At 71.2% G+C, this 56,476-nt stretch carries 52 protein-coding genes (1 of these 52 cut by a window edge); 14 read left to right on the forward strand and 38 right to left on the reverse strand.

Annotated elements, in window-relative coordinates:
- Positions 1-33 precede the first annotated feature (33 nt).
- The 6 genes from ACYSUO_RS24735 to ACYSUO_RS24760 all read right to left on the reverse strand — a co-directional run bounded on the left by ACYSUO_RS24735 (position 34) and on the right by ACYSUO_RS24760 (position 6,938).
- The gene (locus tag ACYSUO_RS24735) at positions 34-1,809 is read right to left on the reverse strand and encodes an ABC transporter ATP-binding protein (RefSeq protein WP_461778433.1); all 1,776 of its coding nucleotides are present in this window, start codon (positions 1,807-1,809) and stop codon (positions 34-36) included.
- 190 nt (positions 1,810-1,999) lie between these two features.
- Positions 2,000-3,277 (reverse strand): ABC transporter substrate-binding protein, encoded by a 1,278-nt coding sequence (locus tag ACYSUO_RS24740; protein ID WP_461778434.1) that lies wholly within the window; start codon positions 3,275-3,277, stop codon positions 2,000-2,002.
- Positions 3,274-4,323 carry a branched-chain amino acid ABC transporter permease gene (locus ACYSUO_RS24745; RefSeq protein WP_461778561.1) on the reverse strand — a complete coding sequence of 350 codons (1,050 nt, stop codon included), beginning with the start codon at positions 4,321-4,323 and terminating at the stop codon, positions 3,274-3,276. The genes ACYSUO_RS24740 and ACYSUO_RS24745 overlap by 4 nt, the downstream gene beginning before the upstream one ends.
- A gap of 67 nt (positions 4,324-4,390) precedes the next feature.
- Complete coding sequence (locus tag ACYSUO_RS24750) at positions 4,391-5,281, reverse strand: branched-chain amino acid ABC transporter permease (protein WP_461778435.1); 891 nt, start codon at positions 5,279-5,281, stop codon at positions 4,391-4,393.
- Positions 5,278-6,111: an ABC transporter ATP-binding protein gene (locus ACYSUO_RS24755; RefSeq protein WP_461778436.1), complete on the reverse strand. Its 834-nt coding sequence runs from the start codon at positions 6,109-6,111 to the stop codon at positions 5,278-5,280. Before ACYSUO_RS24755 ends, ACYSUO_RS24750 begins: the two co-directional genes overlap by 4 nt.
- A complete protein-coding gene (locus tag ACYSUO_RS24760) occupies positions 6,108-6,938 on the reverse strand; it encodes an ABC transporter ATP-binding protein (protein ID WP_461778437.1) in 831 nt (276 codons plus the stop codon). The genes ACYSUO_RS24755 and ACYSUO_RS24760 overlap by 4 nt, the downstream gene beginning before the upstream one ends.
- A gap of 246 nt (positions 6,939-7,184) precedes the next feature.
- On the opposite strand from ACYSUO_RS24760, the gene ACYSUO_RS24765 reads away from it, so the two are divergent.
- The gene (locus ACYSUO_RS24765; protein WP_461778438.1) at positions 7,185-8,381 is read left to right on the forward strand and encodes a helix-turn-helix domain-containing protein; all 1,197 of its coding nucleotides are present in this window, start codon (positions 7,185-7,187) and stop codon (positions 8,379-8,381) included.
- Here the strand turns inward: ACYSUO_RS24765 and ACYSUO_RS24770 are convergent.
- The 3 genes from ACYSUO_RS24770 to ACYSUO_RS24780 form a co-directional block, all read right to left on the reverse strand.
- Entirely contained in the window at positions 8,370-9,098 is a 729-nt protein-coding gene (locus ACYSUO_RS24770; RefSeq protein WP_461778439.1) for a class I SAM-dependent methyltransferase, read from the reverse strand. The genes ACYSUO_RS24765 and ACYSUO_RS24770 overlap by 12 nt on opposite strands.
- Before the next feature lie 230 nt (positions 9,099-9,328).
- On the reverse strand, positions 9,329-9,766 hold the full coding sequence (locus tag ACYSUO_RS24775) for a glutaredoxin domain-containing protein (RefSeq protein WP_461778440.1): 438 nt from the start codon (positions 9,764-9,766) through the stop codon (positions 9,329-9,331).
- Positions 9,767-10,322: 556 nt separating this feature from the next.
- Entirely contained in the window at positions 10,323-11,474 is a 1,152-nt protein-coding gene (locus ACYSUO_RS24780; protein WP_461778441.1) for a glycerate kinase, read from the reverse strand.
- 188 nt (positions 11,475-11,662) lie between these two features.
- Here ACYSUO_RS24780 and ACYSUO_RS24785 point away from each other — a divergent pair, with 188 nt between their 5' ends.
- From ACYSUO_RS24785 to ACYSUO_RS24795, 3 genes are all read left to right on the forward strand, one after another.
- A complete protein-coding gene (locus ACYSUO_RS24785) occupies positions 11,663-12,751 on the forward strand; it encodes an ADP-ribosylglycohydrolase family protein (protein WP_461778442.1) in 1,089 nt (362 codons plus the stop codon).
- Between the two features lie 76 nt (positions 12,752-12,827).
- Positions 12,828-13,649 (forward strand): alpha/beta fold hydrolase, encoded by an 822-nt coding sequence (locus ACYSUO_RS24790; protein WP_461778443.1) that lies wholly within the window; start codon positions 12,828-12,830, stop codon positions 13,647-13,649.
- Positions 13,650-13,775: 126 nt separating this feature from the next.
- On the forward strand, positions 13,776-14,555 hold the full coding sequence (locus tag ACYSUO_RS24795; protein ID WP_461778444.1) for an AraC family transcriptional regulator: 780 nt from the start codon (positions 13,776-13,778) through the stop codon (positions 14,553-14,555).
- Here ACYSUO_RS24795 and ACYSUO_RS24800 read toward each other — a convergent pair.
- Positions 14,548-15,438, reverse strand: a complete 891-nt coding sequence (locus ACYSUO_RS24800; RefSeq protein WP_461778445.1) for an SDR family NAD(P)-dependent oxidoreductase — start codon at positions 15,436-15,438, stop codon at positions 14,548-14,550. The genes ACYSUO_RS24795 and ACYSUO_RS24800 overlap by 8 nt on opposite strands.
- Positions 15,439-15,508: 70 nt before the next feature.
- Between ACYSUO_RS24800 and ACYSUO_RS24805 the strand changes: the two genes are divergently transcribed.
- From ACYSUO_RS24805 to ACYSUO_RS24830, 6 genes are all read left to right on the forward strand, one after another.
- Positions 15,509-16,435 (forward strand): helix-turn-helix transcriptional regulator, encoded by a 927-nt coding sequence (locus tag ACYSUO_RS24805; protein ID WP_461778446.1) that lies wholly within the window; start codon positions 15,509-15,511, stop codon positions 16,433-16,435.
- 9 nt (positions 16,436-16,444) lie between these two features.
- Complete coding sequence (locus ACYSUO_RS24810) at positions 16,445-16,939, forward strand: NUDIX domain-containing protein (RefSeq protein WP_461778447.1); 495 nt, start codon at positions 16,445-16,447, stop codon at positions 16,937-16,939.
- A gap of 147 nt (positions 16,940-17,086) precedes the next feature.
- Positions 17,087-18,094, forward strand: a complete 1,008-nt coding sequence (uriH, locus tag ACYSUO_RS24815; protein WP_461778448.1) for a uridine-preferring nucleoside hydrolase UriH — start codon at positions 17,087-17,089, stop codon at positions 18,092-18,094.
- Positions 18,091-19,533, forward strand: a complete 1,443-nt coding sequence (gene uriT / locus ACYSUO_RS24820; RefSeq protein ID WP_461778449.1) for a uridine transporter UriT — start codon at positions 18,091-18,093, stop codon at positions 19,531-19,533. The genes uriH and uriT overlap by 4 nt, the downstream gene beginning before the upstream one ends.
- A 15-nt stretch (positions 19,534-19,548) precedes the next feature.
- Entirely contained in the window at positions 19,549-20,274 is a 726-nt protein-coding gene (locus ACYSUO_RS24825) for an SIR2 family NAD-dependent protein deacylase (protein ID WP_461778450.1), read from the forward strand.
- 66 nt (positions 20,275-20,340) lie between these two features.
- Positions 20,341-20,946 (forward strand): dihydrofolate reductase family protein, encoded by a 606-nt coding sequence (locus tag ACYSUO_RS24830; RefSeq protein ID WP_461778451.1) that lies wholly within the window; start codon positions 20,341-20,343, stop codon positions 20,944-20,946.
- Here ACYSUO_RS24830 and ACYSUO_RS24835 read toward each other — a convergent pair.
- The 12 genes from ACYSUO_RS24835 to ACYSUO_RS24890 all read right to left on the reverse strand — a co-directional run bounded on the left by ACYSUO_RS24835 (position 20,943) and on the right by ACYSUO_RS24890 (position 34,270).
- Positions 20,943-21,455: a methylated-DNA--[protein]-cysteine S-methyltransferase gene (locus ACYSUO_RS24835; RefSeq protein ID WP_461778452.1), complete on the reverse strand. Its 513-nt coding sequence runs from the start codon at positions 21,453-21,455 to the stop codon at positions 20,943-20,945. The genes ACYSUO_RS24830 and ACYSUO_RS24835 overlap by 4 nt on opposite strands.
- Positions 21,456-21,458: 3 nt before the next feature.
- Entirely contained in the window at positions 21,459-22,934 is a 1,476-nt protein-coding gene (locus tag ACYSUO_RS24840; RefSeq protein WP_461778453.1) for an AlkA N-terminal domain-containing protein, read from the reverse strand.
- Between the two features lie 116 nt (positions 22,935-23,050).
- Complete coding sequence (locus ACYSUO_RS24845; RefSeq protein ID WP_461778454.1) at positions 23,051-23,575, reverse strand: O-acetyl-ADP-ribose deacetylase; 525 nt, start codon at positions 23,573-23,575, stop codon at positions 23,051-23,053.
- Entirely contained in the window at positions 23,572-24,990 is a 1,419-nt protein-coding gene (locus tag ACYSUO_RS24850; protein ID WP_461778455.1) for a phytoene desaturase family protein, read from the reverse strand. The genes ACYSUO_RS24845 and ACYSUO_RS24850 overlap by 4 nt, the downstream gene beginning before the upstream one ends.
- A 254-nt stretch (positions 24,991-25,244) precedes the next feature.
- On the reverse strand, positions 25,245-26,120 hold the full coding sequence (locus ACYSUO_RS24855; protein WP_461778456.1) for an inositol monophosphatase family protein: 876 nt from the start codon (positions 26,118-26,120) through the stop codon (positions 25,245-25,247).
- Positions 26,121-26,220: 100 nt separating this feature from the next.
- Positions 26,221-28,050 (reverse strand): gamma-glutamyltransferase family protein, encoded by a 1,830-nt coding sequence (locus tag ACYSUO_RS24860; protein ID WP_461778457.1) that lies wholly within the window; start codon positions 28,048-28,050, stop codon positions 26,221-26,223.
- 8 nt (positions 28,051-28,058) lie between these two features.
- Positions 28,059-29,117, reverse strand: a complete 1,059-nt coding sequence (locus tag ACYSUO_RS24865; protein ID WP_461778458.1) for an ABC transporter ATP-binding protein — start codon at positions 29,115-29,117, stop codon at positions 28,059-28,061.
- Positions 29,114-30,130, reverse strand: a complete 1,017-nt coding sequence (locus tag ACYSUO_RS24870) for an ABC transporter ATP-binding protein (protein ID WP_461778459.1) — start codon at positions 30,128-30,130, stop codon at positions 29,114-29,116. The genes ACYSUO_RS24865 and ACYSUO_RS24870 overlap by 4 nt, the downstream gene beginning before the upstream one ends.
- Positions 30,127-30,948 carry an ABC transporter permease gene (locus ACYSUO_RS24875; RefSeq protein WP_461778562.1) on the reverse strand — a complete coding sequence of 274 codons (822 nt, stop codon included), beginning with the start codon at positions 30,946-30,948 and terminating at the stop codon, positions 30,127-30,129. Before ACYSUO_RS24875 ends, ACYSUO_RS24870 begins: the two co-directional genes overlap by 4 nt.
- A gap of 50 nt (positions 30,949-30,998) precedes the next feature.
- Positions 30,999-31,952, reverse strand: a complete 954-nt coding sequence (locus tag ACYSUO_RS24880; RefSeq protein WP_327666065.1) for an ABC transporter permease — start codon at positions 31,950-31,952, stop codon at positions 30,999-31,001.
- A gap of 65 nt (positions 31,953-32,017) precedes the next feature.
- On the reverse strand, positions 32,018-33,595 hold the full coding sequence (locus tag ACYSUO_RS24885) for an ABC transporter substrate-binding protein (protein WP_461778460.1): 1,578 nt from the start codon (positions 33,593-33,595) through the stop codon (positions 32,018-32,020).
- A gap of 273 nt (positions 33,596-33,868) precedes the next feature.
- Entirely contained in the window at positions 33,869-34,270 is a 402-nt protein-coding gene (locus ACYSUO_RS24890) for a cold-shock protein (RefSeq protein ID WP_426899301.1), read from the reverse strand.
- 208 nt (positions 34,271-34,478) lie between these two features.
- Between ACYSUO_RS24890 and ACYSUO_RS24895 the strand changes: the two genes are divergently transcribed.
- Positions 34,479-35,144 carry a hypothetical protein gene (locus ACYSUO_RS24895; RefSeq protein ID WP_461778461.1) on the forward strand — a complete coding sequence of 222 codons (666 nt, stop codon included), beginning with the start codon at positions 34,479-34,481 and terminating at the stop codon, positions 35,142-35,144.
- A 1-nt stretch (position 35,145) separates the two neighbouring features.
- On the opposite strand, the gene ACYSUO_RS24900 is transcribed toward ACYSUO_RS24895, so the two are convergent.
- The 5 genes from ACYSUO_RS24900 to ACYSUO_RS24920 all read right to left on the reverse strand — a co-directional run bounded on the left by ACYSUO_RS24900 (position 35,146) and on the right by ACYSUO_RS24920 (position 41,337).
- The gene (locus ACYSUO_RS24900; RefSeq protein ID WP_461778462.1) at positions 35,146-35,871 is read right to left on the reverse strand and encodes an aspartate/glutamate racemase family protein; all 726 of its coding nucleotides are present in this window, start codon (positions 35,869-35,871) and stop codon (positions 35,146-35,148) included.
- Positions 35,872-35,911: 40 nt separating this feature from the next.
- Positions 35,912-37,402: an NCS1 family nucleobase:cation symporter-1 gene (locus ACYSUO_RS24905; protein ID WP_461778463.1), complete on the reverse strand. Its 1,491-nt coding sequence runs from the start codon at positions 37,400-37,402 to the stop codon at positions 35,912-35,914.
- A gap of 257 nt (positions 37,403-37,659) precedes the next feature.
- On the reverse strand, positions 37,660-39,171 hold the full coding sequence (locus ACYSUO_RS24910) for an NCS1 family nucleobase:cation symporter-1 (RefSeq protein ID WP_461778464.1): 1,512 nt from the start codon (positions 39,169-39,171) through the stop codon (positions 37,660-37,662).
- A gap of 108 nt (positions 39,172-39,279) precedes the next feature.
- Positions 39,280-40,302, reverse strand: coding sequence for a TIGR03842 family LLM class F420-dependent oxidoreductase (locus ACYSUO_RS24915; protein ID WP_461778465.1), 1,023 nt, complete (start codon positions 40,300-40,302; stop codon positions 39,280-39,282).
- A gap of 153 nt (positions 40,303-40,455) precedes the next feature.
- On the reverse strand, positions 40,456-41,337 hold the full coding sequence (locus ACYSUO_RS24920) for an oxygenase MpaB family protein (protein ID WP_461778466.1): 882 nt from the start codon (positions 41,335-41,337) through the stop codon (positions 40,456-40,458).
- A 249-nt stretch (positions 41,338-41,586) separates the two neighbouring features.
- On the opposite strand from ACYSUO_RS24920, the gene ACYSUO_RS24925 reads away from it, so the two are divergent.
- Positions 41,587-42,807, forward strand: a complete 1,221-nt coding sequence (locus tag ACYSUO_RS24925) for an MFS transporter (RefSeq protein WP_461778467.1) — start codon at positions 41,587-41,589, stop codon at positions 42,805-42,807.
- 13 nt (positions 42,808-42,820) lie between these two features.
- On the opposite strand, the gene hydA is transcribed toward ACYSUO_RS24925, so the two are convergent.
- From hydA to ACYSUO_RS24955, 6 genes are all read right to left on the reverse strand, one after another.
- Positions 42,821-44,227, reverse strand: coding sequence for a dihydropyrimidinase (gene hydA, locus ACYSUO_RS24930; RefSeq protein ID WP_461778468.1), 1,407 nt, complete (start codon positions 44,225-44,227; stop codon positions 42,821-42,823).
- A 25-nt stretch (positions 44,228-44,252) separates the two neighbouring features.
- Positions 44,253-45,095, reverse strand: a complete 843-nt coding sequence (locus ACYSUO_RS24935; RefSeq protein ID WP_266715346.1) for a nitrilase-related carbon-nitrogen hydrolase — start codon at positions 45,093-45,095, stop codon at positions 44,253-44,255.
- Between the two features lie 110 nt (positions 45,096-45,205).
- Positions 45,206-46,750, reverse strand: a complete 1,545-nt coding sequence (locus ACYSUO_RS24940) for a PucR family transcriptional regulator (protein WP_461778469.1) — start codon at positions 46,748-46,750, stop codon at positions 45,206-45,208.
- A 73-nt stretch (positions 46,751-46,823) separates the two neighbouring features.
- On the reverse strand, positions 46,824-48,122 hold the full coding sequence (locus tag ACYSUO_RS24945; protein ID WP_461778470.1) for an aspartate aminotransferase family protein: 1,299 nt from the start codon (positions 48,120-48,122) through the stop codon (positions 46,824-46,826).
- Positions 48,123-48,330: 208 nt separating this feature from the next.
- Positions 48,331-49,617 (reverse strand): hypothetical protein, encoded by a 1,287-nt coding sequence (locus ACYSUO_RS24950; protein WP_461778563.1) that lies wholly within the window; start codon positions 49,615-49,617, stop codon positions 48,331-48,333.
- Positions 49,618-49,732: 115 nt separating this feature from the next.
- On the reverse strand, positions 49,733-49,984 hold the full coding sequence (locus ACYSUO_RS24955; protein WP_461778471.1) for a helix-turn-helix domain-containing protein: 252 nt from the start codon (positions 49,982-49,984) through the stop codon (positions 49,733-49,735).
- Positions 49,985-50,046: 62 nt separating this feature from the next.
- On the opposite strand from ACYSUO_RS24955, the gene map reads away from it, so the two are divergent.
- The gene (map, locus tag ACYSUO_RS24960) at positions 50,047-50,814 is read left to right on the forward strand and encodes a type I methionyl aminopeptidase (protein WP_461778472.1); all 768 of its coding nucleotides are present in this window, start codon (positions 50,047-50,049) and stop codon (positions 50,812-50,814) included.
- Positions 50,815-51,017: 203 nt separating this feature from the next.
- Here map and ggt read toward each other — a convergent pair whose 3' ends face one another.
- On the reverse strand, positions 51,018-52,838 hold the full coding sequence (gene ggt, locus ACYSUO_RS24965) for a gamma-glutamyltransferase (RefSeq protein ID WP_461778473.1): 1,821 nt from the start codon (positions 52,836-52,838) through the stop codon (positions 51,018-51,020).
- 103 nt (positions 52,839-52,941) lie between these two features.
- Between ggt and ACYSUO_RS24970 the strand changes: the two genes are divergently transcribed.
- On the forward strand, positions 52,942-53,712 hold the full coding sequence (locus ACYSUO_RS24970; protein WP_461778474.1) for a hypothetical protein: 771 nt from the start codon (positions 52,942-52,944) through the stop codon (positions 53,710-53,712).
- Positions 53,713-53,918: 206 nt separating this feature from the next.
- Here the strand turns inward: ACYSUO_RS24970 and ACYSUO_RS24975 are convergent, their stop codons facing one another.
- The 4 genes in view from ACYSUO_RS24975 to ACYSUO_RS24990 are tightly spaced (at most 20 nt apart) and all read right to left on the reverse strand, a layout consistent with a single transcriptional unit that may run on beyond the window.
- Positions 53,919-54,788 (reverse strand): amino acid ABC transporter permease, encoded by an 870-nt coding sequence (locus ACYSUO_RS24975; protein ID WP_461778475.1) that lies wholly within the window; start codon positions 54,786-54,788, stop codon positions 53,919-53,921.
- Positions 54,785-55,429, reverse strand: coding sequence for an amino acid ABC transporter permease (locus ACYSUO_RS24980; protein WP_327660813.1), 645 nt, complete (start codon positions 55,427-55,429; stop codon positions 54,785-54,787). Before ACYSUO_RS24980 ends, ACYSUO_RS24975 begins: the two co-directional genes overlap by 4 nt.
- Before the next feature lie 11 nt (positions 55,430-55,440).
- Positions 55,441-56,352, reverse strand: coding sequence for a glutamate ABC transporter substrate-binding protein (locus ACYSUO_RS24985; protein WP_461778476.1), 912 nt, complete (start codon positions 56,350-56,352; stop codon positions 55,441-55,443).
- A gap of 20 nt (positions 56,353-56,372) precedes the next feature.
- Positions 56,373-56,476: the final stretch of an amino acid ABC transporter ATP-binding protein gene (locus ACYSUO_RS24990; RefSeq protein WP_461778477.1), read on the reverse strand. The gene runs 640 nt beyond the window's last position; 104 of the gene's 744 nt are visible here — the last part of the coding sequence; its start codon lies beyond the right edge, outside the window; the stop codon is at positions 56,373-56,375.

Raw genomic sequence — 56,476 nt, forward strand, 5'->3', positions numbered from 1 at the left:
GGGCTCTCGTTCGAAAGGCGGGGCTTGAAATGCTCAGGCCACCTCCTCCAGGAAGCCTCCCGACTGGTGCTGCCAGAGCTTGGCGTAGGTGCCGTGGGCGGCCAGGAGGTCGGTGTGGGTGCCCTGCTCCACGATGCGGCCGTGGTCCAGGACCACCAGGTGGTCCATGCCGGCCACCGTGCTCAGGCGGTGGGCGACGACCAGGGCCGTGCGGCCCTCCATGAGGCGCCAGAGGGCCTCCTGGACGAGGAGCTCGCTCTCCGAGTCGAGGGCGCTGGTCGCCTCGTCCAGGAGGAGGATGGGGGCGTCGCGCAGGATCGCGCGGGCCAGGGCCACCCGCTGGCGCTGGCCGCCGGAGAGCTTGATGCCGCGCTCCCCGACCATCGTGTCGAACCCTTCGGGCAGCGTGTCGGCGAACTCGGTGACGTGGGCCGCCTCCGCCGCCCGCCTGACCTCCGCCGCGCTCGCCTCCGGCCGGGCGAAGGCGATGTTCTCGCGCAGGCTGCGGTGGAACATGGCCGGCTCCTGGGGGACGTACGCGATCCGGGACCGCAGGTCGGCCTGGCGCAGCTTGGAGATGTCCTGGCCGTCGATCAGGATCCGGCCGCCGTCGATGTCCATCATCCGCAGCAGCAGCCTGGTCAGGGTCGTCTTGCCGCCGCCCGAGCGGCCGACCAGGCCGAGCCGTGTGCCGCCGGGCACGGTCAGGTCGAGCCCGGTGAACAGCGGCTCCGCGCCGGCGTGCGCGTACGCGACCCGCTCGAAGCGGACGGCGGCGGCCGAGGTCCCCTGCGGCTCCTCGGGCTCCGCCGGGTCGAGCACCTTCGGCTTGTCCCGCAGCAGCTCCGTGAACTGGGCCGCCTCCGTCATGGCGCGCTCCAGACGCCGGTAGATCTGGTTGAACTCGAACATGATCCGGGTCGCGTTGGTGAAGTACGTGAACGCGACGACGATCGCCTCGACGCCCTGGCCGCTGCCCGCGAGGGCGACGGCAAGGAGCAGTCCGAGGGCGTTGGTCAGCACGGAGAGCGGGGCGACGAGGGTGTCCACGCGCAGATTGCCGTAGTCCCAGGCCCGCAGTATGTGGCCGCGCGCGTCCGCGACCCGCTCCCGGTGCTCGGCGGCCTCGCGCTCCTCCGCTGCGAAGGCGCGGACCGTCTCCATGTTCATCAGGCTGTCGGCGACATGCCCCGACATGTGGGTGAAGGCCGCCTCGCGCGCGTTGACCAGCTTCTGGCGGCGCCGGATCAGGGGCCGGACGCACAGGCCGGTGACCACGATCATCGCGAGGAGCACGACGACGAGCCACGGCTCGTACCGCCACAGCACGACCGATCCGAACACGATCGGTACGAAGCTGGCCATCACGTTGAAGATCAGTACGTCCGCGAACTCCTCGAAGCGGGAGGCGAAGCTCAGGACGCGCTTGGTGAGCGAGCCGGCGAAGTTGTCGTGGAAGAACGTGACGTCCTTCGCGTACAGCTCGTCCATGCCGATGACGTACAGGCGCGAGATGGCGCCCGCCTCGAGCCGGTTGATGCAGTGGTATCCGATGCGCCACAGCACCTCGGCGGCGAGCAGTACGCCGGCGAAGCAGAGGACGTACGGAAGCAGCGCGTCGGCGGTACGCTCACCACCGTCGGCGAGGTGGCCGACGAGCTTGGCGACGACGAGCGGCGCGAGGTAGAAGAGGCCGATGTTGCCGAGCGCGGGCAGCAGCATCGCGGGAACCGCGAACCTGCGTGCCCGGGCCAGCTCCCTTCCGTAGTAGCGGAGTGCGAGCAGTACCGAGCCGCGGCTCGGTGGCACTTCGCGTAATGAGGTCAATCCGATCCCGTCCCTTGGGTGTTGGGGTGTGGGTTTCCGGCCGTGATGTGGCCGAGCATCGGAGTGTCCCGTGACGGGGTGCGGGCGGTCCACGTGTTTTCGGGGCGAGGAGGGGTGTGTCGGCCAGGCCGGGAGCGTTCGGACGCTCCGGCGCGGCCGACACACGAAGGCGTCAACTCACCGTGGGCGTATAGCCCTTGGCCTCCGCGGACTCGGACGGCTCACGCACGACCTTCATGCCACCGACCGCCGACTTGTCGGGCTGCAGGATCACCGAATCGTGCGAGGACGGGGCCTTGGGGTCGCTGAAGTCCTGGGTGACACCGAAGCCGTTGTCGAAGTCGCTGAGGGACAGCAGCGCCTTGTCGACGCCCTCACGTGTGAGGTCCTTGTCCTCGCAGGCCTTCTTCAGAGCCTCGCCGAACACGGCCGCGGCGGTCCAGCCCGCGACGACGCCGTTGTCGAGCGAGTCCTTCGGATACGCCTTCTTGTAGTCGGCGACGAGCTTCTTCGCCTCCGGGGTGTCCGCGCCGATGGGCAGCGAGGGTGAGGCGACCCAGTAGTTCTTCAGCAGCGCCGGGGCCGCCTGCGTGCCGAGCAGCTGCGGCGAGTACGCCGAGTTGTTGCCGATGATCGGCGCGTTCAGCTTCGCCGCGGCGGCGACGCCGACGAGGGAGGCCGCCTGGCGCGGTCCCGCGCTGATCACGACGCCCTTGACGCCGGCCTTCTTCAGGGCGGTGACCTGGGCGGTCATGTCGTTGTCGGTCGGCTTGATCTTCTGCTTGACGAGGGTCAGCCCCTCCTTCTCCGCCATGTACTCGGAGCCTTGCAGCGCGTTCTCGCCGTAGTCGCCCTCGAAGTAGACGTGGCCGAGCTTGTCGCCCTTCTTCAGGCCCTTCTCCTTCATCAGGAAGTCGATCGCGTTGATCGTCTCGATGTCGTACGTCGATCCGATGACGCGCACGTAGGGGCTACCGAGCAGATGCGCCGACCAGGCCTGCGGCAGGACGAGCGCCTTGTCCTGGCCGTCGATGCGCTTCTTGACTGCGGCAACGAACGGCGAGCCGAGGAACTGCGGGAAGCCGAGCACGTCGGGCGCCAGCTCCGTGTAGCCGGCGACGGCCTTCTGCGGGTCGTAGCCGTGGTCGCGCACGGTCAGCTTGGCCTTGTAGCCGCAGGCGCCGCCCGCGTCGTTGAACTGCTTCACGTACAGCTGCTGCGCCTGCGTGACGCTCTTGCCGAGCGTCGCGTAGACGCCGGTCATGTCGGTGAGGACGCCGAGGTTGATCGTCTTGCCGGTGATGCCCTTGCCGGTCTTGATGCCGCCCGCGCTCTGCTTGTCGCCGTCCCCGTCGTCCTTGGCCTTGGAGCTGCACGCGGCGGTCAGGGCGAGCAGGGTGGCCACGGCGGTCACCGTGAGCATGCGGGTGCGGCCGTTCCTTGGGTTCATGCGTCCTCCTGAGGGTGTTTCCTGGCGCGCGGGGCGGTCAGCCGCACAAGTCCGCCGGGTAGGAAAAGGACCACCGCCACGACGGCGGCTCCGTACAGATAGCGGGACGCCTCGCCCGGTGCCACGCCGCCGGTGCCGGGGGCGGAGACCAGGGGCAGGGCGTCGCTGTACCGGGTGAGCAGTTGCGGCAGGAGCGAGACGAAGGCCGCGCCGATGACGGCGCCCGCCACGGATCCGAGGCCGCCGATGACGATCATGGCGAGGTATTCGAGGGAGAGCGTGATGCCGAAGTAGTCGGGCACGGTGCGCTGGAAGACCAGCGCGAGCAGGACGCCCGCGAGCCCCGCGTACATCGACGAGAGCACGAAGACGAAGCCGCGGTAGCGGGCGACCGGCACGCCGAGCACCCCGGCCGCGATCCGGTGGTCACGGATCGCGTTCAGCGCCCGCCCCGGCCGTCCGCGCAGCACGCCGCGGGCGAAGAGTCCGCAGCCGAGCGTGAGCAGCAGCCCGAGGTACCAGAGCTTCTCGGAGGCGCCGAACGGCACGCCCGTGACGGCGAGTTCACTCTCGTCGAAGGTGAGGCCGAACAGGCTCATGGCGGGTACGTCGCGCCCGTTGGCACCGCCGGTCAGGTCCTCGGCGTTGAACAGGACGTGCTGCCCGATGAAGATCAGCGCGAGGGTCGCGATGCCGAGGTAGGCGCCCTTGAGGCGGCCCGCGATGGGGCTGAACAGGCCACCCGCGATGCCCGCGACGAGCACCGCGAGCACGGCGGCGAGCCACGGCGGAAGGCCGAGCCCGTCCAGCGTCTGACCCCGCTCCCCCGCGAACACGCAGTACCCGTAGGCGCCGATGGCGAGGAAGAAGGCGTGCCCCATGGAGAGTTGGCCTGTCGCGCCGGTCAGCAGGTTGAGGCCGATGGCACCGATGGCGGCGGCCATGGCGAACAGGCCCGCCTGGAGCCAGAAGCGCTCCAAGTAGAACGGCAGGGCGAGCAGCAGCAGGGCGCAGACCGCGATGACGTACGTACGGCGGCGTGGCATGCGCCCGCGCAGTGAACTGGCTTTGTTCGTACGGGTCTTGGTCGGTGGGGCATCCGATGCGAGTACGTCAGACACGGGCCAGCTCCTTCGTCCCGAAGAGCCCCGAGGGCCGCAGCAGCAGGATCACGGTCATCACGAGATAGGGCGCGACATCGCCGAGGCCACGGCCCATGAAGGCGAGTTCGCTCTGATAGCCGGTGGCGAGGGACTCGGTGACGCCGACGATGAGCCCGCCGACGAGCGCGCCGGTGGTGGAGTCGAGTCCGCCGAGGATCGCGGCGGGGAAGGCCTTCAACGCCGCGAGTGACGTGGCCCGTTCGAGGCCGGGCGTCGGGAACACGGTCAGGAACAGCGCGGCGACGGCGGCGAGCCCGCCCGCCACCGCCCACGCGCCGAGCGACACCCGCCCGAGCCGTACGCCCATCAGCGCGGCGGTCTCACTGCTCTCGGCGGCGGCGCGCATCGCGACGCCCCACGAGGTGTAGCGGAACGTGAGGAGGAAGACGGTGATGAGCAGGCCCGCCGTGACGAACGCGGCGATCCGGGTGTGGGCGATGGACACGCCGCCGATGGTGAGCACGGCGTCGCCCCACGGGTCGCCCATGGAGAGCACGTCGGTGCCGAGGCGGCGGGTGAGTTCGGTGAGGAGGAGGATGTCCACGCCGATGGTGACGATGGCGAGAACGCTGTGGTCGCGCCCCCGGTAGCGCCGCATCACGAGGAACTCGATGGCGGCACCGACCAGGGCGGCGCCCGCGATGCCGACCCCGACCGCGGGCCAGAACCCGATGTCGTCGTGGAGCGACGCGATGACGTATCCGCCGGCGAGCAGCAGCGACGCGTGGGCGAAGTTGACCACCTCGGTGGCCCGGAAGATGACGACGAAGCCGAGGGCGATGAGGGCGTAGACGGAGCCCATCGAGATGCCGTTGATGAGGAGTTCGAGGAATGTGGTCATGCGGAGGCCTCCGGCTCTTCGGGGGTGCCCAGGTACGCCTGGACCACCGCCGGATCGTTCTGCACCCGTTCCGGGGGGCCGCCCGCGATGCGGCGGCCGAAGTCGAGGACCGTCACCTCGTCGGCGAGCCGCATGACGACACCCATGTCGTGTTCGACCAGGACGATCGAGATGCCGAGACTGTCGCGGACGCCCGCGATGACGGCGGCGGTGCGGCGGCGTTCGTCGGCGGTCATGCCGGCGACGGGTTCGTCGAGGAGGAGGATCTTGGGCTCCATGCACAGGGCGCGGGCGAGTTCGGCGAGCTTCTGCGCGCCGTACGGCAACGAGCCGGTGGGTGTGGTGAGTTGGTCCGCGATGCCGACGAACTCGGCGATCTCCTCGACCCGTTCGCGGTGGAGGCGCTCCTCGCGGACCGCCGAAGGCAGCCGCAGGCCCGCCGCGACGAAGCCCGCGCGGGTCAGCCGGTGCCGGCCGAGCAGCAGGCTGTCGGCGACGGTGGTGTGCGGCGGCAGGGCGAGGTTCTGGAAGGTGCGGGCGACGCCGAGTTCCGCGATGCGGTGCGGGTGCAGGCCGGTGAGTTCGCGCTCGCCGAGGTGGACGGTGCCGGAGGTGGCCCGGTAGACGCCGGAGAGCACGTTGAAGGTGGTGGACTTGCCCGCGCCGTTCGGGCCGATGACGGCATGCACCGTGCCCGGTTCGACGGTCATGCCGATGGCGTCGAGGGCGGTCAGGCCCGCGAAGCGCACGGTCAAGTCCCGTACATACAAGGGCGGTACGTCCGCGTGCGGCGGTGGTACGTCCACGTGCGAGGTCGCCACGTCCGTCATCGCGTGCCTCCCCAGCGGCTCAGCGTCGGCGTGTGCGCGGTCCCGCCGGTGGCGGCCGCGGCGTCCGACGCGGCCGTCTCGTCGACCACGCCCAGGTAGCGGCGGCGCACCTCGTCGGATCCCGCGAGTTCGTCGGCGCGGCCGTGCAGGGTGATCTCGCCGACCTCCAGGACGTACGCGTGCGAGGCGAGCCGCAGCGCGAGCGCCGCGTTCTGTTCGACGAGGAGGACGGAGACGCCCTGGGCGTTGATCTCGCGGATCGTGTCGGCGATCCGGGCCGCCATCAACGGGGCGAGGCCCAGCGACGGTTCGTCCAGGAGCAGCAGTTTCGGCGCGGCCATCAGGGCGCGGCCCACGGCCAGCATCTGCTGCTCGCCGCCGGACAGCAGCCCCGCCCGCTGCTGCGCCCGGTCGGCGAGCACCGGGAACAGTTCGTGCACGCGCCGCAGCGCCGCCGCCTTGTCGGCCCGCGAACCGTGCGAGCCGAGGCCGCCGGCCCGCAGATTGTCCGCGACGGTCATCCGCGCGAACACCCGCCGCCCCTCCGGGACTTGGCAGACCCCGGCGGCCACCACACGGTCGGCTGACAGTCCGCCGATCCGCCGGCCGCCGAAGTCCACCGTGCCGGACGTCACCGCCCCGCCGTGGAAGCCGAGGGTGCGCGACACGGCGCGCAGCAGCGTCGTCTTGCCCGCTCCGTTGCCGCCGAGCACGGCGACGACGGAGCCCGAAGGCACCTCCAACGTCACGCCGCGCAGGGCGCGTACGGGCCCGTAGCCGACGGATACGTCGTCGACGAGGAGCCCTGGTTCTCTTGCATCGCTCACATCGGTCACTGTGTGCGTCCCTCCCTGGACCGGTGGCGCTCACGACAGCACCGTGCGGACGGCCCGTCCACGGGCGACCCGCGAATCGCTGCGCGGGCCCAGCCCCTGACCGCCCCCGTTGTGCCCGCGCACAAGACCGCGCGTCAGGGGCCTGCCGAGGACGGGCGGCGGGTGACATCCTCCGCACAAGCGGGTGAGTTCTTTGCCGTCGCTTTAACGACTCGTACGGCTCGTCGGGGAGGGGCGATGGGGACACGCAAACACCGCACGGGCCAGGACTGGCAGCTGCTCAAGGAGGCGTGCGCGGCGCTGTTGGAACAGGTGCCGGAACTCGTCGACGAACATCTGCGGCAGCTCTTCGCGTACTCGGACGTCTACGCACGCGTGCTGCCGTACGACGCCCAGTGGCGGGAGGCCGAGCAGGCGATGCGCATCGGGATCGAGACGATCTCGGCGCCCCGCGACTCGCCTCGCAAGGACCTGGAGTACGCCGAGGACGCGGGCCGGCGCCGGGCCGGCCAGGGCCTCCCGCTCGACCTTCTGATCCACGCCTACCGCAACGCGGGCTACATCGTCTGGGACGCCCTGATGGAGAGCGCGGGCGGCGAACCGGCCCGGCTGAAAGCCCTCATGCGTTCCGCGACGATGGTGTGGGCGGCCGTGGACGCGCAGGCCGAGGCGGCCTCCGAGGCGTACCGGGCAACGGAGTTGGAGCTGCGCCGCCGCACCGACGAGCAGACGCAGGCGCTGCTCGACGCGCTCCTGGACGGCCGCCCCGCGCCGGGCCTCGCGGCGCGCGCTGCGGCGGGCCTCGACCTGCCCGAGCACGGCCCGTACGCGGTCGTCGTGCTCCGGATGGAGCGGCAGGGCGGGCGCGAGGCGTTCCACCGGCGGATCCAGGACCCGCGGTTCCGGTTCGTGTGGCGGATGCGGGCGGACTGCGAGGTGGGGGTGGCAGCGCTCGGGGCGGACCGCACGCTGGACGATCTGGCGGCGCTGCTCGACGGCCGCTGCCCGGGCCCCGGCGGGGTGAGCCCCGTCGTCAAGGGTCTCGCCGAACTCGGCCACGCCCGCCGCCTCGCCGAACTCGCGTTGCGCACCTGCCCGCCGGAGACCACGGGGGTGGTCCGCCTGGACGAGCGGATGCCGACGGCACTGGTGGTGAGCCAGCCGGACCTGGCGCAGCGTCTGGTCGCGGGCGTCTTCGGCGAGCTCCTGGCGCTCGAACCGGCCGACCGGGCGGTCCTGTTGGAGACGCTGGACGCGTGGCTGGCGTGCGAGGGGTCGGCGGGACGGGCGGCGGGGCGCCTGTACTGCCACCGCAACACGGTCTTCAACCGGCTGCGCAGGCTGGAGCAGTTGACGTCGCGTTCGCTGTCGCGGCCGCGGGATCTGATGGAGATGACGTTGGCGCTGGACGCGTACCGGTTGTCACCGGGGTGAGGCATCCGCTGCGGGTCGGCGGAAGAGTGCGGTGAGGAGGAAGGGCACTCCGTACGTCGCCGATCCCTCGCCCTGCGCGGTCATGGGCCGGATCTCGACCTCCTCCAACTCGCCGAAGAGGTGGCGCAGTTCATCGGGTGCGAAGGCGAGCCCGCCTTCGAGGTCGCCGGTCCGGTACAGCTCCTCGTCGGACACTTCCGAGCCCATGGCCCCCGCGGCGAAACAGACGAGTCCGAAGTAGCCGCCGGGTGCGAGTACGCGGTCGAGCAGGGCGAGATAGCTGACGCGGCGGTGCGGCGGGAGGTGGTGCAGGCACCCGGAGTCGTACACCACGTCGTATGTCGCGTACGGGAGTTGGACGTCGAAGATGCCCCCCTCGTGGAACCGTACGTCCGCGGTTGCGGCCGCGGCCCGCTCCTTGCCCCAGGCCACGGCGGTGGCGGACAGGTCGACGGCGTCCACGTCGAAGCCGCGGGCGGCGAGGTGGAGGGCGTTGCGGCCGGGCCCGCACCCAAGGTCCAGCGCGCGGCCCTCCGGGCGGATCGGACCCTTGTCGATGTGGCCGACAAGATTCTCGTCGGCCTTCTCGACGAAGAACGGAACGTCGCGCTCCCGGTCGGCGTAGAACCCGTCCCACCAGTCGGCTCCGCCGGTACGTGGGAAGGCCCGGTCGAGCATCTCCAGGACGTCGTCCGTGGTGCGCATGTTTCGCTTCAACAGGTCTCCCTCACCGGCGAGTTGACACGCCCAGGCTACCCGGGGGACCGCATCCTGGCAGGTGAGCGGCTTGGGAGGCGGCCTCGCGCGCGGCCCGGAGCGCGCACGAGACCTTGTGCGGCCCCGGCGGCGGCCCTGTCACCCACGACCTGCCGGAACCGGCCTGCACGGGGGCGCCGAGCGTCGGGACGGGGCGATTCCGGCGGGAGCACGAGGGGCTATTCCTGCGGTCACCCGGAAGCGGAGAGCTGTTCGCGCACCCACGCGGGATCGGGGTTGGTGTGGGGCCGGCCCGCCACGACGACGGTCGGCACGGTCTCGTTGCCGTCGTTGGCGTCCCTCACCACCGCGGCTCCTGCCGGGTCGTGCCAGATGTTGACCCAGTGCAGCCGGCGGGCGCCGCGGCCGAGCCGGAGGCGCAGTCGTATGCAGAACTTGCAGCCCGGACGCCAGAAGACGACCGGCCGACCGTCGGCAGCGCTGCGACGTTGCGCCTCCTGCGCACCGATCGACCTCGGGAAGATCACGGGCGAGTTCACGGCGGCGAGCGCGAGGAACGCCAACAGGAGTGCCGTGGCGGTACCTGGGCTCCCGTTGAGGAACTGCCCGGTCGCGACGGCCGAGCCGCTGAGCACGAGCACCGTCGGCAGAATCCAAGCGCGCATCATGATGGCGCAGGCTATCGGCACGGCTCAACCGTCACGGCAGGCACCGGGGGCGGGGGCCGAAGCCTCCGGACCCCGCGCCTCAATCGCCGGCGGGGCTGAAAAGCTCGGGGCTCCGCCCCGTACCCCGCTGCTCAAACGCCGCAGGGGCTTGATGTGCCCACCCGCCCCTCCGGGGGCGTCGGCCCGACGGAGTACCGCCAGCCGCGGCTCCCCACCCACTGCGGTCGACCACACCCGCCTTGGGCAACCTCCGCCAGCCAAAGCTCCCCACCCGCTGCAGGCAACCGCACCCGCCTTGGGCAATCTGCCGCCAGCCCCGATTCCCCACCCACTACGGGCAACCGCACCCGCCTTGGGCAACGCCCACCACGGCTCGCCACCCACTTCGGGCAACCGCACCCGCCTTGGGCAATCTGCCGCCTGGGGCGGCAGGGTGGGCAAGGCGGCCCCCGGTGCCGCGTAACGATGACGCAGGGGCCCCGGCCACGGTTGGGCAACCGTCACGGTGCCGCGCAACGGAGACGCAGGGCCCCGGCCACGGCCACCGCACCCCACCTCAGCGCAAGAAGTCCTCCGCGATGGACGCGGCGACGTCCTCCAGGATCGGGCCCGCCTCCGCGATGCAGCGGGCCACATCCGGCTCCACGTCAGTGAGCGCATACGCCCGGCGGATCCCGGCCCGCCCCAACACCTCCGGCGCCAGCGCCAGCCGCCCGCACACGGCGACGACCTCGACACCCGCCGCCCGCGCCGCCGACGCGACACCCGCCGGCGCCTTCCCGTGCAGCGTCTGCTCGTCCAGCGAACCCTCACCGGTGATCACCAGCTCGGCCCGCTCCAACGCGGGCGCGAAGCCGAGAACGTCGAGCATGACCTCGATACCGGGCCGGAAGCCCGCCCCGAGCCCGACCAGCGCCCCGAACCCGATGCCACCCGCGGCCCCCGCCCCCGGCGACTCCGCGTACTCGAGCGCCTTCGGCCCCACCGACTCGGAGAGCACCTTCGCGTAGTGCGCCAGTGCCGCGTCCAGCTCGGCGACGTCCTGCGCAGTGGCACCCTTCTGTGGACCGTAGATCGCGGGCGCCCCCTTCGGCCCGGTCAGCGGATTGTCGACGTCGCTCGCCAGGACGATTTCGACATCGGCAAGCCGCGCGTCGAGCCCGGACAGATCGGCCGAGGCCAGGCCCGCGAGCGCGCCACCGCCCGGCCCGACCGGCTCACCCTCCGCGTCCAGCAGCCGCGCGCCAAGCGCCACCAGCATCCCCGCGCCGCCGTCCGTCGTGGCACTGCCGCCCACACCGAACACGATCGAGCGCGCCCCGGCGTCGAGCGCCGCGGTGATCACCTCACCGGACCCGTACGTCGTCGCCGTGAGCGGCGCGAACTCGCCCTCGGGCAGCAGCTGAAGCCCGGACGCCTCCGCCATCTCCACGACGGCCGTACCCTCGCGCAGCGCGTACGCGGCGACGACCGGCTCACCGAGCGGCCCGGTCACCCGGGCCTCGCGGCGCTCGAACCCGGCCGCGACCGCCGCCGCCACCGTCCCGTCGCCACCGTCCGCGACCGGCACGGACTCCACCGTGACCTCGGGCGCGACCCGGTGCAGACCCGCCGTCACACGCTGTGCGACCTGCACCGCGGTGAGCGAGCCCTTGAACTTGTCCGCCGCGATCAACACGTGCCGCGCGGCCCCTGCAGCGTCCGCCACCTTGCTCTCCCCTTGCTGTTGCGCCTTGCTCGAGGCAAGGCAGTCGCGCCGCTGCGACCTTAACCGCAGGAGGGGCCCGCTGCCCATGGTCGTCCGGTCCGCGGACCGGCGATCGTCGCCGGAATACGCGTACAAAGAGCCGCAAACCAACGCGACCGTTGATCTTCAAAAGCGGGTACACCGGTCTCATGACCCCCGCCGTGAGCCCGCACGCCGACCCCACCCTCGCCGACCGTGTGCTCGGCGGCTGGCTCGGCCGGATCGCCGGCAACATGCTCGGCAAGCCGGTCGAGCAGGGCGAGGTGTGGACGCGCGAGCGCATCGACCGCTATCTGCGGCAGGCCGAGGCCCTGCCCCTGACCGACTACCTGCCCGAGCCCCCGTCGGACGAGGTGGCGCTGGCGCTGCGCCCCGAGTGGCGCCAGTGCGTGCGCGGCCGCATCCACGGCAGCTGCCGCGACGACGACGTGGACTACGCGGTGCTAGGCCTGCACCTCCTGGAGACCCACGGTTTCGCGTTCACCACGGAGCAGGTCGGGGAGCTGTGGCTGCTCCGGCTCCCCTACCTCCAGACGTTCACCGCGGAGCGCGCGGCCTACCGGAACCTCGCGAACGGGCTGAAGCCTCCGCTCACGGCGACGTTGGACAATCCCCACCAGGAGTGGATCGGCGCCCTGATCCGCGCGGACGTCTTCGGCTGGACCAACCCGGGCGCCCCGCGCCGCGCCGCCTCCCTGGCCCGCCGCGACGCGGTCCTCTCGCACACCGGCAACGGCGTCTACGGCGCGATGTGGGCCGCCGCCCTGATCTCCGCCGCCTTCACCGCGCCGACCCCGCGCGCCGCCCTCGACGCCGCGCTCTGCGTGATCCCCGCGAGCAGCCGCCTGGCCCGCGTCGTACGCCGCACGGCCTCCCTGCACGACTCGCGGCTGACGTGGGAGGAGACGCTCGCCACCGTCGAGAAGGAGACGGCGGGCCTCGGCTGGATCCACACGGTTCCGAACGCCGCGGTGATCACCGCGGGCCTGCTGTACGGCGACGGGGACTTCACCCGCACCGTGGCCCTGACGGTCCGCGGCGGCCTCGACACGGACTCCAACGGTGCGACGGCCGGTTCGTTCGCGGGGGTGCTGTGCGGCGCCGCCGCGATCCCCGCGCAGTGGACCGAGCCCCTGGAGGACCGGGTCCGCAGCGCGGTGTTCGGCTTCGACGGCGTACGTATCAGTGAACTGGCGGCGCGCACCGTGGAGTTGGCCGAGTCCCAGGACCTGCCGTAAACCGTGCCCAGCCCCGACCATCGCGGGGCGACATTTTTACAAGACCGGGAGCCCGCCGCCCGTGCACCCTCGCCGTATGACTACGTACGACGCTGAACTCTCGCACGGGATGCACGTGGTCCACGACGGCCCGCCCCAGGCGCCGCCCCTCCTCCTCATCCACGGATCGGGGGCCGCGGGCGGCTGCTGGATCCCGATGATCCCGGCCCTCGCGGCACACCATCACGTCATCCGGGTCGACCTGCCCGGCTGCGGCCACTCCCCGCCCGCCCCGTCCTACCAAGTACCCGTGCAGGCAACCGCGTTGGCCGGGCTGCTCGACGGCCTCGGGCTGCGGGACGTCGCCGTGGCCGGGCACTCCAGCGGGGGCTACATCGCCACGGCGCTCGCCGAGCAGCGCCCCGACCTGGTGCGCTCGCTCACGCTGATCAGCTCGGGACCGCGCATGGACGCGCTCCTCCCCCAGCCGTTCGTCCTGCGCTTCCTGACGGGCCCGCCGCTCGGCCGGCTCATCTGGGCGCTGCGCTCGGACGCCTGGGTCCGAGCGGGCATCAGGGCGACAGCCGCCGGCCCCGTGGACATCCCGGAGGAGCTGATCGCCGGGGTGCAGGGCATCCCGTACGGCGCGTTCCGGGCGGTGCTGCGCGAGAACGGCGCGTTCATCACCGAGCGCACGGTGCCCGAGCGGCTCGTCCCGCTCGGCATCCCGGTGCTGGTCATCTTCGGTGCTGCCGAACCCCGTTGGGACCCGGCGTCGGCGCAGAGCTACGCCACGGTGCCGAACGCGCGCGTGGAGATGCTGCCCGGCGTCGGGCACCTTCCTGTCCTCGAAGCCCCGGAGGCGACAGGCGAACTGCTGCTGGACTTCGTCGCGACGGCCCGCCAACTACCGTCCTAGACTGGCCACATGCCGCCGATCGAGACAATCGGGACAGCCTTCGGGGCAGCCATCGGGGCGCCACCCGATTGGGACGCGATGGATATCTCGGTCCCGCCCCCGGCGCTCCGGCTGCCGGGGATCAGCATGGCCGGATTCAGTCAGCGCGTCCCCGGCACCTCCGCACCCATGGACATCAGCATGGTCGCGCACCCGTCCGTCACCGTGCTCATCGACCTGAGCGACGAGGACGACATCGTCTACGACAGCCAGGGCAGGACCGGTCGCGGCAGCGCCGTCATCGGGCTGCTCCCGGGAGAGCTCCGGGCCTCCGGCCGGGTCGGCACGTGTCTCCAGATCCGTCTCCAACCAGCCCTGGCGACGGCGGTGTTGGGCGCGTCCACGGACCTCAGCGGGACCGTGGTGTCCCTCGCCGACGTCTGGGGGCGCCCCGCCAACCGGTTCGAGGACAGGCTGCGCGCCGCCGGTTCGTGGCACGAGCGGTTCGCGATCGCGACAGAGGCCATCGGCCGCCGCCTGGACACCTCCCCACGGGTCGACCCGGAGGTCACCCACATCTGGCGGCGCACGCTGGCCCGCCGGGGGCGGGTGCGGGTCGAAGGCCTTGCGGACGAGGTCGGCTGGAGCCGGGGCAAGCTGTGCGCCCGCTTCCGCTCCCAACTCGGCATCACCCCCAAGCGCGCCGCCCGCCTCGTACGGTTCGACCACGCCGCGCATCTGCTGGCCGCGGGACGCCCGGCCGCCGACGTCGCCACCGCCGGCGGCTACGTCGACCAGCCCCATCTGCACCGCGACGTACGGGAATTCACCGGCCTCACCCCCACAGCCGTGGCCCGCGCCCCGTGGCTCGCGATCGACGACGTCGCGTGGCCGGACACCTGGCCGGCTACGCGACCAGCTACGTAATCGGCTCCTTGGCGAACGTCTTCGGAGTCAGCCCCACCGCCCGCATCAGGACCCGGTCGCGCAGCCCGGTGGGCAGCCACCGCAAGGCCGCGAGGACGCGGGCGTCACGGCCGCAGACGTAGTAGGGATCGGGGCGGCGGGCGGTGAGGGCCTTGTGGATCGCGCGCACGGCGGGGTCGACGGGCCCCGGCTTCATCCGCGCCGCCGCCTGCCGGAAGTCGTCGAGGGCGCGCGCGTAGTGGTGCTGGGTCGCGGGCGAGCCCACCCATCCCACGTCGGCCATCGCCTTGTCGGCCTTGGCGAAGATCTCCGTGTTCATGGCGCCGGGCAGCACGAGGGAGACGGCGACCCCCTGGTGGCGCAGCTCCATCCGCAGGGCGTCGGTGAGCGAGGCGAGGGCCGCCTTGGACGCGGCGATCGGCCCGGCGAACGCGACGGAGACCAGGGACGTGACGGCTCCTACGTTGACGACGCGGCCACCGCTCGCGCGCAGGGCGGGCAGGACGGCGCGGGTGAGGGACATCGGAGCGTGCACGTTCAGGTCGAACTGCCGGCTCAGTTCCGGGCCGGGGACGAGTTCTAGGGGCCCCTGGACCACGACGCCGGCGCTGTTCACGAGGGCGTCGAGACGGGGGCCGACGGTGTCGGCCGCGGCCCGGATCGACTCCTCGTCGGTGAGGTCGAGCGCGAGGGGCCGCAGGCCGTCGGCGAGCAGGCCCTCGGCGTCGGCGGGCGTGCGGTACGCGGCGTGGACGTGCCAGCCCTCGACGGCGAGGCGGCGCGCCAGCGGGCGGCCCACGCCACCGGTGGCGCCGGTGACCAGGACGGTACGGGCGGGGGTACGGGTCGTGGAGCGGGTGGCGGTGTCAGCGGCTTCGGGCATGGCAATTCCCCTCCGACAGGGCGAGTCGACGATGCCAGTTGGCGTTGCTGATTGGCGTTGCCGGTTGGCGATGTCCTCACCTTGGCCGCGTCCGCCGCCCGTAGGCAGAGTGGCATTCTTGCTGGTGCTGTCGGTACCAGTACCGGATGTCTGGGGGGGTCTTCTGAACGAGCATGGTCGCAACGAACTCGGCGCCTTTCTGCGCTCCCGACGCGAGCGCGTGGACCCCGCCTCCGCCGGTCTGCCTCCGAGCGGTCGACGGCGCACCCCCGGGCTGCGCCGCGAGGAGGTCTCACTCCTGTCCGGGGTGAGCCTGACCTGGTACACGTGGCTGGAGCAGGGCCGCGACATGCGTGTGTCGGCGCAGGTACTCATGGCGCTCGCCCGGGTGCTGCGCCTCGACGAGGTCGAGCACGCCCATCTGTTCCGGCTCGCAGGGCTGCCGCAGCCACGGCGCGAGCGCCCCACCGAACTCCCCTCCGGGGTAAGGGAGTTCCTGGACCACCTCGACCCGAGCCCCGCGTTCCTCATCGACCGCTGCTTCGACATCCTGGCGTGGAACCGCGCACAGGCCGCACTGCTCGGCCCGCTCCTGGAGCGACCCGCACGGGAGCGCAATACGGTGTGGCAGCTGTTCCTGGTGCCACAGCTCCGGGAGCTGATGCCGGAGTGGGATGCGGAGGCGCGCTGGCTGGTAGGGCTGTTGCGGCAGCAGGCGGCGTACGAGACGGAGAATCCGCGCTTCGAAGAGCTGGTGTCCGAACTCCTCTCCGCCAGTGCGGACTTCGCGCGGATGTGGGCAGCGCACGACGTCACGGAGTTCAGGTCCTCGGTCCGCCGGTACCGGCATCCGGCCCTGGGAGAAGTGGAGTTGACGTACGTCCGCCTCGCGGTGACGGAGGCCCCCTGGCTCAGCGTGATCTGCCATTTCGCCGCGCCGGGGAGCGAAACGGAGGCGCGGCTGCGGGCGCGGATCACACCCCCGGAGAGCACCTAGGCTGGCCCGATGACCACCCTTGACTACGCCACATACATCGCAGGCCTCCCCCGCGTCCTGGTCGGCGCCGCCGCACTGTTCCGGGACGCGGAGGGGCGGGTGCTGCTCGTCGAGCCCAATTACCGGGACGGGTGGGCGCTGCCCGGCGGCACCGTGGAGTCGGACGACGGGGAGTCGCCGCGGCAGGGGGCGCGCCGCGAGACGTTGGAGGAGATCGGGCTCGACGTGCCCGTGGGGCGGCTGCTCGCCGTGGACTGGGTGCCGGGGGCGGGGCGGCCGCCGATCGTGGCCTACCTCTACGACGGCGGGGTCCTGACCGGGGCGCAGCAGCAGGCCATCCGGTTGCAGGAGGAGGAGCTGCTGTCGTGGCGGTTCGTGGAGCGCACGGAGCTCGGCTCGTATCTGCTGGGGTCGCTGGGCCAGCGGGTGAGCGCCGCCCTCGGCGTACTGGACAGCGGAGCGGGCACGGTCGAGCTGGAGAACGGGGAGCCGGTCGTCGGCTGAGCCCCACGCGCAGGCCACCCGACGTCTACGCGCGTTGACAACTCGTGTGGCGCCGGGTCATGTTTCCGTGGACAGTTTTTTAGAGCACGTGCCGATCCGACCGGGGGCAGGACGCGGGCTCGCACCGGAGCAAAGGGGCTCAATCCGTTGACCAGGAAGATCATTCTCGACTGCGACCCGGGGCACGACGACGCGGTCGCGATGCTGCTCGCGCACGGCAATCCCGACATCGACCTGGTCGCCGTGACCACCGTCGTCGGCAACCAGACCCTGGAGAAGGTGACGCGCAACGCGCTGTCGGTGGCGGCGATCGCCGGCATCACCGGGGTGCCGTTCGCGGCGGGCTGCCCGCGGCCGCTGATCCGTACGATCGAGACCGCGCCCGAGATCCACGGCGACACGGGCCTCGACGGACCCGCGCTCCAGGACGCCGTCTTCGAGCTCGACGAGCGGCACGCGGTGGACCTGATCATCGACACGGTGATGGCGCACGAGCCCGGTGAGATCACCATCGTGCCGACCGCGGGCCTCACGAACATCGCGCTCGCCGCCCGCAAGGAGCCGCGCATCGTCGAGCGCGTCCGCGAGGTCGTGCTCATGGGCGGCGGCTACCACGAGGGCAACTGGAGCCCGGTCGCCGAGTTCAACATCGTGATCGACCCCGAGGCCGCCCACATCGTCTTCAACGAGAAGTGGCCGGTCACGATGGTCGGCCTCGACCTCACCCACCAGGCGCTCGCCACCCCGGCCGTCGAGCAGAAGATCAAGGCCGTCGGCACGAAGCCCGCGCAGTTCGTGCTCGAACTGCTCGAGTTCTTCCGCGAGGCCTACCGCGAGAACCAGGGCTTCGAGCACCCGCCCGTGCACGACCCGTGCGCCGTCGCGTACGTCATCGACCCGAGCGTCATGACGGTCCGCAAGGCGCCCGTCGACATCGAGCTGCGCGGCTCCCTCACGCTCGGCATGACCGTCACCGACCTGCGCGCCCCCGCGCCCGAGGACTGCCACACCCAGGTCGCCGTCGACCTGGACCACGAGCGGTTCTGGAACCTCGTCGTGGACGCGCTGGAGCGCATCGGTGAGCCCGACGCCGCACGGGCCGCCGACGTGGAGGACGCCGCGGCGCAGACCGTCACCGGAGAGCCCGCCTCATGAACGTCGCCGCCTCCCCCCACTCCCCGGCCGGCGGCCCGGACGCGAGGCGCCCGGTCCGGATCGGCGCCCTCATGGTCGCGCTGCTCGCGGCCAGCTTCGCCTTCCAGCTCAACGCCTCGATGCTCAGCCCCGCGCTCGCGACGATGGCGGACGAGCTGGACACCACCGCGTCCGCGATCGGTGTCACGCAGACCGCGTTCTTCACGGCCGCCGCGCTGTTCTCGCTGTTCCTGCCGCGCCTCGGCGATCTGATCGGCCGCCGCAAGGTGCTCACCGGGATGATGGTCCTGATGGCCGTCGGGTGCCTGATCTCCGCGCTCGCGACCTCCGTCGGGGTGCTCGCCGTGGGGCGTGTCATCCAGGGCGCTTCCGGTCCGACGATCCCGCTCGCCCTGATCATGCTGCGCGTCGAGGTCCCGGACCCGAAGCGGTACGGCACGCTCATGGGCGTCGTCACCGCCGTCAACGGCGGCATCGCGGGCGTCGACTCGTTCGCGGGCGGCTCGCTCGCCGAGCACTACGGCTACGCGTCGATCTTCTGGGTCATGACGGCCTTCGCGGTCCTCTCGGCCGTGCTCGTACGCCTCTTCGCCCCGGAGTCCCGCGCCGCCGAGCGGCCGCCCATGGACTGGCCGGGCGTGCTGCTCCTGGTGATCTCCGTCGGCGCGCTCCTGATCGCCTTCAACGAGGCAGGCAAGCTGGCCGCGGCGAACTGGCCGCTGGCGATCGGCCTCCTGGTCGTCGCCGTGCTCGCCTTCTGGGCGTTCTGGCGGATGGAGAACCGCTCCTCGCACCCGCTGGTCACCACGCACCTCCTGAAGCGCCGCGCGACCTGGTCGCTCCTGCTGTCCACCATGCTGACCATGACCGGCGTCTTCGCGATCATGAACGGTCTCCTGCCCGGCTTCGCGCAGGACACCTCGGTGGGCCTCGGCCTCGGCGCCGAGGGCGCAACCTGGTGGACGCTGACCCCGTACGCGCTCGCGGGCCTCGCCATGGGCCCGATCTCGGGACGCCTCGCGGCGACGTTCGGCTACGGCCGCGTCCTGCGCACCGGACTGATCGCCACGGCGGTCTCGACGGTCCTGGCGCTGCTGACCCTCCAGACGGACTCCTCGGGGCTCCTCCTGGCGGTCTCGATCCTGCTGGGTGTCACGTACGCGGGCATGGCCAACATCATGCTGAACGGCCTCGGCATCGTGCTCTCCCCGCCCGAGAACCCCGGCTTCCTGCCGGGCCTCAACGCGGGCTGCTTCAACCTCGGCGCGGGCCTCAGCTTCGTGGTCCTGTACGCGGCGATGGACTCGGTCGCCCCCTCGGGCGGCACCTCGGTCGGCGGCTACAGCGCCGGTGTCGTGGCGGGTCTCGTCCTCATCGTGGCGGCCCTGTTCACGTCGCTGCTGATCCCGAAGCCGGTGCACGCGGAGGCGACGGACTGACCTACCGTTGAGGTCATGACCCTGGTTGCGATTCTCACCGGCGCCGGCATCAGCACCGACTCGGGGATCCCGGACTACCGCGGCCCGAACGGCGTGTGGCGCAAGGATCCCGACGCCGAGAAGCTCGTCACGTACGAGTACTACATGAACGACCCGGAGATTCGGCGCCGCGCCTGGCAGGTGCGGCGCCGGGCCGTCACGCTGACCGCCGAGCCGAACGCGGCGCACCGGGCGATCGCGGATCTCTCCGAGCGGGCGGGCACCTCGGTCCGGGTCATCACGCAGAACGTCGACGGGCTGCACCAGCTCGCCGGCACGCCCGCCCGTAAGGTGCTCGAACTGCACGGCTCGGCGCGGCAGTTCATGTGCACGCAGTGCGACGCGCGCGGCCCCATGGAGGACGCGATCGCGCGTCTGGAGGCGGGCGAGGACGATCCGCTCTGCCTCGTGTGCGGCGGCATCCTCAAGTCGACGACCGTGATGTTCGGCGAGAACCTCGACCCGCTGGTGCTCGGCGAGGCCGTCGCCGTCACCAAGGCCTGCGACGTCTTCTTCGCGGTCGGGTCCTCGCTCCAGGTCCATCCGGCGGCCGGGCTCGCGGGCCTCGCCGCCGAGCACGGCGCCCGCCTGGTGGTGGTCAACGCCGAACCGACCCCGTACGACGACATGGCCGACGAGGTCGTACGGGAGCCGATCGGGACGGCGGTGCCGCGGCTGCTCGGCGAACTCGCCGATGCGTAGGTCGCGCTGCGCACGCCCCCTGCGTCCGGCAGGCTGAGGGCAGCGACCTACGAGAGGCGGTACCCGATGAAGCTGGTGGTGCAGGAGTTCCTGACGCTGGACGGTGTGTCGCAGGGTCCGGGCTCCCCCGACGAGGACACCAGCGACGGGTTCACACGCGGCGGCTGGTTCGTGCCGTACGTGGACGAGGAGTTCATGGAGATCGCCGAGGGCTGGCTCGGCCGGGCGGACGGGCTGCTGTTCGGCCGCCGGACGTACGAGAACTTCGCGCGGGACTGGCCGACGATGACCGACCACCCCTTCGCCCCGACCATGAACGGCCTGCCGAAGTACGTCGCCACCCAGAGCCTGGCCGAGGCCGACTGGAACCCGACCACGATCCTGGCGGGCAACATCGCCGCCGAGGTCGACGCCCTGAAGCGGCAGCCCGGCCGTGATCTGCAGATCCACGGCAGCGCACGGCTCGCCCAGTCGCTCCTCGCGGCGGGCCTCGTCGACGAGCTGCGGCTCGCGATCGCCCCGGTCGTGGTGGGCCGGGGCCGCCGCCTGTTCCCGGACGGCGGCACCCCGGCGGGCCTGCACCTGGTCAGCCAGCGCTCCACGGCGGGCGGCCTGTCCGTGCACGTCTTCGAGACGGCGGGGATGCCGGCGTACGGGGTGTACGGGGGCTAGAACAGGGCGTCGGCGGTGGCGGCGGAGCGCTCGAAGGCCAGCAGGCGGCGCTTGCGGTCGAGGCCGCCGCCGTAGCCGGTGAGGTCGCCGTTCGCGCCGATCACGCGGTGGCAGGGGACGATGACGCCGATGGGGTTCTTGCCGTTGGCGAGGCCCACGGCGCGCGAGGCGTTCGGCTTCCCGAGCGCCTCGGCCAGCTCCCCGTACGTACGGGTCCCGCCGTACGGGATCCGCTGGAGCTCTGCCCAGACGGAGCGCTGGAACGGGGTGCCGTGCAGTGCCAGCGGCAGGTCGAAATCCGTCAACTCGCCCTGGAAATAGGCGTTCAGCTGGTCGATGACCGCACCGAAGGGGCGCTCGTCGCGGACGCCGAAGGTCTCCTGCGCAGGGCGGTGGCGCTGGTCGGTCATGTAGAGGCCGGAGAGGGTCGCGTCGGTGGAGACGAGGGTGAGCGGGCCGTAGGGGCTGTCGATGACCGTGTGCTGCTTGTGCGTGTGCATGGTGTGCATCCCTTACGTGGGAAGGAAGTTGATCGGGTGGCTGTCCGTGGCCCAGAGGTACTGGGTCGCGTACGCGCGCCAGGGGCGCCAGGCCGCCGCGCGGGCGGTGAGCGCCGCCGGGGTGTGGGGCAGGCCCAACTCCTGGGCGGCGCGGCGCATTCCGAGGTCGGTGGGCAGAAACGCGTCCGGGTCGCCGAGGGCCCGCATGGCGATCGCCTCGATGGTCCAGGGGCCGAAGCCGGGCAGCTCGGCGAGCCGGGCGCGGGCCTCCTCCCAGTCGGACTCGGGACCCAACGTCAGCTCTCCGTCGGCCAGTTGGCGTACGAGGGTGGTGAGGGTCGTACGACGACTGCCGGGCAGCGCGAGAGACTCCGGGTCGAGGGAGGCGAGGGACGTCGGGGACGGGAAGAGGTGGGTGAGGCCGCCCTCGGGGTCGTCGACGGGTTCGCCGTGGGCGAGGACGAGGCGGGCGGCGTGGGTGCGGGCGGCGGCCGTCGAGACCTGCTGACCGAGGACCGCGCGTACCGCGAACTCGGCCTCGTCGACGGTGCGCGGCACGCGGCGGCCTGGCGCCTTGTCGACGAGCGGGGCGAGCAGCGGGTCGGTGCGCAGCTGCTCGTCCACGGCGACCGGGTCCGCGTCCAGGTCCAGCATGCGGCGACAGCGGCTGATGGCCACGGTGAGGTCGCGCTGGTCGGTGAGGATCAGACGGCAGGCGACGTACGTGGACGCGGTCGGCGGGGTGAGCGTCGCGATGCCGTGGCCGTGCGGGAGGCGGAGGGTGCGGCGGTAGGAGCCGTCGCGCCACTCCTCGACGCCGGGTACGGCCGTCGCGGCGAGGTGGCCGAAGAGGTTGTCGGGGTTGAGGGGTGCGCGGAACGGGAGGCGGAGCGTGATCGCGCCGGCCACCGTGTCCGCCTCGCGCTGCGGCCTGCGGGCGCGCAGTTCGCTCGGGGACAGGGCGTAGACCTCGCGGACCGTGTCGTTGAAGGTGCGGATCGAGGCGAAGCCGGACGCGAACGCCACGTCGGAGAGCGGCAGTTGGGTGGTCTCGATCAGCAGACGTGCCGTCTGGGCGCGCTGCGAGCGGGCCAGGGCGAGCGGGCCCGCGCCCAGCTCGGCGAGGAGCTGCCGCTCGATCTGGCGGGCGCTGCAGCCGAGGCGGCGGGCGAGCCCGGGGACGCCCTCGCGGTCCACCACGCCGTCACCGATGAGTCGCATGGCGCGGGCGGTGAGGTCGGCGCGGGCGTTCCACTCCGGGGAGCCGGGGGTGCTGTCGGGGCGGCACCGCTTGCAGGCCCGGAATCCGGCCTGCTGGCAGGCGGCGGCGCTCGGGTAGAACCGCATGTTGCGGGGCTTGGGCGGCACGACCGGGCAGCCGGGGCGGCAGTAGATGCGGGTGGTGACGACGGCGGTGAAGAAGACGCCGTCGAAACGGGTGTCCTTGGCCTGTACTGCGCGTACGCAGCGGTCCGTGTCGGTGTGCATGTGACTAGCGTCGGGCATGGTGGAGGGGTTGGCTGGCGGAAATTCGACATGTACGTCAGCCGTTCCTACGCCTCGGGGCTCTGCCCCGGACCCCGCTGCTCAATCGCCGCAGGGGCTTAGATGGCCCGCTCGAACGCCTCTCGTGACCGGTCGTCGAACACCACGAACCTGATCTCCTCCACGCCCGCCGGGCAGGCGCTCCGGGCCGTCTCCACCGCGATCCGTGCGCCGTCCTCCAGTGGCCAGCCGTAGATTCCGGTCGAGATCGCCGGGAAGGCGACCACGCGTGCGTGGAGCTCGTCCGCCACGCGGAGCGACTCGCGGTAGCAGGACGCGAGGAGGTCGGAGCGGTCCTCCGTCGTCGACCAGCGGGGGCCCACCGTGTGGATGACGTAGCGGGCCGGGAGGCGGCCCGCCGTCGTCGCGACCGCCTGGCCCGTCGGCAGACCCTTGCCGTACCGCGAGGCCCGCAGCGCTCGGCATTCGGCGAGGATCTCGGGGCCGCCGCGACGGTGGATCGCGCCGTCCACTCCCCCGCCGCCGAGCAGCGAGGAGTTGGCCGCGTTGACGATCGCGTCCACTTCCTGCTCGGTGATGTCACCCTGGATCAGCACGAGTTGAGGGTCGTTACGAGGGGTCATGACGCGCGCAGCCTCCTCCACACCGCCTTCGCGGCATTGTGCCCCGACATCCCGTGGACTCCCGGCCCCGGCGGGGAGGCCGACGAGCAGATGTACACGGCGGGGTGCGGGGTGGTGTACGGGGACAGGGAGAGCTTCGGGCGGAGCAGGAGCTGGAGGCCGCTGGCCGCGCCGGAGGCGATGTCGCCGCCCACGTAGTTGGCGTTGCGGACCGCGAGCTGCGGTGGGCCCGCCGTGGCGCGCGCGAGGACCAGGTCCCTGAACCCCGGCGCGAAGCGCTCCAGTTGGCGCTCGATGGCGTCCGTGAGGTCGCCGTCCCAGCCGTTCGGCACGTGCCCGTAAGCCCAGAAGGTGTGCTTGCCCTCGGGTGCGCGCGTGGGGTCGGCGACGGTCGGCTGCACCGTGATCAGGAACGGCGCCTCGGGGCCGCGGCCCTCGCGCGACGCCGCGTTCAGCGCCCTGCCGATGTCCGAGCGGTAGGGGCCGACCTGCACCGTGCCTGCGGTCCTGGCCTCCTTCGCGGTCCACGGCACCGGGCCGTCGAGGGCGTAGTCGACCTTGAAGACGCTCGCCCCGTACCGGAACCGGTCGTAATAGCGGCCGAGCCCGGCGATCCGGGCGACGGCCGTCGGCGACGTGTCGAAGATGTAGGCGCGGGCCGGCGGCAGGTCGTCGAGCCGCTTCACCTCGTAGTCGGTGTGGACGGCGCCGCCGAGGTCCTTCAGGTACCCGGCGAGCGCGTCGGAGATCGCCTGGGAGCCGCCGCGCGCGACGGGCCACCCGCGCGCGTGGGCGGCCAGCGCGAAGACCAGGCCGATCGCGGAGGTCGCGAAGCCGCCGAGCGGCGCGATGACGTGGGCCACGAGGCCCGAGAGCAGGGCGGGGGCCTTCTCGTCGCGGAAGCGGCGCATCAGCCAGGTCGACGGCGGCAGGCCGACGAGTCCGAACCGGGCGAGGGTGACCGGGTCGCGGGGCAGCGCGCTGAGCGGAAGCGACATGAAGTCCCGGACCAGGGTGTCCCAGTGCGGGAGCAGGGGTTCGATCAGGCGCCGGTACGCGCCCGCGTCGCGCGGGCCGAACGACGCGGCGGTCTCGGCGACGGACCGGGACAGTATGGCCGCGGTGCCGTCGGGGAACGGGTGCGCCATCGGCAGTTCGTGCTGGACCCAGTCGAGGCCGTACCGGTCGAGCGGGAGGTCCCTGAACGCCGGAGAGTTGATGCCCAGAGGGTGCGCGGCCGAACACGGGTCGTGGCGGAAGCCGGGAAGCGTCAGCTCCTCGGTTCGCGCACCGCCGCCCACCGTGCCCTCGGCCTCGAACACGGCAACGGAGAAGCCGCGCCTGGCCAGTTCAACGGCTGCGGTCAGCCCGTTCGGCCCCGCACCCACCACGACGGCATCGAGCATCGACGGCACCTTCGGACTCCTTTGTCAGCCGATGGCCACTGCCCGCCCAGGATATGCCGGACCACCGACAGCCCCGTTCCGCGGGTCACCGATCAAGCCCCGCCGGCGATTGAGGCCGATCAAGCCCCGCCGGCGTTTGAGGCGCGGGGCCCGGGGCAGAGCCCCGATCTTTCCAGCCCCGCCGGCGTTTGAGGCGCGGGGTCCGGGGCAGAGCCCCGAGTCCGCAACCACGGCGCCGGTCAAGAGACTCAAGAGGCCCCGGCTCAGCCCGCGAGCAGACCCGCCACCCGCCCCGCGGTCTCCGTGTCCCGCGCCGCCGCAAACGGCAACGCGTTCCCGCCGCGGATCGAGAACGGGATCCCGTCCCGCGTGAGGTGTGCTCCGCCGGCCTCCTCGACCAGCAGGATCCCCGCCGCGTGGTCCCAGGCCAGCTCCCAGCCGAACGCGATCGCGTCGACCGTGCCCCGGGCGATACCCAGGTACTCCAGGCCCGCGGAACCGCACGGGCGCGGCGCCACGCCGTCCGTGCGCAGGCCGAGGAGGGAGCGCTTCTGCTCGTCGGTCGTGAAGTCCGGGTGCGAGGTCGCGACCCGCAGGTCGGTGCCGGGCGCCGGGGGTCCGGCGTGCAGCACCTCTCCGTTGAGCCGCGCGCCCCGGCCGCGGACCGCCACGGCCATTTCGTCGAGCGCGGGCGCGTACGTCCAGGAGGCGAGCACCACGCCGTCGAGCGCGAGCGCGACGAGGGTGCAGAAGCCGGGGTCGCCGTGCACGAACTGGCGGGTGCCGTCGACCGGGTCGACGATCCAGACCGGGGCCGTGCCCTGGAGCGCCTCGTAGGAGCCCGGGTCCGCGGCGACCGCTTCCTCGCCGACGACGACGGAGCCGGGCAGCAGGGCGGCGAGCTCGCGGGTGAGGTACTCCTCGGCGCGCTTGTCGGCGACCGTCACGAGGTCGTGCGGCGCGCTCTTCTCCTCGATCTCGTCGGCGGCGAGCTGCCGGAAGCGCGGGGTGATCTCGGCGGCAGCGGCGGCGCGGACGATGTCCTCGACGCCAGTCACGAGCTTGTGGTTGATGTACGTGTTCAGAAAGTCTTCCGTGGTCGGAAAGTCTTCGATGCTTTCCGTCTTCGTTTCGATCATGCCTCCATGAGAACACAGCCCACTGACAACACCCTCACGGCAGATGAACGGCGGGCGACATCCCGAGGACATCCGGGTGCCGCCCACCGTCCGTGACGGGTCAGCGACCGACCGCGTATCCCTGCATGCCGCGCGGGTTCGCCGCCGCTGACAGGACGCCGGTGCGCGGGTCGCGGGCGACGGCGCACAGGCGGCCCTCGGACCAGGCGTCGCCCACGGTCACGTCGTGGCCGCGGCTGCGCAGCTCGGCGATGATCTCCTCGCCGATCCGCGACTCGACGGTGACCGAGCCCGGCCGCATGCCGCGCGGGAAGAAGGAGCCGGGGAACGAGTCGTTGTGCCAGTTCGGGGCGTCGATGGCGCCCTGCAGGTCGAGCCCGCCGCGCACCGTCCCACGCAGCGCCACCGCCAGGAAGAAGTGCACCTGCCACTGGTCCTGCTGGTCGCCGCCCGGCGTGCCGAAGGCCATGACCGGGACGCCGTCCTTCAGGGCGAGGGACGGGGTGAGCGTGGTGCGGGGGCGCTTGCCGGGCGTGAGCGAGTTCGGCAGGCCCTCGTCCAGCCAGGCCATCTGGAGCCGGGTGCCGAGCGGGAAGCCCAGCTCGGGGACGACCGGGTTGGCCTGGAGCCAGCCGCCGGAGGGCGTGGCGGCGACCATGTTGCCCCAGCGGTCGACGATGTCGATGTGGCAGGTGTCACCGCGGGTGGCGCCGTTCGCGGACACCTCCTCGTCCGAGGTGGACTTCTGCACGGTGGGCTCGCCCGCCCCCGCGACGCCCATGGCGTCGAAGCCCTCCTCGCCCGCGGCGACCGCGTGGGCGTGCGCGCTCAGGCGCGGCTCGGCGCCCAGCGGGCTGCCCGGGCGCAGCTCGTGGGAGGCCTTCTCCGGGTCGATCAGGGCGCGGCGCTCGGCGTTGTACTCGTCGGAGAGCAGCGCGTCCACGGGGACGTCGGCGGCGTCGCCGTACCAGGCCTCGCGGTCCGCCATCGCGAGCTTGCAGCCCTCGACGAGCAGGTGGACGTAGTCGGCGGACCCGTAGGCGGGCAGCTCGGGCGGGAGCAGGGCGAGCTGCTGGAGGAAGGCGGGGCCCTGGCTCCAGCCGCCGGCCTTGCAGAGCGTCCAGCCGTTCCACTCGTACGTCGCCGGGGCCTCGTAGGACGCCGACCAGCCGGCGAGGTCCTCGGCGGTCAGCGTGCCGACGTGCCGCTCGCCGCTGGTGTCCTTGGTGGGCCGCTGCGACTGGCGGACCAGCGCCTCGGCGATGAAGCCCTCGCGCCACACCTTGCGGGCGGCCTCGATCTGGGCGACGCGGTCGTCGCCGGCGGCCTCCTCCGACTCGGCTATGACGCGCTTCCAGGTGGCGGCGAGCTTCGGGTTGCGCAGCAGCTCACCGGGCCTCGGGGCCTTGCCGTCGACGAGGTAGACCTCGGCGGACGAGGGCCACTCGGTCTCGAAGAGCTCGCGCACGGTCTCGACGGTCTCGCCGACGCGCTCCACGGGCGCGTGCCCGTCCTCGGCGTACCCGATGGCGTACTTGAGGACGTCGGCAAGGGTCTTGGTGCCGTGGTCCTTCAGGAGGAGCATCCAGGCGTCGAACGCGCCGGGGACCGCGGCCGCGAGGGGGCCTGTGCCGGGGACGAGGTCCAGGCCCAGGGACTTGTAGTGCGCGACGGTGGCGCCCGCCGGGGCCCCGCCCTGCCCGCACAGCACCCGCACCTCTCCCCCGGTCGGCGCCAGGATGATCGGCACCTCGCCCGCGGGCCCGTTCAGGTGCGGCTCCACGACGTGCAGCACGAAGCCCGCGGCGACGGCGGCGTCGTAGGCGTTGCCACCGTCCTCGAGGACCGCCATCGCGGACTGGGAGGCGAGGTAGTGCGTGGAGGACACCATTCCGAAGGTGCCTTGCAGGGTTGGGCGGGTGGTGAACAAGGAGGCTCCTAGCGGGTGGCGGTGCGGGTGCTGGGGATCGTACGAGACGCTGTCGACAGTTCGTCCGGCGGTGCGGCCGCGTCCGGGGCCGTGCCGTCGTCGGCGACGAGGTGGCAGGAGACTTCCCGGCCGCCCTCCAGCGTGCGCAGCGCCGGGATTTCGGTGCGGCAGCGGTCGACGGCGAGCGGGCAGCGGGTGTGGAAGCGGCAGCCGGCGGGCGGGGCCAGGGGGCTGGGCAACTCGCCGCTGAGGACGATGCGTTCGCGGCTGCGCTGCGTCGTCGGGTCCGGGACGGGCGCGGCGGAGAGCAGCGCCTGCGTGTAGGGGTGCTTCGGGTCCGCGAACAGCTCGCGCGTGGGCGCCTGTTCGACGATCTGGCCCAGGTACATGACGGCGATCCGGTCGGCGAGGTACTCGACGGCCGCGAGGTCGTGCGTGATGAACAGGCAGCCGAAGCCGCGGTCGCGCTGCAGGTCGGCGAGGAGGTTGAGGACCGAGGCCTGCACGGACACGTCGAGCGCGGAGGTCGGCTCGTCGGCGATCAGCAGATCCGGCTCGACGGACAGCGCGCGGGCGATGGAGATGCGCTGGCGCTGCCCGCCGGAGAGTTCGTGCGGGTGCCGGTCGGCGTGCTCGGGGCGCAGCCCCACCTGGTCGAGGAGTTCGGCCACACGCGCGCGTGCCGCCTCGCCCTTCGCGATGCCGTGCAGCTTGAGCGGCTCGGCGACGATCTGGCCGACGGTCATCCGCGGGTCGAGCGAGGACGAGGGGTCCTGGAAGACCAGGTGGAAGTCCTTGCGCAGCGGCCGCAGGGCGCGCCGGGACATGGTGGTCACGTCGGTGCCGTTGATGCGCACGGTGCCGCCGGTGGGATCGTCGAGGCGGACGGCGCAGCGCCCGACGGTCGACTTGCCGCTGCCGGACTCGCCGACGAGGCCGACGACCTCGCCGCGTCCGACGGTCAGGGTGACGCCGTCGGCGGCGCGCACGGTGCCGGTGGATCCCGCGAAGTGCCGTTCCAGATCGATGAGTTCAAGCACGGGTCCGGTGCTCTGCTCGGGGCTCATGAAGCGGTCTCCTGGAGGGTGTGCGGGTGCCAGCAGGCGGCGCGGTGCGGGGCGTCGGCCCCGGCGTCCGCGGCGACGGCCTTGAGGCCGGGACGGCTCGACGTACAGGTGTCGTCGGCGCGGGCGCAGCGCGGCGCGAACGTGCAGGCTTCGGGCTGGGAGTCGAGGCTCGGCACGAGACCGGGGATCTCGGGGAGCCGCCGCTTGCCCTCGCCGCCGGGCCGCAGCACGGCGGAGAGCAGCCCGCGCGTGTACGGGTGCTTGGGATCGGCGAACAGCTCGTGCACCGGCGCCTGTTCGACGGGGCGGCCCGCGTACATGACGAGCACCCGGTCGGCGGTGTCGGCCACCACGCCGAGGTCGTGCGTGATGAGGACGATGGCCGTGCCGAGCCGCTCGCGCAGCGACTGCAGCACCTCCAGGATGCCCGCCTGCACGGTCACGTCGAGCGCGGTCGTCGGCTCGTCGGCGATGAGCACCGCCGGGTCGCAGGCCACCGCGATGGCGATCATGACGCGCTGGCGCATGCCGCCGGACAGCTGGTGCGGGTACTCGTCGACGCGCTCGGCCGGCGCGGGGATGCCCACGAGGTCGAGGAGTTCGACGGCACGCGCGCGTGCCTGCTTCTTGTTCAGCCCCTGGTGTCGGCGGAGCACTTCGCCGATCTGCCGCCCGATGGTGAGCACCGGGTTCAGGGACGTCATCGGCTCCTGGAAGATCATCGCGATCTCGTTGCCGCGGATCTTCCCGTACGCCCTGTCGTCCGCGCCCGCGAGCTCCTTCTCCCCGATCCGGACGGAGCCGGTGATGTGCGCGGTGGGCGGCAGGAGCCCCATGACGGCCATGGAGGTGACGGACTTGCCGCAGCCCGACTCCCCCACCACGGCGAGCACTTCACCGGCGCGCAGGTCGAAGGAGACCTGGTCGACGGCGTGCACGGTGCGGGTGTCGGAGCGGAAGGACACCGACAGGTCCCGGACGCTGAGGACTGGTTCGGAGGTCTCAGAGATCATCGGGTCGCTCCACGGGGGTCGAGGACGTCGCGCAGGCCGTCGCCGAGCAGGTTGAACGCCAGCGTCGCGGCGACGACCGCGAGGCCGGGGAACACCGCCATCCAGGGCGCCTGCGCGAGGAAGGACTGGGCGGAGGACAGCATCACGCCGAGGGACGGCTCGGGCGGCTGCACGCCGAGGCCGAGGAAGCTGAGCAGGGCCTCGCCGATGATGGCGGTGGGGATGCCCACGGTGGCCTGCACGATCAGCGCCGAGGTGGCGTTGGGCAGGATGTGCCGGAACAGGATGGTGCCGTCTCCGCCTCCGTTGGCGACGGCCGCGGCCACGTAGTCCACGTGCTTGAGGCGGAGCGTCTCGGCGCGGGAGATCCGGATGACGGCCGGGATCTGCGAGATGCCGATCGCGATGGTCGCGTTGGTGAGCGAGGGGCCGAGGACGGCGGCGAGGCCGACGGCCAGGACCAGGAAGGGGAAGGCGAGCATCGTGTCGGTGACGCGGGACACGACGCTGTCGGCGACCTTGCCGTAGTACCCGGCGAGCAGCCCGAGCGGGACGCCGACGACGAAGGCGAGCACGACCGCGAGCACGCCGACCTGCATCGAGGCGCGGGCCCCGAACACGACGCGGGACAGCTGGTCGCGCCCGAGGTCGTCGGTGCCCAGCCAGTGCGCCCAGCTCGGCGCGGCGAGCACGTCCTCGAAGTTGGCGCGCGAGGGGTCGTAGGGCGCGACGAGCGGTGCGAACAGCGCGGCGAGCACGAAGATCGCGGCGATGACGGCGCCGGTCATGGCGAGCTTGTTCTTGCGCAGGGCGCGCAGCTTGCCGCTCTTGGCGGCGCGGGCCCGTATTCCCGTCAGGGCGAGGGTGGTCACCGGGCACCTCCGAGCCGGATGCGCGGGTCGATGACCGAGTACGCCACGTCGACCAGCAGGTTGATGAAGATGTACGCGAACGAGGTGCACAGCACCACGCCTTGCAGCGTCGCGTAGTCACGGGTGAAGACGGCGTCGATGGTGAGCTTGCCGAAGCCGGGGAGCACGAAGATCTGCTCGGTGACGACCGCGCCGGAGATCAGGTGGCCGAGCTGCAGGCCGAGCACGGTGACGACGGTGACGAGCGAGTTGCGCAGCGCGTGCCCGCCGACGACCTCGCGGCGCGAGAGGCCCTTGGCGCGGGCGGTGCGCACGTAGTCCGCGGAGAGCGAGTCGAGCATCGCGGCGCGGGTCTGCCGCATGACGACGGCGGCGAGCCCGGAGCCGAGGACGATCGCGGGCAGCACCATGCGGCGCAGGTTGTCGATCGGGTCGGTGCCGAACGGGACGAAGCCGGAGGCCGCGAAGACCGGCACGGCGATCGCGAAGGCGAGGACCAGGACGATGCCGAGCCAGAACGTCGGCACCGAAAGGCCGAGCAGCGCAAGGGCGTTGGCGATCCACTCGGCCGTCTTGCCGCGCCGCACGGCGGCGACGACACCGGCGCCGACACCCAGGACGATCGCCAACAGCAGGGAGAGCGCTGCGAGTTCGAGGGTGACGGGCAGCGCCTGCGCGATGGCGTCGGAGACCGGGAGCCCGGTGCGGGAGGAGTTGCCCAGGTCGCCCTGGAGCGCGTGCCCGATGAACCGGCCGTACTGGACCACGATGTTGTCGTCGAGCCCGTACGCGGAGCGGATCGCGGCCAGCGCCTTCGGGCTGCGCTCCTCACCGGCGAGCGCGAGAGCCGGGTCGCCGGGCAGCGCGCGGATGCCGGCGAACACGACGATCGACACGAGGAACATCGTGATGACGGACTGCCGGATGCGGGTGAGGACGTACTTGGCCATCGGATGCCCGGCGAGCAGCCCGGACTTCTTCAACGTGGCTTTCTTCACGGCCACTTGAGCGGTCGTCACTTGACGTACCCCGCATCCTTGACTCGGACGAGGCCGTCGCCGTAGACGTGCAGGCCCGCGACGTCCTTCCCGGTGACGACGTAGTTCTTCTGGCGGTAGAGGTAGATCAGGGTGTGCTCGGCGTTCACTTTGCGGATCAGCTCGGCGTAGATCTTGTCGCGCTCGGCGGGGTCGGACTCGGTGCGTCCGCGCTTGATCAGCTCGTCGATCTCGGGGTTGCCGAGACCGTAGGCGTTCATCGCGCCCTTGGTCTGGAGGAAGCTAGCGATGTTGCCGTCCGGGTCGAGGCGTCCGGACCAGCCGCTCTGGAAGGCCTGGTACTGCCCGTTGTCGGTCTCCTCGAGCATGGTGGCGTACTCGGTGGGGCGCAGCGTGAGGGCGAACCCGGCGTCCTTGACCATCGCCTGGATGACCTGGCCGATGCGGCTCCACTCGGGCGTCGTGGGGATCTTCAGCTCCACGTGCACGGCGCCCTTGACGCCCGCCGCCTTCAGCAGCCGCTTCGCCTTGGGGACATCGCGCTTCGGGCACTGCGAGGCCTTGACGCCGGGCGCGATCGCGGACGCCGGGGACATCGGGCCGCAGGCGGGCTCGTACATGCCCTGGAACGCGACCTTGTTGATGAGGTCGCGGTCGATGGCCAGCTCGAAGGCCTCGCGGACGCGGACGTCCTTCGCCATCGCGGTGTCGACCTTGCCGGGCGCCTGGCCGAGGCCCTTGACGTTGCCGACGTTGATGCCGATGCCCTGGTAGCCGAGCGAGGGCGAGTTGAAGAGCCGCAGTTTGTTGTCGGTGAGCGCGCTCTTCACGTCGACGGGGACCATCTGGTCGCCGATCTGGACGTCGCCGGAGCGCAGGTTGGCGAGGCGGACGCTGCCGTCGGGGATCGGCTTGTAGATCACCTTGTCCAGGTGGACGTCCTTGGCGTCGTAGTAGTTCGGGTCCTTGGCGACCACGATGCGGTCACCGCCGACGCGCTCGACGAACCGGTAAGGGCCCACGCAGGAAGGGTGGTTGGTGAAGTTCTTGCCGTACTTCTTGAGCGCGGTCGGCGACATCACCATGCCGGAGCGGTCGGCGAGCACCGCGGTCAGCGGCACGTACGGCTGCTTCAGGGTGAGCTTCACGCTGTACGGGCCCGTGGCCTTCGCCGACTTGAGCGGGGTGAGCTCGGTGGCGCGGGCGGAACCGGCGAGGTCGCGGTGGCGCAGCAGGGAGGTGACGACGGCGTCCGCGTCGAGCTTCGTGCCGTCGCTGAACCTGGCGTCCTTGCGTACGTCGAAGGTGACGGTGCGGCCGTCCTTGGAGACCTCGGGCTCGTGGGTCGCGAGCTGCGGCACGACCTTGCCCTGCTCGTTGACGTCGTAGAGCTTCTCGCACATGCCCGCGAAGACGGTGCGGCCCACGAGGGTCTGGGCGAGGGTCGGGTCGAGCTTGTCGGGGTCGGCGTTGAGGGCCACGGTCAGCGTTCCGCCGTCACGGACCGGGCGGTTGTCGGTCATCCGCTCCCCGCCCACCTCCGTGGCCGAGGACTGCAGGGACCCGCAGGCCGACAACGTCGACATCGCAGACATCGCCAGGACAATTGCCGTCAGGGCAACCGCTTTTCGGCGCACGAGGGCTTACCTCCGCCAAGAGATGAGGGGTGGGCGATCGGTGAGCGATCAAGGAATACGGAAGAACGTATTTCGCATACAGTCCGCACACAAGAGGGTTGTCCGGGATCCGGACAACCCTTGGTGAAGATTGGATAACCCCAAGCGGCAAATGGGGCGCTCGCCTACAGATCGATCAGGGCGCGAAGCCCTCCCCCTCCGCCCGGCACGGGCGCGAGGTTCAGGTACTGATCAGCTGTCCACCCAGCCGTGCTTGCGGCCGCTCTGCACCAACTCCCGGCGGATCGCCAGGATCTGCTCACCGGTCAGCGAGGGCGCCGAGCGCAGCAGCAGCTCCGTGACCTCGTTCGTGAACTCGTCGACGCGCAGCACATCGCAGAGCACGTCGTCGCCGTCGGCCGCGTGCCGGCCGGGCGCGGGGGCCGAGGCCCCCTCGGCGAGCTGCACCGACGAGGCCTTGGGCCCGCGGTCGCCCTCCTCGATGTCGAAGGAGACCTTGAGCCCCGTGCGGATGTACGACTCGGGGATCAGGAGATCGTTCACATGCAGGAAGACGTCCTCGCCGCCGTCGTCCGGCGCGATGAACCCATAACCGCGCGCTCCGTCGAAGCGCACCACACGACCAGCAGCCACGCCGACCCCCAACCACCTCGGCGGGCCCAGTGCCCGCGGCCTCCAACAACGTTTGCGGATCCTACCGGTCCGCCCCGGTGTTCCCGCGGACGTGCCGCGGCGACGCCCCAGCGTGATGTCGCAGTGACGGAAGTGGCGGTATCCGCGCACAGCAACTCATGTGAGACTGACCGTCCGCCGTCCACCCTTGACGTAAGGGACGTACGCCGTGCGTTCTCTCCCGCTCCCGGTCACCCTGGCCGCCCGCCTGCTGCCCGTCGCCGTGCTCGCCTGCGCGGGCTGGGCCTATTCCGGCCCCATGGCGGAGCAGTCCGCGAGCAAGGACGAATCCGAGTCGGCGCCGCAGTCGTCCTCGGCGCCCGACGAGCCCGGTGAGTCCGTGGCCTCGAAGACTTATCAGCAACCCCCGGCTCCCTGCGAGGCGCTGCCCACCTCGACGGTCAAGTCCCTGGTGCCGGACGCCAAGACGGCGGGCAAGGAGCTGTCGGCCACCGACGAGTCGGTCCGCCGCGGCTGCTCGTGGAGCGCTCTGAAGGGGTACAACTACCGCTGGCTCGACGTCTCCTTCGAGGTGAAGGACTCCGACGACCTGGCGAAGAAGGCGTTCGCGGCCGGGGACGGCGAGAAGCGGACCAGCCCGCTCAAGGGCCTCGGGGACGAGGCGCGTGTGACGAGCTCGCTCACGACGAAGGACAAGCAGGACACCCGCGAGTCCGTCGTGACGGTCCGCACGGGGAACATGCTGCTGACCGTCACCTACAACGGCAGCGACTTCGAGTCGAAGGGCGCGCCGTCGAACGACACCGTGATCAGAGGCGCCCGCAAGGCCGCCGGGGACGCGGCGGCCTCACTCGACTCCGGCAAGGACTCCTGACTCAGCCCTGGCTCGGCGGCCAGTTCTTGAACCGCTTCGGGCGCGGCGGCGCATACGTACGCACCTTCGACGTGGTCAGCCCCATCCGGACGAGTGACTCGGCCACCGTCACCGCCGCTGCGACACCGTCGACGACGGGCACGCCCGTACGCGCCTTGACCTCGTCCGCGAGGCCCGCCATGCCGCCGCAGCCCAGGCAGATCACCTCGGCCCGGTCGTCCTCCACAGCCCGCGCGGACTGCTCGACGATGGCCTTGACGGCGGCGTCCGGATCGCGTTCGAGGTCGAGCACGGCGAGGCCACTGGCGCGTACGGAGGCGAGGCGGTCGGTGAGCCCGGCCAGCTTGAGGCGGTCCTCGATGAGCGGCACGGCCCGGTCGAGCGTGGTGACCACGGAGTACTTGTGGCCGAGGTACTGGGCGGTGCTCGCGGCGGCCTCCGTGATGTCGACGACCGGGACGTCGAGGAGCTCCTGGAGCCCCTCGCGGCCGTGCTCGCCGTAGCCCGCCTGCACGACGGCGTCGAAGGGCTCCGGGTAGGCGCGGACCGTCTCCATGACGGCGATCGCGGCCAGGTAGCTCTCGTAGTTGCCCTCGCAGGAGTCGGGGCCGAACGCCGGGGTGAGCGGCACGATCTCGGTGCCCGGCGAGGCCACGGCCCTGGCCTGCGCACCGATGCTCTCGGTCATGTCCTCGGTGGTGTTGACGTTGCAGACGAGAATGCGCATGGCGGGCTACAGCTTTCTTCTTGTTTTTCGGTGGAACGGGTCAGGCGGCGGGAACGGCGATCTCCTCGCCGTCCACGTCGTTCGCGGTGCGGCTGCGGTCCGCGACGACGACGTAGAGCAGCGCGGCGAGTCCTGCGCCGATGAACCAGGAGAACCCGGAGAGCGACTTGAACGCGGGTACGAGGGCGATGACGACCGCGACGGCGGCGGACGGGGCGAACGCGCCGACGGCCCGCAGGTGGAACCCGGAACGGTAGTGGTAGTCGCCGTCGGCGGCATCGGTGTAGAGGTCGGGGACGTTGACCCGCGTCTTGCGCACCAGCCAGTAGTCGGCCATGACGACACCGAAGGCGGGGCCGAGCAGGGCGCCGAGTCCGCCGAGGAAGTAGTTCACGACGGTCGGGCTGTTGTAGAGGTTCCAGGGCAGGATGACGAGCCCGATGACGGCGCTGACGATGCCCGCCTTGCGGAAGTTCAGCTTGCGCGGGAACAGGTTGACCAGCGTGTAGACGGGCGCGACGAAGTTCGCGAGCAGGTTCACCGCGATGGTCAGGACGATGAAGGCGAGCGAGGCGAGCACCATCAGCGGGGTGCTCGGGATGGTCGCGACGATGTCCTCGGGGCCGGAGATGACCGCACCGTTGATCTTGAACTGGCCGCCGGAGAGCACGACGACGATGCCGGCGAAGAAGAGCATGTTGAGCGGGATGCCGACCAGGTTGCCCGCGACGATGGCGCGGCGGCTCTTCGCGGAGCGGGTGAAGTCGCAGAAGTTCAGGACGAACGTGCCGTAGATGACGACCCACAGCGCGGCGGACTCCAGGATCTGCCGCCAGGCGTCGAGCCCGGTGGGCGCGGAGCCGGTGGAGACCGCGATGGACATGTCCGCCTTGACGAAGATCCAGGCGGCGAGCGCGCACATCGTGATGAGGATGGTGGGCGCGGCGAACGCCATGTACTTGCGGATGAGTTCCATGCCGTAGCTGACGATCACGACCTGGATCACCCACAGGGTCAGGAAGGTGATCCAGCCGAGGGTGGACAGGCCCAGGATCGAGTTGTGATCGAGCGAGGCGGCGCCGGGCGCCAGCTTCTTGATCACGGCGCCGAGCACGACGGCTGCGAGATACGTCTGGATGCCGAACCAGGCGATGGCGACGGCCCCGCGCACGGCGGCGGGGATCTGCGCGCCGCGGATGCCGAAGGCGATCCGGCTCATCACGGGGAACGGCACGCCCGTCTTCTGCCCCATGTAGCCGGAGAGCGTGAGCAGTCCGAAGAGCAGCAAGGAGGCGACGGCGAAGGCGATCAGGATCTGCCAGACGCTGAGCCCGAGCGCGAACAGGCCTACGGCGAAAGCGTAGTTGCCCAGGCTGTGCACGTCGTTGCCCCACAGCGTGAAGACGTTGTACGCGCCCCAGCGGCGCCCCTCCTTCTTCGTGGGGGCCAGATCGGGACTGTAGAGACCGGGACTGGTGCGGGCGGGCCCGTCGACACCGGCGGTGGGGGTCTGTTCGTGCACGGCAGTCATGACGCGCTCCTGGATGTCCACATTTTCCGCGATGAGGAACTTCGTTTCCTCTTGGCGGGAAGACGCTACGGGCCAGTTTTGCGGTAATCAAGAGGTGTACGCGAAGAAAACACCGATTCCTCACGGGTGAACTGACCGCCCAATTCGGGCATTTGGCGAGCCGCGCATGCGTCGGACCCGCACTTCCAGTTTGGTATACCAAACCTGATCAAGTGCGGGTCCGTCAATGAGCCAGGTCACAGAATCCGGATCGGGACTTAGTCCCGCCGCTGCCCCGCCATCAACACCGTGTACAGCACGAGCGATGCCGCGAGGCCCACGGCCCAGCCGTAGTCGGCCAGCGGCTTGAGGAAGGGGATCAGGCCGTCCACGGGGAACGGCCCCGCCTTCTCGCCCTTGGCGTTCACCGTCGAGTACGAGCCGCCGACGGCCAGCAACCCGCCGACCACGAAGGCGAACACGGCGCGCCAGTTCCAGCCGCCGCGATACCAGTAACGCCCGTCCCGTACATACAGATCCGCGAGGTGCAGCACCGTCCGCCGCACGATCCAGTAGTCGGCGATCAGGATGCCCGCGACCGTGCCGAGCAGCCCGCCGACCAGGCCGAGCCACGTGAAGATGTACAACTCGGGTGTGGACGTGAGCTTCCACGGCATGACGAGGACGCCCAGCACGCCCGTGATGATCGCGCCGGTGCGGAAGCTGATGAGCTTCGGGGCCAGATTCGCCAGGTCGTACGCGGGTGAGACCACGTTGGCCGCGACGTTCACCGAGATCGTCGCCACGAACACCGTGATCAGCGCGAAGAGCAGCCCGAACACGTTGTCCGTCTTGCCCGCCAGCGCCACCGGGTCCCAGATGGGCACCCCGTAGACCTTCTCCGAACCCGCCGTCACCAGGACCGACATGAGCGCGAACAGGGTCATGGTCGTCGGCAGGCCCATCGTCTGCCCCCAGATCTGCGCCCGCTGCCCCTTGCCGAAGCGCGTGAAGTCCGGGATGTTCAGCGACAGCGTGGACCAGAAGCCGATCATGCCCATCAGGCCGGGGAAGAAGACCTTCCAGAAGTCCGGGCCCCAGCCGACCTTCGACGGCTCGTGCAGCAACGGACCGAAGCCGCCCGCCTTGTTGGCGATCCACACCAGCAGCACCACCGCGCCGACGAGCACGAACGGCGCCGCCCAGTTCTCGAAGCGGCGCAGCGTCTCCATCCCCCGGTAGATGATGGCGAGTTCGAGGACCCAGAAGACGAAGAAGCAGAGCCAGAGGGTCCACGGATAGCCGCCGACCTCGGCCGCCCCCGTCCACCCTCCGAAGATCTTCCCGAGCAGTACGAAGATCCCCTGGCCGCCGATCCACGTCTGGATGCCGAACCAGCAACAGGCCACCGCGGCCCGCACCATAGCGGGCAGATTGGCTCCGCGCACACCGAAGCCGGCCCGCGCCAGGACCGGGAAGGGGATCCCGTACTTGGGCCCTGCGTGTCCGGTCAGCAGCATGGGGAGCAGGACGATGACGTTCGCCAGGGCGATGGTGAGGACCGCCTGCTTCCAGTCCATGCCCAGGGCGACGAGCCCGGACGCGAGCGTCCACGACGGGATGCAGTGCGCCATCCCGATCCACAGGGCCACGAAGTTGTACGTGGTCCAGCGGCGGTCGGCGAGCGGGACGGGGCGCAGGTCCTCATTGGCGTAGGGGCTGTCGGCCGGGTAGGCGTCGGCGGCCAGCTCCACCGCGGGCAGGGGCGCTCTCGGGGCGGTGTCGGTCATGGGCAGTCCGTTCTGCTCAGGGAGACGGGAACAGCGGCCGTGCGGGTACGGATGCCGTCAACTGCCTTGCCTGGTACGGGTGTTGCGCATGTTCACTCGCGGGCCGTGTTACCCGTTCAGCGCGGGGATCACGTCCCTGCCGTACGCCTCGATGACCTCCTCCTTCGCGTCGTGCATGGCGTACACGGCGAACTGGTCGACGCCCAACTCCCTTAGGGCTTGCAGTCGTTCGACGTGTGCGGCTGGCGGGCCGAGCAGGCAGAAGCGGTCCACGATCTCGTCGGGCACGAACGCCGTGTCCGGGTTCCCGGAGCGGCCGTGGTGCGCGTAGTCGTACCCCTCGCGCGTCTTGATGTACTCCGTCAGCGCGTCCGGCACCATGCCGGAGTGCGCGCCGTACCTGGCCACCAGGTCGGCCACATGGTTGCCGACCATGCCGCCGAACCAGCGGCACTGCTCGCGCGCGTGGTCGAGCGCGGCCGGCGTGTCGATCTCGGTGACGTACGCGGGCGCGGCGACGCAGATCTTGACCGCCGCGGGGTCGCGGCCGGCCGCCTTCGCCGCGTCCCGCACCGCCTTGATCATCCACTCGGTGAGGAACGGGTCGGCGAGCTGGAGGATGAACCCGTCGGCCTCCTCGCCGGCCATCTTGAGCGCCTTGGGCCCGTACGCCGCCATCCAGACGGGGAGTTCGGCGCCCTCGCGCACCCAGGGGAACCGGACGACCGAGCCGCCGCCGAGGTCCGCCTCGTCACCCCGGCCGAGCGCCCGGATGACCTTCATCGCGTCGCTGATCCGCGCGAGGGTGTTCGGCTTGCGCCCGGCGACGCGCATCGCGGAGTCGCCGCGTCCGATGCCGCACACCGTGCGGTTGCCGTACATGTCGTTGAGCGTCGCGAACGTCGAGGCGGTGACCTCCCACGTGCGCGTGCCCGGGTTGGTGACCATCGGGCCGACGGTCAGCCGCTCGGTCTCCGCGAGGATCCGGCTGTAGATGACGAACGGCTCCTGCCACAGCACGGCCGAGTCGAACGTCCACCCGTACGTGAAGCCGGAGCCCTCCGCGCGTTTCATCAGGTCCACGACCGCGGAAGCGGGCGGGTCGGTCTGCAGGACGAGTCCGAAGTCCATGGGGAGCCCCTCGTGTTCGAGTGCCGAGTTCCGGGTGCCGAGCCGCCATTGAAAGCCACAATCCTGGACTTCCCACGGAGGCTTGGCAAGAGGCCCACCGGATGAGTTCTACGCGCGTCCAGCATCTGTCCCCGCATCCGTCACCCGCATCCGTCACCCGTGCGAGTGTCGGGCCTCCCCCGCGGGCTTGCGGCCGGGGAACGTGCCGAGGTCGGCGATCCGGTACCCGTTCGGATAGCCGCGCACCGTGCTGCTGTCCCGGCCGTGCTGCGGTGTGCCGCGCGCCGGAAGGAGACGGACGAACCGGCCGCGCATCCTGAGCCCGCCGCGCACCACCCGCTCGACAGTCGGGTTCGGGTCCTTGTAGCCGAACGCGGCGCGCAGCGGAGGGTCCATCAGACAGACGGAGGCCCGACGCGCGGCAGTGCCGAGCGGACCCGGGTACCAGGACGCCATCAGGTCGAGGGTCGCCTCGGAGACCGCGTGCCCGCCCGGGTCGTAGGCGAAGTGCCGGCGCTCGTAGTCGTCCATGAGGCGCTCGAACTCCTCGTACGTCTCCGGGATGTCCTTGATGTTCATCCGCCGGCCGAGGTCCCGGTAGTAGTTGGTCGCAGCGCGCACCTCGTGCGGCGAGTACGGCCGCCACGCGTAGGCGTCCATCCAGCGTTTGGGGACGACGACGAAGGTCGAAAGGACGTAGCGGTAGTCGTCGTTGGAGATGTCGTAGGCGCCGTGCATCCGGTTCATCCGGCGGACGGCCTCGCGTCCCTCCCCCGACTCCGGGCCGTGCTCGCCGACGGCGTCGAGGATGAGCACGGTGTCGTCGTACCGCTTCTGCGTGCGCTCGGTGAACTCGCCGGTCCTGCCGAGGAGTTGGCCGATGCTCGGCACCGCGTACGTCCGGTAGAGGGCGAACCCCAGGGCCTGCATGGTGTCCCAAGGGAACTCGTACGACGAGCTGATGCCGTAGATCTCGTGGTAGTCGGTGTCGGGATCGAGCCGGCGGATCTGTCGAATCCAGTGGTCGCGCCGCACGCTGGTCCTCCCTGGGCCGTGGCACACAACGGGGCCGGGTCCCCGCCGTGCCCGCGACCCCACCCTTGTACGACCGCCTCCAAGGATCAAGACCGACGGCGCCCGGACACGGGGCGCGGGGTGACCGAGGTCACGGGGACACACTGGTCGATCACGGAATGCGCGGGTCCGTCCTGCTGCTGCACGAGTTGTCGGCCGATCCCTGTCCCAGGGACCGGCCTCCCCGTTCTTCGAAAGGCTTCCTGCACCATGCCGCTGGCCCTCCTGGCCCTGGCTGTTGTCGCGTTCGGCATCGGCACCACCGAGTTCGCCACGATGGGGCTGCTGCCCCAGATCGCCGAGGGCATCGACGTGTCGGTGCCGCACGCCGGCAATCTCGTCTCCGCGTACGCGCTCGGTGTCGTCGTCGGCGCCCCCGTCCTGACCGGCATCGGCGCGCGCATCCCCCACAAGCGGCTGCTGCTGCTCCTGTCCGGCCTGTTCGTGATCGGCAACGTCGCGTCCGCGCTCGCCCCGAACTTCGGGCTGCTCTTCGCCGCGCGCTTCCTCGCGGGTCTTCCGCACGGTGCGCTGTTCGGTGTGGGCGCGGTCGTCGCGTCCCGGCTCGTCACGCCCGACCGGGCCGCCCGCGCCGTCTCGAAGATGTTCCTCGGGCTCACCGTCGCGAACATCGTCGGCGTCCCGGCGAGCACGGCCCTCGGCCAGCACCTGGGGTGGCGCTCCGCCTACTGGGCGGTCGCCGTCATCGGCGGCGCCGCCCTCGCGGCGCTCGCCCTCTTCGTCCCGCACCAGCCGCGCGGCGGGCAGAGCGGGATCCGGCACGAGCTGCGGGCGATGGGCAACCGGCAGGTGCTGATCGGCCTGGCCACGGCCGTGGTCGGATTCGGCGGCTTCTTCGCCGTCTACAGCTACCTGGTGCCCATGCTGACGAACGTCACGGGCATCTCCGACTCCTCGACGACGCTGGTCCTCGCGCTCTACGGCGTCGGCATGACGCTGGGCACCCTGATCGCGGGCCCGCTCACGGACCGCGCCCTGCGGCCCACCCTGTACGCGGGGCTCGCTCTGCTCGCCGCGGCGCTCGTGGCCTTCTACTTCGCGGTCCACAGCACGGTGCCCGCGCTCATCGTCATCACCCTCGTCGGAGCGCTGGGCTCCCTCATCACGACGCCCGTGCAGATGCTCCTCATGGCCAAGGCGGAGGCGGCCCCGACGATGGCGGCCGCCTCCAACCACTCCGCCTTCAACCTCGCCAACGCGGGCGGCGCCTGGCTCGGCGGCCTGTCCATCTCGGCGGGCTGGGGCTGGACCTCTCCCACCCTCGTGGGCGCGGCCCTCGCCCTCGCCGGCCTCGCCCTGGCCTTCGCGGGCGGCTTCATGGACCGCGGCACCCGTCGGTCCGACGTGGTCGCTTCGTCCGGGACCGATTCCTCGGCGCAGACCGACCAGGTCACACTGACGAAGCCCTGACCGCGGAGTCCTGTCAGCCCAGGTACTGACACGTCCCCCGCGGCATGTACACACCGTGCCCGGCCCGGCCCGTGAACTCCCGCTCCGTCACGACGAGTTCACCCCGGGACAGCACCGTCTCGACCAGCCCCGTGAGGCGCTTGCCCTCGTACGCCGAGTAGTCGACGTTCATGTGGTGGGTCTCGGCGGAGATGGTCTGCTCGGCGGTCGGGTCGTAGATGACGATGTCCGCGTCCGCGCCCGGCGCGATCGTGCCCTTCTTCGGGTACAGGCCGAACATCCGCGCCGGGCTGGCGCACGCGATATCGATCCAGCGGCGGCGCGTGATGTGTCCGTCGACGACGGCCTGGTGGAGCAGGTCCATGCGGTTCTCGACGCCGGGCATGCCGTTCGGGATCTTCGAGAAGTCGCCGCGGCCCAGCTCCTTCTGCCCGTTGAAACAGAAGGGGCAGTGGTCGGTGGAGACGACCTGGAGGTCGTTCGTGCGCAGGCCCCGCCAGAGCGCCGCCTGGTGCTCCTTCGGGCGAAGGGGCGTGCTGCACACGTACTTGGCGCCCTCGAAGTCCGGCTCCGCCAGGTTGTCCGTCGACAGGAACAGGTACTGCGGGCAGGTCTCGCCGAAGACCGGGAGGCCCTCGTCGCGGGCCCGCGCCAGCTCCGCGAGCGCCTCCTGCGCCGACACGTGCACCACGTACAGCGGCGCGCCCGCCACCTGCGCCAGCTTGATCGCGCGATGCGTCGCCTCCGATTCCAGGAGGGACCTGCGGACCTCGCCGTGGAAGCGCGGATCGGTCTCGCCGCGGGCAAGCGCCTGCTCGACCAGGACGTCGATCGCGATGCCGTTCTCCGCGTGCATCATGATCAGGCCGCCGTTCTCACCGGCCCGCTGCATCGCCCGCAGGATCTGCCCGTCGTCCGAGTAGAAGACGCCCGGGTACGCCATGAACTGCTTGAAGGAGGTCACCCCCTCCCCCACCAGCAGATCCATCTCCTTCAGCGTGTCGTCGTGCACATCGGAGACGATCATGTGGAAGCCGTAGTCGATGGCGCACTGGCCGTCCGCCTTGGCGTACCAGGCGTCGAGGCCCTCACGCAGCGACCCGCCCTTCGACTGGATCGCGAAGTCGACGATCGTGGTCGTGCCGCCCCAGGCGGCGGCCCGCGTGCCGGTCTCGAAGGTGTCGGCGGCGTAGGTGCCGCCGAACGGCATCTCCATGTGGGTGTGGCCGTCGACGCCGCCCGGGATGACGTACTTCTGTGAGGCGTCGATCGTGCGCGCGTCCGTCCAGGACGCGGCGGTATCGCTGCCGGTGGCCGCGAGGGCCGCGACGCGGCCGTCCTCGATGAGGACGTCGGCGTGCATCTCGTCGGCGGCGGTGACGACGAGACCGCCGCGGATGACCGTACGGACGGCGCTCATGTGCTCCTCCTGAGGGCTGCTGCGGTTACGGGCGGGTCAGGGGCTCGTACGCCTGCGGGTTGCGGTCGCGGTAGAACTGCCAGCGGTCGCGGACCTCGCGCAGCTTCGCCATGTCGAGCTCGCGGACGACGAGTTCGGGCGCCTTGTCGTCGGCGACCTCGCCCACGAACCGGCCCTCGGGGTCGACGAAGTACGACGTGCCGTAGAAGTCGTTGTCGCCGTACTCCTCGACGCCGACCCGGTTGATCGCGCCGACGAAGTACTCGTTGGCGACGGCGGCCGCCGGCTGCTCCAGCTGCCAGAGGTAGCGGGACAGGCCGCGCGAGGTGGCCGAGGGGTTGAAGACGATCTGGGCGCCCTCCAGGCCGAGCGCGCGCCAGCCCTCCGGGAAGTGCCGGTCGTAGCAGATGTACACGCCGATCTTGCCGACCGCCGTGTCGAAGACCGGCCAGCCGCTGTTGCCCGGGCGGAAGTAGAACTTCTCCCAAAAGCCCTTGACCTGCGGAATGTGCGTCTTGCGGTACTTGCCGAGATAGCTGCCGTCGGCGTCGATCACGGCGGCCGTGTTGTAGAGGACGCCCGGCTGCTCCTCCTCGTAGACGGGGAGGACGAGGACGATGCCGTGTTCGCGGGCCAGGGCCTGGAAGCGCTGGACGACGGGTCCGTCCGGCACCGACTCCGCGTACTCGTAGAACTTCGCGTCCTGCACCTGGCAGAAGTACGGGCCGTAGAACAGCTCCTGGAAGCACAGGACTTGGGCGCCCTGGGCGGCGGCGTCACGGACCGCCTGCTCGTGCACCTTGATCATGGACTCTTTGTCGCCGGTCCATGCGGTCTGGAAGATGGCGGCGCGGATCACGGGGCTCATCGGACCTCCCTGAGAGGGGGTTGCACTGTGTGGTGTCGACGATAGGGAGCGGGGCGCGGCACCGCCGAGTCGCAGCGTGTCACGCGCGGGGCCGCGGGCGTTGCACGGTGTCACGGACCCGACTGCGCGTCGTGCGCGAGCAGGGCCAGATGGACGGACGCGGCCTGCTCGAAGTCGTCGAGGTCGACGCCGAGCAGCGCCTCTATGGACTCCAGGCGGCGGTAGAGGGCGGGTCGGCTCATGTGGGTGAGCTGGGCGGTGCGGGACTTGTTGCGGCCGGTGGTGAGGTAGCCGCGCAGGACCGGGAGGAGCTCCGCGGCGTCCTCGGAGGCCAGGATGGCGTCCAACTCCCTTTCCGAGAAGGCCTGTACGCGGGGATCGTCCCGCAACTGCCGTACGAGTCCGCGCAGTCGTACGTCGCCGATGCGGACCACCGGCGGGAGGCCGGGCGGCGCGCCGGTGACGGCGTCGGCCACGTGCAGGGCCTCACGCAGCGCCTCCGGCACGTCCTCCCAGGCGGTACTGGCGGGGCCCGCCGCGACGAGGGCCCGCGCGTCGCCGGTCTCCGCGCGCAGGCGCTCGGCGAAGTGCGCGGCGAGGGCCTCCGGCGCCTGGTCGCGGGCGAGGCTGAGGAGGACGGCCGTGGAGTGCTCGGCGAGTTCCGCCACGAGGCCGTTGAGCCCCAACAGCCGCAGGAGCCGGTCGAGTTGGGACGGCGAGATGTCACGTACGACGAGGGGAAGGAAGGTGCGGCGGTTCACCGGGAGGCCCGCCGCGCGGGCGCGAGGGAGCAGGCCGCGGGCCGGCGCGCCGCCCGCGAGCAGATCGGCGAGCAGACAGCGCGCCGACTGCTCCTCCCAGCTCGGCCCGGAGCCCGACAGCAGGTGGTGCAGCACCAGGGCCTCCGCCGCACGGTCCGCGAGCAGCCGCCCGGACGCGCCGTCGCCGCGGTGCCCGCACAGCACGACGGAGCCCCAGCGTTCGCCGCGGCCGCCGAGGTCCGCGCGGATCCAGCCCTCCCCGTCGACCCCGCCGGGCTGCCGGGCGATGCGGTCCCAGTCGCGCAACACGTCGTCGACGGCGGGGTGTTCGCCGGCCGTGGCGAGGACGCGGTGGGCGAGGTTGGTGAGGACGACCGGGCAGCCACTGTGCGCGGCGATCTCGTCGAGCAGCCCTTGCAGCGGGGCGCCCGCCGTGATGAGGCCGGTGAGCGCGGTACGAATCCCCTCCGAGAGGCTGACGGCGGCGAACTTCCTTCGTACGAGCCGGGACTGCACCTCCTCCGTCAACTCGGCGAAGGGGAACGGTCGGTGCAGCACCACCATGGGCAGCCCGTGCCGTTCGGCGGCGCGCCGCATGCCCTCCGGGGAGGACGGGAAGGCGCGGCCGAGGCCCAGGACGAGGGCGGCGGCCTCCGCGCGGTGCAGGGAGTCGATGTACTCGGCCTGCAGCCGCTCGTCGTCCGCGAGCAGGACGCCCGTGGTGAGGATCATCTCGCCGCCGCTCAGCATCACGCCCACGTCCGCGGCCTCGGCCACGTGCACCCAGCGGACGGGGCGGTCGAGGTGGCCGGCCCCTGCGACCACCTCCGGGTGACCGGCGGCGATGCGGTCCAGGGCGAGTATTTGGCGGACGGAGAGGGTGTGCGCGGACATGTGCTGAGGGTCTCCCTCGTGTTGCACGGTTACCCGGCGAACGGTCGCGGGGCTCCGCCCCGGACCCCGCGCCTCAATCGCCGGCGGGGCTGGATTTGAGCGCCCGCTCCAAAATCCCCGCCCCCTCCTCCGCCTCCGCCACCGTCAACGTCATCGGCGGAGCGATCCGCAGCACGCTCGAATCGTGCCCGCCACCCTTGCCGATCAAAAGCCCCTGCGCCCGGCAGGACTCGATGACCCGCGCCGCGTCGGGGCCGGGGCCGGGGCTCTCCAGCTCGATGCCGATCATCAGGCCACGCCCCCGCACCTCCCGCACGCCGGGCGCGCTCGCGGCGATCGCGCGCAGCCGCTCGATGAGGAGTCCGCCGACCCGCCGGGCATTGCCCTGGAGGTCGTGTTCCAGGAGGTACGAGAGGTTGGCGAGGCCCGCCGCCATGGTGATCGGGGAGCCGCCGAACGTCGAAATGGAGTTGGCGTCAAGGCAGTTCATGACCTCGCCGCGGGCGACGACGCCGCCGATCGACATGCCGTTGCCGATGCCCTTGGCGAAGGTCAGGATGTCCGGCGGCCCCGACTGCGCGTGTGCCTGCCAGCCCCAGAAGTGCTCGCCGGTGCGGCCCCAGCCGGTCTGTACCTCGTCCGAGATCCACAGGATGCCGTGCTCGCGCAGGACGTCGCGGAAGGCGGCGTACAGGCCGTCGGGCGGGGAGGTGAAGCCGCCGACGCCCTGGATGGGTTCGGCGATGAGCGCCGCCACGTTGCCCCGGGTCTGGCCGAGCATGTCCCGCAGGTCCGCGACGCAGGCGTCGATGAACTCGGCGTCGGACAGGTGGGCGTAGGGGCCGCGACCGCGCACGCCCCCGTGCACGTACAGCGTCTGGAGCGGGGACAGGCTGGTCGGCGACCAGCCCTTGTTGCCGGTGATGCCGACCGTGGAGAAGGAGCGGCCGTGGTAGCTGTTGCGCATCGCCAGGATCTGGTTCGAGCGGCGGTACGCGGTGGCGAGCAGCAGCGCCGCGTCGTTGGCCTCGGTGCCGGACGTGGTGAAGAAGACGCGGGCGTCCGGGATTCCGGACAACTGGGCGACGCGCTCGGCGAGTTCGACCATCGGCCGGTTCAGATAGAGCGTCGACGAGTGGATGATGCGGCCGGCCTGTTCGCTCACCGCCTTGGTGACCTCGGGCAGGGCGTGCGCCGTCATCGTAGTGAGGATGCCGCCGAAGAAGTCCAGGTACTTGTTGCCCTCGGCGTCCCAGACGTGCCGGCCCTCGCCGTGCGTCAGCTCGATCGGCTCGTCGTAGTACAGGGCCAGCCAGTCCGGCAGGACTTCGCGGTGGCGGTCGTGCAGAGAGGCTCGGGAGGGGGTGGTCATCGGCAGCACTCCTTCTTCCTTACGTCTCTACTTCTCTGCGCAGGTACGTCTGCGCGCATGCCTCTACGCAGATACGTCTGCGCGTAAGCCTCTACGCACGTAGAACGGCGGTAGAGGGACGAACGTAAGCCTCAACGGAGGGCTTGCCAAGGGCATCGTCGGCAACCCGCTGGATCGGGTCGGCCCCGACACCCGTGCGGGTGACGGTTCAGTGCGCGAGACCTGCGACGCGCAGCGCGTGCACCACGTCCCAGTACCGATCGTCGGAGACCCGCGCCGCGGCGTCCAGGAGCAGCGGGACGAGCCGGTCGGGGGCGCCGCGCGCGGTGTGGGCGGCCTCTTCGGGGGTGCGGCCGCGGACGTACGCGTCGAGGAGGGTGCGAACCTCGTGGTGCCGGCCCGCCTCGTCGAGCCGGTGCACCGCGGCGCCGAACTCGGCGGGCGGGCTGCCCATGCCCTGGCGCAGCAGCTGCCGCCCGTCGCCGGTGCGGCCGGCCGCGACCAGCGCGTCGGCGGCGGCGACGAGACGGTCCAGCGGCAGCGACCCGGCCTCCCACAGCAGGGTGGCCCAGTCCGCACCGAGCCCGGCGCGCGTCAACTCGCGGGCGAGCAGCGGGAAATGGGCGGCGGGCCCGGCGGCGGCGTCCACGAGGACCATGTGCGCCTCGCCGCTGCGGCCCTCGGCGCGGTGGCGGGCGAGGAGGGTGACGGTCGCGGACACGTCGGCGTATGCGGTGGCGTCGGCCGGTAGCGGGGCGGGGGCCGTCTCGTCCGGCTCGGCCGCGGCGCCGGCGAACCGGGCGCCCGTGGGGGTGGCGGCGGGGGTGGGGGCCGCGGCGGTCGGGGCGGCCTCCGTCTCGGGCTCGTCCACCGGCATTCCGGCGAAGCGCGCGCTGCCCCGGGGGCGGCGTTTGCGCTCCTTGGCGGGGGCCGGGCGTGGAGCCGACAGGGAGGACGGGCGCGGACCGGGTACGGACCCTTCCGACTCCGCTGGGGTGGGCCCCAACTCCGCGAGCCGTGCGCCAAGTTCAGCAATCCGCGCCGTCGCGCGCTCGTGGTCGTCGCGCACCCAGGCCAGGTCGAAACGGGCGGCGTCGGCCGCCTCCTCGTCGGCGGCGGATTCGAGACGCGCACCGAGCTCGCGGAGGCGCTGCTCCGCGTACCGCCGCTCGCGCACCATCACGTCCATCCGGTCGGCGAGCAGCGCGCGTGCGCCGGGCCCCGCGTCGTGGGCGCGCGCGGACGCGCGGTGCAGGGCGCGGGCACGGGCCGCCTCACGCTCGGCATGCTCGGTGCCCGTCGCCGCCGCGAGGTCCTTCAGGAGCGCCTCCACCACGTCCCACGGCGGCACCTCACTCCCGTCGAGGCAGGCCCGCATGCCCTCGGGGTCCCGCTGCCAGAAGACGCCGCACCAGCCGGCGCGTTGGTCGAGCCGGGCGTTGAGGCCTTGCAGATATGTCGCGAAGTCCCTTACCCGGTCCGGGAGTTGTCCCACTTCCGCCACGCGCCCCGCCGATCGTCGCACCCCTGGAGCCTTACGCTCCGGAAGCAAACACCTCCCGTGTTACAGGGGTGCTACGCGCGCTTTTCGGCACGGACACCGGGAGCGGTCAGGCGGGCGCCAGGGCGCAGCGCGCCATCAGCTCGTCCATGGAAAGGCCCAGCTCACGCGCGAGCGCGGCGACGGTGAAGAAGGCCGGCGTCGGCGCTCGACCCGTCTCGATCTTGCGCAGCGTCTCGACGGAGACGCCCGCGCCCGCGGCCACCTCCGTCATGCTGCGCCCGAGCCGCGCCTCGCGCAGCAGACGGCCGAGGTGCTCGCCGCGTTCGCGTTCTTCGGGGGTCAAGGGGGTTCGGACCATGCCCCCACTGTACCCGAGCCCCCATTTTTGTACCGGATTTAAATACCGGTATAGTTATTGGCGTGGTGGAACTCAAGACGGATACACAGATCGACGCGATGCGGGAGGCGGGCCGGGTCGTGGCCGACGCCCTCGCCGCGGTACGCGAGCACGCGGCGGTGGGCGTGAGCCTGCTGGAGCTCGACGAGGTGGCGCACGAGGTGCTGCGCAAGGCCGGGGCGGGCTCCCCCTTCCTCGGCTACCGGCCGACGTTCGCGCTCACACCGTTTCCCGCCGTGCTCTGCGTGTCCGTGAACGACGCGATCGTGCACGGCATCCCGACCACGTACCGGTTGCGGGACGGGGACCTGGTCTCCGCCGACTTCGGGGCGGAGCTGGACGGCTGGGCGGGCGACTCCGCGATCAGCTTCACGGTCGGCAGGGCGCGGCCCGAGGACGTACGACTCATCGAGACGGCCGAGCGGGCGCTCGCGGCCGGGATCGGGGCGGCGGTCGTCGGGAACCGGATCGGGGACATCGCGCACGCGATCGGGACGGTGTGCCGGGAGGCCGGGTACGGGGTTCCGCAGGACTTCGGCGGGCACGGGATCGGGCGGCGGATGCACGAGGATCCGGGGGTGCCGAACGAGGGGCGGGCGGGGCGCGGCATGGTGCTGCGGCACGGCATGGCGCTGGCCATCGAGCCGATGGTCATCGGGGGTGGTGGTGACGGCTACCACGAGGCGTCCGACGGTTGGACCCTCCGCACGAACGACGGCTCCCGCGCGGCCCACGCGGAACACTCCGTGGCGATCACGGAGGCCGGCCCCCGGATCCTCACGGCCCGCTGACCCGGCGCCCCGGGGCCGGAGCCACCGCAAGGGGCGCGCGGCACCGGGGCGCCGCCTTGCCCACCCTGCCGCCCCAGGCGGCAGACTGCCCAAGGCGGCTGACGGCCGAGCGCGGCGGCGGGTGGGCAAATTCAGCCCCGCCGGCGTTTGAGGCGCGGGGCACGGGGCGGAGCCCCGAGGCCCAGGAGGAGGACTACCCCGCGCTACTTGCCGGGCGAGACGACCATCGCCGAACCCCCACCCCGGCGTACCTTCTCCGCCGCGGCGAGCCACTTGCCGCCGGGCAACCGCTGCACACCGGTGGCCGCACCGATCTCCGGGTTCTCCTTGAAGGAGTGCCCGATGGCCTCGAGCTCACCCCGCACACCACTGTCGTACAGCCCCGGCTCGAGCTCCGTCTGCGCCGCATTCCGCTGACTCGCCCGCGGAGCCGCAATCGCATCGGCCAACGGCAGATCACGGTCGAGGAACCCCGTCAACGTCTGCAACACCGTGGTGATGATGGTGGCCCCACCCGGCGACCCCACCGCGACCACCGGCTTGCCCGCCTTGTCGAGCACGATCGTCGGCGAGATCGACGACCGCGGCCGCTTGCCGGGACCCGGCAGGTTCGGGTCGTGGACGTCCGCGCTCGCGGGCGCGAACGAGAAGTCCGTCAGCTCGTTGTTGAGCAGGAAGCCACGCCCCGGCACGGTGATGCCGCTGCCGCCGGTCGACTCGATGGTGAGGGTGTAGGCGACGACGTTGCCCCACTTGTCGGCCGCCGTGAGGTGCGTGGTGTTCTCACCCTCGTACGTCGTCGGCGCCGCCTTGTCCCCGGCCTCGCCGCACTTTCCGGGGTGCCGCGGGTCACCCGGCGCGAGTGGGCTCTTGAGCACCGCGTCGTCCTTGATGAGGCACTCGCGCGAGTCCGCGAACCTCTGCGAGAGCAGCCCCTTCGTCGGCACGTCCTCGAACGCCGGGTCTCCCACCCAGCGTCCCCGGTCGGCGAAGGCCACGCGGCTCGCCTCGATGAAACGGTGCAGGTACTGGACTTCCGACGCCTTCGACAGGTCGGTGTTCTCAAGGATGTTGAGCGCCTCGCCGACACTCGTGCCGCCGGACGAGGACGGCGCCATGGAGTAGACGCCGAGGCCGCGGTACGAGGTCCGGGTCGGCGCCTGGAACTTGGCGCCGTAGGCCGTGAGGTCCTTCGCCGACAGCTTCCCCGGGCGCGCCAGGTAGCCCGAATCCGGGTCCACCGGCGGCTTGTTGACCGTCTTCACGACGTCCTTGCCGATGTCGCCGCGGTACAGCGCCCCGATCCCGTCCCGGCCCAACTGCTCGTACGTACGCGCCAGGTCGGGGTTCTTGAACGTCGAGCCGACCGCCGGGAGCTTCCCGCCCGGCAGGAACAGCTTCGCCGTGTCGGGGAAGTTGCGGAACCGGGCCTCGTTGGACGCGGTCTGCGAGCGGAACGTGTCATCGACGGTGAAGCCGTCGCTCGCCAGCTTCGTGGCCGGCTTCAGCACCGAGCCGAGGCCCCGGCTCCCCCACGCGTCGAGCGCCGACTGCCACGTGGCCGGCGTACCCGGCGTCCCCACACTCAGCCCGCTGGTGGCCGCGTCGTTGAAGGCGAGCGGTTTGCCGTTCTCCAGGAAGAGGTCGGAGCCGGCCGTCAGCGGCGCCGTCTCGCGGCCGTCGATCGTGTGCACCTTGCGGGACTTGGCGTCGTAGTAGACGAAGTAGCCGCCGCCACCGACCCCGGACGAGTACGGCTCGGTCACACCGAGGGCGGCCGCGGTGGCGACGGCGGCGTCCACCGCGTTGCCCCCGCGCCTGAGCACCTCGATGCCGGCCGCGGAGGCGTCCTTGTCGACGCTCGCCACCGCGCCGCCGGAGCCGACCGCGACCGGCTCCTTCACGGGCGTGGCCGATGTCACGTGCGTATCCGGAACGGACGAAGGCGGAGCCGCGGCACCAACCGCCACCATGCTGCCCAGCGCGGCGAAGACCGACAGATTCCGCACAACTGAACGTCTCATCAGTACCTCCGGTCAACAGGCGTCAGCGCAGCGTAACTTGATCGGACCGCGCCGTCAGGACCCCCTCGAACCCCGGTCGAACATCCCGCTAGAGTGCGCCCCCATGACTGAAGACGTGCGCAACATCGTCCTCGGCCTGATCGCGGCGGGCATCAGCGCCTCGCTGGGCTGGCTCGCCCGTACCTACCTGTGGCGGCGCAAGCTCCGCCGCAAGCAGGCCTTCTTCGGGCTGCCCGACAACTCCGAGTCGCTGCTCGTCGTGAACCGCGACGCGGGCGGCCCCGAGCTGACGGTGAAGCGCCACGACGTCTTCGCCCTCCTCGAACTCTCCGCGCTCATCAAGGACTGCAACGCGCACGCCCAGGTCGTCGCCCACGACACCACTCAGCAGGGCTTCGGGGAGCGTACGGAGTTCTGTGTCGGCGGCCCGGCCTCCAACAGACGCATGGCCGCGCACATGGTCAGCCTGCTGCCCGGCATCCGGGTCAACACCGACCCCGAGCCCGGCCCGGACCGCGGCGCCTTCCAGATCGGCTCCGAGCGCTACCGCCTGGAGCCCAGCAGAACCGAGTACGTACTCCTGGCCCGTCTGACCGCCGGTCCCGCCACACCCGAGGCGAGGCCGGTGTTCCTGTTCTGCGGGCAGCTGCCGATCACCAACCAGGCCGCCACGCGCTATCTCGCCCGCCACCACGAGCGGCTCGCCCGCAAGCACGCCAACAACTCCTTCGTCCTGCTCCTGAAGGTCGTGAACTCCGGGGCGTACGGGCCCGACGTCGTCGAGGTGGTCGCCGATGTCACCAAGGCGGCCGAGACCCCGCTGCCCGCCGCGCCGGCCAATGGCGGCGGCCGCGCCGCGCACCGCGCCAAATAGGCCGTGCCGAAGGGCGCCCAAAACCAAGGAGAGCGGCACCCACGTCGCGTACGAATGCGACAAGGGCCCGCTCATCCTCGGCAAGCAGGCGCGTCCCGACCGGCACGCTGCAGCTGACCTTCTCCCACACGAACACACGAACTTCGTGAAGCAGTGATCTCCGGCTGCCGCTGGGCGGGGACGAACCGTACTTTCCCTGGCTTCGGCTACTGCGTACCTGGCAGCAGCGTCCCTGGCTCGGCCGGGGCGACATCGGCCGCCTCCGTCTTGGGGTTGCGCCGCTGGCGCTTGGCCACCCACTGGGCGAACCAGGACAGCACCATGCACATCCCGATGTAGATAGGCGAGATCACCATCACCACAGGGATGAAGGGCAAATCGTAGTCGAGGTTGGAAGCGATCAGTTTTCCGGCGTGGAGGAACTCCTCGTAGGTGATGAGATACCCGAGCGACGTGTCCTTCAGCGCCACCACCAACTGGCTGATGATGGCGGGCAGCATGGCCCGCACCGCCTGAGGGACGAGCACATGCGTCATGACCTGCGTCTTGCGCATGCCCAGCGCGTACGCCGCCTCGCGCTGTCCGCGCTCCACCGCGTTGATGCCCGAACGGAACACCTCGGCGAGCACGGAGCCGTTGTAGAGCGTCAGACCGGCGACGAGCGCGGCCAGCGGCTCCATCTTCAGGGCCACGTAGATGAAGAAGATCATCACCAGGACCGGCATGGCGCGGAAGAACTCGACGAACAGCGTCGCGATCCAGCGCACCGGCTTGTGGTCCGAGAGCCGCCCCACGGCCAGGAGCGTGCCGAGCACGAGCGACAGGACGGCCGCCATGGCGAAGGCCTTGAGCGTGTTGCCGAGCCCGCGCAGGAGCAGTTCCTGGATGCCCGTGTACTCGAAGGGCATCCACTTCGTGTACGTGAACTGGTCGGTGTCGAAGAGCAGGTACAGGATCCAGCCGACCAGGGCGAGCACGATGAGCGTCGAGAGGGGCCCGTACAGCTTGTGCCGGCGTTCGGTCTTCGGGCCCGGAATGTCGTAGAGGGCGGTGGCGTCGTGCCGCAGGGCCTTCATCGGGCGAACCCCCAGCGCTTCTCGAGGAAGTTGAACAGGGCGCTGATGGCGAGCGTGATGATCAGGTATCCGATCGCGATCCAGACGAAGGTCCAGATGATGTTGTAGCCGAGCTCGCTGAGCGTCTTGTAGGTGCCGAGCAGCTCGACGACGCTGAAGGCGCCCGCGATCGCGGAGTTCTTGGCGAGCGCGATGAGCGTGGAGCCGATCGGCGGGATCACGGACCGGAAGGCCTGCGGCAGGATCACATGGGTCAGGGTCTGGCCGAACGTCATGCCGAGGCTGCGGGCGGCCTCGCCCTGCCCCTTGGGCACCGTGTTGATGCCGGAGCGCACTGCCTCGCAGATGAACGCGGAGGTGTAGCAGCCGAGCGCGAGGATCGCGAAGACGGTGAAGGGCAGGACCAGACCGAAGCGCGGCAGGCCGAGCAGCACCGCGAAGAACAGCAGCGTCAGCGGGGTGTTGCGCAGCACGGTGACCCACGCGGTGCCGAAGGCCCGGAAGGAGCCGACGGGCGCGACCCGGAACGAGGCCATGAGGAACCCGAGCACCAGCGCCAGGATCGACGCGAAGACGGTGAGCTCGACGGTGCCGAGGAAGCCTTTCCAGTACAGCGAAAGGTTGTCGGTCAGGACATTCATGGGACGCCTCCTCAGTTCGCCGGGTAGCGGTCGATGGCGGGCGGTTTCGGGGCCGGCTCACCGGACAGGCCGAGCGTCGCCCCGTACGCCTTCTTCCAGTCGCCGTTCTTCTGGCGGGCTTCGATGGCGTCGTTGATGGCGAACCGCAGCGCGTTGTCCTTCTTCGGGACCCCGATGCCGTACGGCTCCTCGGAGAACGGCTTGCCGACGAGCTTCATCTCCTCCGGCACCTTGGCCGCGTAGCCGAGCAGGATCGCGTCGTCGGTGGTGACCGCGTCGACCTGGTAGGTCAGCAGGTTGTCGACGCAGATCGAGTACGTGTCGTACGCGACGAGCTCGGCCTTCGGGTAGTCGGCCTTGATGCGCTGGTACGGCGTGGAACCTGCCGCCGAGCAGACGCGCTTGCCCGCGAGGTCGTCGGGACCCTTGATGTCCTTCTCGTCGGTGCGCACGAGCAGCGACTGCCCCGCCATGTAGTACGGGCCCGCGAAGCCGACGATCTTCTTGCGGAGATCATTGATGGTGTACGTGCCGACGTAGTAGTCGATCTGCCCGTTCTGCAGGGCCGTCTCGCGGTTCGCCGACGCGATGGTCTTGAAGCGGATCTTCTTCGGGTCGAGGCCGAGGGAGGCCGAGACCATCTTGGCGATCTCGATGTCGAAGCCCGTGTACGTGCCGTTCGCGGGGTTCTTCTCACCGAGGTAGGGCTGGTCCTCCTTGGCCCCGACGACGAAGTGGCCGCGCTTCTCCGCCTTCTTCCACGTCGGGGAGTCGGGCAGCGAGAACCCTTGCGCGATCTCGTACTTGGGGAGCTCCGCGGCCGACGGTCCCTTGACCGGCGGGGCGCCCTCCTTGCCGCAGGCGGTGGCGGCCAGGGCGGTCACCGCCAGGGCGGCGAGCAGCCGTAGCGACTTGGCGATCATGTGGTGCTGCGCTCCCCCGGTCAGTGCTTCAGGATCTTGGAGAGGAAGTCACGGGCGCGCTCGCTCTCCGGGTGGGTGAAGAACTCCTCGGGGTTGCGGTCCTCCACGATCTTCCCGTCCGCCA

The organism is Streptomyces sp. UC4497 (assembly GCF_054871485.1).

Coding starts and splice junctions, on each gene's coding strand:
- ACYSUO_RS24740 (WP_461778434.1), bottom strand. CDS start 3,277: ATGAACCCAAGGAACGGCCGCACCCGCATGCTCACGGTGACCGCCGTG.
- ACYSUO_RS24745 (WP_461778561.1), bottom strand. CDS start 4,323: ATGCCACGCCGCCGTACGTACGTCATCGCGGTCTGCGCCCTGCTGCTG.
- ACYSUO_RS24750 (WP_461778435.1), bottom strand. CDS start 5,281: ATGACCACATTCCTCGAACTCCTCATCAACGGCATCTCGATGGGCTCC.
- ACYSUO_RS24755 (WP_461778436.1), bottom strand. CDS start 6,111: ATGACGGACGTGGCGACCTCGCACGTGGACGTACCACCGCCGCACGCG.
- ACYSUO_RS24765 (WP_461778438.1), top strand. CDS start 7,185: ATGGGGACACGCAAACACCGCACGGGCCAGGACTGGCAGCTGCTCAAG.
- ACYSUO_RS24775 (WP_461778440.1), bottom strand. CDS start 9,766: ATGATGCGCGCTTGGATTCTGCCGACGGTGCTCGTGCTCAGCGGCTCG.
- ACYSUO_RS24785 (WP_461778442.1), top strand. CDS start 11,663: ATGACCCCCGCCGTGAGCCCGCACGCCGACCCCACCCTCGCCGACCGT.
- ACYSUO_RS24790 (WP_461778443.1), top strand. CDS start 12,828: ATGACTACGTACGACGCTGAACTCTCGCACGGGATGCACGTGGTCCAC.
- ACYSUO_RS24795 (WP_461778444.1), top strand. CDS start 13,776: ATGGCCGGATTCAGTCAGCGCGTCCCCGGCACCTCCGCACCCATGGAC.
- ACYSUO_RS24800 (WP_461778445.1), bottom strand. CDS start 15,438: ATGCCCGAAGCCGCTGACACCGCCACCCGCTCCACGACCCGTACCCCC.
- ACYSUO_RS24805 (WP_461778446.1), top strand. CDS start 15,509: ATGTCCTCACCTTGGCCGCGTCCGCCGCCCGTAGGCAGAGTGGCATTC.
- ACYSUO_RS24810 (WP_461778447.1), top strand. CDS start 16,445: ATGACCACCCTTGACTACGCCACATACATCGCAGGCCTCCCCCGCGTC.
- uriT (WP_461778449.1), top strand. CDS start 18,091: ATGAACGTCGCCGCCTCCCCCCACTCCCCGGCCGGCGGCCCGGACGCG.
- ACYSUO_RS24825 (WP_461778450.1), top strand. CDS start 19,549: ATGACCCTGGTTGCGATTCTCACCGGCGCCGGCATCAGCACCGACTCG.
- ACYSUO_RS24830 (WP_461778451.1), top strand. CDS start 20,341: ATGAAGCTGGTGGTGCAGGAGTTCCTGACGCTGGACGGTGTGTCGCAG.
- ACYSUO_RS24835 (WP_461778452.1), bottom strand. CDS start 21,455: ATGCACACCATGCACACGCACAAGCAGCACACGGTCATCGACAGCCCC.
- ACYSUO_RS24840 (WP_461778453.1), bottom strand. CDS start 22,934: ATGCACACCGACACGGACCGCTGCGTACGCGCAGTACAGGCCAAGGAC.
- ACYSUO_RS24845 (WP_461778454.1), bottom strand. CDS start 23,575: ATGACCCCTCGTAACGACCCTCAACTCGTGCTGATCCAGGGTGACATC.
- ACYSUO_RS24855 (WP_461778456.1), bottom strand. CDS start 26,120: ATGATCGAAACGAAGACGGAAAGCATCGAAGACTTTCCGACCACGGAA.
- ACYSUO_RS24865 (WP_461778458.1), bottom strand. CDS start 29,117: ATGAGCCCCGAGCAGAGCACCGGACCCGTGCTTGAACTCATCGATCTG.
- ACYSUO_RS24870 (WP_461778459.1), bottom strand. CDS start 30,130: ATGATCTCTGAGACCTCCGAACCAGTCCTCAGCGTCCGGGACCTGTCG.
- ACYSUO_RS24880 (WP_327666065.1), bottom strand. CDS start 31,952: ATGGCCAAGTACGTCCTCACCCGCATCCGGCAGTCCGTCATCACGATG.
- ACYSUO_RS24885 (WP_461778460.1), bottom strand. CDS start 33,595: ATGTCTGCGATGTCGACGTTGTCGGCCTGCGGGTCCCTGCAGTCCTCG.
- ACYSUO_RS24900 (WP_461778462.1), bottom strand. CDS start 35,871: ATGCGCATTCTCGTCTGCAACGTCAACACCACCGAGGACATGACCGAG.
- ACYSUO_RS24905 (WP_461778463.1), bottom strand. CDS start 37,402: ATGACTGCCGTGCACGAACAGACCCCCACCGCCGGTGTCGACGGGCCC.
- ACYSUO_RS24910 (WP_461778464.1), bottom strand. CDS start 39,171: ATGACCGACACCGCCCCGAGAGCGCCCCTGCCCGCGGTGGAGCTGGCC.
- ACYSUO_RS24915 (WP_461778465.1), bottom strand. CDS start 40,302: ATGGACTTCGGACTCGTCCTGCAGACCGACCCGCCCGCTTCCGCGGTC.
- ACYSUO_RS24925 (WP_461778467.1), top strand. CDS start 41,587: ATGCCGCTGGCCCTCCTGGCCCTGGCTGTTGTCGCGTTCGGCATCGGC.
- hydA (WP_461778468.1), bottom strand. CDS start 44,227: ATGAGCGCCGTCCGTACGGTCATCCGCGGCGGTCTCGTCGTCACCGCC.
- ACYSUO_RS24935 (WP_266715346.1), bottom strand. CDS start 45,095: ATGAGCCCCGTGATCCGCGCCGCCATCTTCCAGACCGCATGGACCGGC.
- ACYSUO_RS24940 (WP_461778469.1), bottom strand. CDS start 46,750: ATGTCCGCGCACACCCTCTCCGTCCGCCAAATACTCGCCCTGGACCGC.
- ACYSUO_RS24945 (WP_461778470.1), bottom strand. CDS start 48,122: ATGACCACCCCCTCCCGAGCCTCTCTGCACGACCGCCACCGCGAAGTC.
- ACYSUO_RS24955 (WP_461778471.1), bottom strand. CDS start 49,984: ATGGTCCGAACCCCCTTGACCCCCGAAGAACGCGAACGCGGCGAGCAC.
- ggt (WP_461778473.1), bottom strand. CDS start 52,838: ATGAGACGTTCAGTTGTGCGGAATCTGTCGGTCTTCGCCGCGCTGGGC.
- ACYSUO_RS24970 (WP_461778474.1), top strand. CDS start 52,942: ATGACTGAAGACGTGCGCAACATCGTCCTCGGCCTGATCGCGGCGGGC.
- ACYSUO_RS24975 (WP_461778475.1), bottom strand. CDS start 54,788: ATGAAGGCCCTGCGGCACGACGCCACCGCCCTCTACGACATTCCGGGC.
- ACYSUO_RS24980 (WP_327660813.1), bottom strand. CDS start 55,429: ATGAATGTCCTGACCGACAACCTTTCGCTGTACTGGAAAGGCTTCCTC.
- ACYSUO_RS24985 (WP_461778476.1), bottom strand. CDS start 56,352: ATGATCGCCAAGTCGCTACGGCTGCTCGCCGCCCTGGCGGTGACCGCC.